This is a genomic window from Pseudomonas sp. BF-B-26 (assembly GCF_019956495.1).
Lineage (GTDB): Bacteria > Pseudomonadota > Gammaproteobacteria > Pseudomonadales > Pseudomonadaceae > Aquipseudomonas.
Window position 1 is genome coordinate 173,014 of sequence record NZ_JAHBDP010000069.1, and the last position, 56,165, is coordinate 229,178.

The 56,165-nt window shown below is 59.5% G+C and carries 53 protein-coding genes and 1 pseudogene (1 of these 54 running past the window's edge); 25 read left to right on the top strand and 29 right to left on the bottom strand.

Annotated features, from left to right (window positions below; translation table 11 throughout):
- Positions 1 to 113: 113 nt before the first annotated feature.
- Together choX and betC are read right to left on the bottom strand one after the other, a co-directional pair.
- Positions 114 to 1,034, bottom strand: coding sequence for a choline ABC transporter substrate-binding protein (gene choX, locus KGB03_RS13245; RefSeq protein WP_008155658.1), 921 nt, complete (start codon positions 1,032 to 1,034; stop codon positions 114 to 116).
- A 16-nt stretch (positions 1,035 to 1,050) separates the two neighbouring features.
- Positions 1,051 to 2,565 carry a choline-sulfatase gene (gene betC / locus KGB03_RS13250; protein ID WP_218538478.1) on the bottom strand — a complete coding sequence of 505 codons (1,515 nt, stop codon included), beginning with the start codon at positions 2,563 to 2,565 and terminating at the stop codon, positions 1,051 to 1,053.
- 114 nt (positions 2,566 to 2,679) lie between these two features.
- Here betC and KGB03_RS13255 point away from each other — a divergent pair, with 114 nt between their 5' ends.
- On the top strand, positions 2,680 to 3,630 hold the full coding sequence (locus KGB03_RS13255) for a choline sulfate utilization transcriptional regulator (protein ID WP_218538479.1): 951 nt from the start codon (positions 2,680 to 2,682) through the stop codon (positions 3,628 to 3,630).
- On the opposite strand, the gene KGB03_RS13260 is transcribed toward KGB03_RS13255, so the two are convergent.
- Complete coding sequence (locus KGB03_RS13260) at positions 3,617 to 4,288, bottom strand: NAD(P)-dependent oxidoreductase (RefSeq protein WP_218538480.1); 672 nt, start codon at positions 4,286 to 4,288, stop codon at positions 3,617 to 3,619. The genes KGB03_RS13255 and KGB03_RS13260 overlap by 14 nt on opposite strands.
- Before the next feature lie 82 nt (positions 4,289 to 4,370).
- Between KGB03_RS13260 and KGB03_RS13265 the strand changes: the two genes are divergently transcribed.
- Complete coding sequence (locus KGB03_RS13265) at positions 4,371 to 4,697, top strand: DOPA 4,5-dioxygenase family protein (protein WP_111448156.1); 327 nt, start codon at positions 4,371 to 4,373, stop codon at positions 4,695 to 4,697.
- Positions 4,698 to 4,702: 5 nt separating this feature from the next.
- On the opposite strand, the gene KGB03_RS13270 is transcribed toward KGB03_RS13265, so the two are convergent.
- Positions 4,703 to 5,104, bottom strand: a complete 402-nt coding sequence (locus tag KGB03_RS13270) for a GFA family protein (RefSeq protein ID WP_218538481.1) — start codon at positions 5,102 to 5,104, stop codon at positions 4,703 to 4,705.
- Between the two features lie 438 nt (positions 5,105 to 5,542).
- Between KGB03_RS13270 and KGB03_RS13275 the strand changes: the two genes are divergently transcribed.
- The 9 genes from KGB03_RS13275 (at position 5,543) to KGB03_RS13315 (ending at position 15,986) form a co-directional block, all read left to right on the top strand.
- Complete coding sequence (locus KGB03_RS13275; RefSeq protein ID WP_223527244.1) at positions 5,543 to 6,850, top strand: CitMHS family transporter; 1,308 nt, start codon at positions 5,543 to 5,545, stop codon at positions 6,848 to 6,850.
- 85 nt (positions 6,851 to 6,935) lie between these two features.
- Entirely contained in the window at positions 6,936 to 7,703 is a 768-nt protein-coding gene (locus KGB03_RS13280; RefSeq protein WP_192408721.1) for a TerC family protein, read from the top strand.
- Between the two features lie 213 nt (positions 7,704 to 7,916).
- A complete protein-coding gene (locus KGB03_RS13285; RefSeq protein ID WP_218538483.1) occupies positions 7,917 to 9,575 on the top strand; it encodes a Na/Pi cotransporter family protein in 1,659 nt (552 codons plus the stop codon).
- A gap of 195 nt (positions 9,576 to 9,770) precedes the next feature.
- Entirely contained in the window at positions 9,771 to 11,147 is a 1,377-nt protein-coding gene (locus tag KGB03_RS13290) for a M16 family metallopeptidase (protein WP_223527245.1), read from the top strand.
- Positions 11,148 to 11,391: 244 nt separating this feature from the next.
- Positions 11,392 to 12,420: a DUF5924 family protein gene (locus tag KGB03_RS13295; protein WP_111448150.1), complete on the top strand. Its 1,029-nt coding sequence runs from the start codon at positions 11,392 to 11,394 to the stop codon at positions 12,418 to 12,420.
- Between the two features lie 54 nt (positions 12,421 to 12,474).
- Positions 12,475 to 13,623, top strand: coding sequence for an ABC transporter permease (locus KGB03_RS13300; protein WP_223527246.1), 1,149 nt, complete (start codon positions 12,475 to 12,477; stop codon positions 13,621 to 13,623).
- A complete protein-coding gene (locus KGB03_RS13305; RefSeq protein ID WP_223527247.1) occupies positions 13,620 to 14,423 on the top strand; it encodes an ABC transporter ATP-binding protein in 804 nt (267 codons plus the stop codon). Before KGB03_RS13300 ends, KGB03_RS13305 begins: the two co-directional genes overlap by 4 nt.
- 1 nt (position 14,424) lies before the next feature.
- Positions 14,425 to 15,363 carry an MlaD family protein gene (locus KGB03_RS13310; RefSeq protein WP_218538486.1) on the top strand — a complete coding sequence of 313 codons (939 nt, stop codon included), beginning with the start codon at positions 14,425 to 14,427 and terminating at the stop codon, positions 15,361 to 15,363.
- Entirely contained in the window at positions 15,360 to 15,986 is a 627-nt protein-coding gene (locus KGB03_RS13315) for an ABC-type transport auxiliary lipoprotein family protein (RefSeq protein ID WP_223527248.1), read from the top strand. Before KGB03_RS13310 ends, KGB03_RS13315 begins: the two co-directional genes overlap by 4 nt.
- A gap of 193 nt (positions 15,987 to 16,179) precedes the next feature.
- On the opposite strand, the gene KGB03_RS13320 is transcribed toward KGB03_RS13315, so the two are convergent.
- The 5 genes and pseudogenes from KGB03_RS13320 to KGB03_RS13345 all read right to left on the bottom strand — a co-directional run bounded on the left by KGB03_RS13320 (position 16,180) and on the right by KGB03_RS13345 (position 20,377).
- Positions 16,180 to 17,409 carry a nucleoside recognition domain-containing protein gene (locus tag KGB03_RS13320; protein WP_192408711.1) on the bottom strand — a complete coding sequence of 410 codons (1,230 nt, stop codon included), beginning with the start codon at positions 17,407 to 17,409 and terminating at the stop codon, positions 16,180 to 16,182.
- A 237-nt stretch (positions 17,410 to 17,646) separates the two neighbouring features.
- Entirely contained in the window at positions 17,647 to 18,978 is a 1,332-nt protein-coding gene (gene gltP / locus KGB03_RS13330) for a glutamate/aspartate:proton symporter GltP (RefSeq protein WP_218538488.1), read from the bottom strand.
- Positions 18,979 to 19,684: 706 nt separating this feature from the next.
- Positions 19,685 to 19,762 (bottom strand): annotated as a pseudogene (locus tag KGB03_RS13335) (Ivy family c-type lysozyme inhibitor); the annotation flags it as partial.
- Positions 19,763 to 19,843: 81 nt separating this feature from the next.
- Positions 19,844 to 20,008 (bottom strand): DUF1328 domain-containing protein, encoded by a 165-nt coding sequence (locus tag KGB03_RS13340; protein ID WP_003177151.1) that lies wholly within the window; start codon positions 20,006 to 20,008, stop codon positions 19,844 to 19,846.
- A gap of 81 nt (positions 20,009 to 20,089) precedes the next feature.
- Complete coding sequence (locus tag KGB03_RS13345) at positions 20,090 to 20,377, bottom strand: hypothetical protein (protein ID WP_192408709.1); 288 nt, start codon at positions 20,375 to 20,377, stop codon at positions 20,090 to 20,092.
- Positions 20,378 to 20,813: 436 nt separating this feature from the next.
- On the opposite strand from KGB03_RS13345, the gene algB reads away from it, so the two are divergent.
- Entirely contained in the window at positions 20,814 to 22,160 is a 1,347-nt protein-coding gene (gene algB / locus KGB03_RS13350) for a sigma-54-dependent response regulator transcription factor AlgB (RefSeq protein WP_223527249.1), read from the top strand.
- A gap of 10 nt (positions 22,161 to 22,170) precedes the next feature.
- Positions 22,171 to 23,961: an ATP-binding protein gene (locus tag KGB03_RS13355; protein WP_223527250.1), complete on the top strand. Its 1,791-nt coding sequence runs from the start codon at positions 22,171 to 22,173 to the stop codon at positions 23,959 to 23,961.
- 12 nt (positions 23,962 to 23,973) lie between these two features.
- Here KGB03_RS13355 and KGB03_RS13360 read toward each other — a convergent pair whose 3' ends face one another.
- The 7 genes from KGB03_RS13360 to KGB03_RS13390 form a co-directional block, all read right to left on the bottom strand.
- On the bottom strand, positions 23,974 to 25,587 hold the full coding sequence (locus KGB03_RS13360) for an EAL domain-containing protein (protein WP_218538490.1): 1,614 nt from the start codon (positions 25,585 to 25,587) through the stop codon (positions 23,974 to 23,976).
- Between the two features lie 73 nt (positions 25,588 to 25,660).
- Positions 25,661 to 26,443: an N-acetylmuramoyl-L-alanine amidase gene (locus KGB03_RS13365; protein ID WP_218538491.1), complete on the bottom strand. Its 783-nt coding sequence runs from the start codon at positions 26,441 to 26,443 to the stop codon at positions 25,661 to 25,663.
- 103 nt (positions 26,444 to 26,546) lie between these two features.
- Complete coding sequence (locus KGB03_RS13370; protein ID WP_218538492.1) at positions 26,547 to 28,625, bottom strand: GGDEF domain-containing protein; 2,079 nt, start codon at positions 28,623 to 28,625, stop codon at positions 26,547 to 26,549.
- Positions 28,622 to 29,500, bottom strand: a complete 879-nt coding sequence (locus KGB03_RS13375; RefSeq protein WP_111448137.1) for an endonuclease/exonuclease/phosphatase family protein — start codon at positions 29,498 to 29,500, stop codon at positions 28,622 to 28,624. Before KGB03_RS13375 ends, KGB03_RS13370 begins: the two co-directional genes overlap by 4 nt.
- A 14-nt stretch (positions 29,501 to 29,514) precedes the next feature.
- A complete protein-coding gene (locus KGB03_RS13380; protein ID WP_192408699.1) occupies positions 29,515 to 30,156 on the bottom strand; it encodes a thiol:disulfide interchange protein DsbA/DsbL in 642 nt (213 codons plus the stop codon).
- Between the two features lie 200 nt (positions 30,157 to 30,356).
- Positions 30,357 to 30,968, bottom strand: a complete 612-nt coding sequence (locus KGB03_RS13385) for a c-type cytochrome (protein WP_008156009.1) — start codon at positions 30,966 to 30,968, stop codon at positions 30,357 to 30,359.
- Positions 30,969 to 31,014: 46 nt separating this feature from the next.
- A complete protein-coding gene (locus KGB03_RS13390; protein ID WP_008156007.1) occupies positions 31,015 to 31,305 on the bottom strand; it encodes a c-type cytochrome in 291 nt (96 codons plus the stop codon).
- A 191-nt stretch (positions 31,306 to 31,496) separates the two neighbouring features.
- Here KGB03_RS13390 and yihA point away from each other — a divergent pair, with 191 nt between their 5' ends.
- Positions 31,497 to 32,138: a ribosome biogenesis GTP-binding protein YihA/YsxC gene (gene yihA / locus KGB03_RS13395; RefSeq protein ID WP_046044882.1), complete on the top strand. Its 642-nt coding sequence runs from the start codon at positions 31,497 to 31,499 to the stop codon at positions 32,136 to 32,138.
- A gap of 300 nt (positions 32,139 to 32,438) precedes the next feature.
- On the opposite strand, the gene polA is transcribed toward yihA, so the two are convergent.
- Entirely contained in the window at positions 32,439 to 35,210 is a 2,772-nt protein-coding gene (gene polA, locus KGB03_RS13400) for a DNA polymerase I (protein ID WP_223527251.1), read from the bottom strand.
- Positions 35,211 to 35,284: 74 nt separating this feature from the next.
- On the opposite strand from polA, the gene KGB03_RS13405 reads away from it, so the two are divergent.
- Both KGB03_RS13405 and KGB03_RS13410 read left to right on the top strand, forming a co-directional pair.
- Positions 35,285 to 35,575 carry a DUF2782 domain-containing protein gene (locus tag KGB03_RS13405; protein WP_111448133.1) on the top strand — a complete coding sequence of 97 codons (291 nt, stop codon included), beginning with the start codon at positions 35,285 to 35,287 and terminating at the stop codon, positions 35,573 to 35,575.
- Between the two features lie 58 nt (positions 35,576 to 35,633).
- Positions 35,634 to 36,584 (top strand): homoserine kinase, encoded by a 951-nt coding sequence (locus KGB03_RS13410; RefSeq protein ID WP_192408695.1) that lies wholly within the window; start codon positions 35,634 to 35,636, stop codon positions 36,582 to 36,584.
- Positions 36,585 to 36,675: 91 nt separating this feature from the next.
- Here KGB03_RS13410 and KGB03_RS13415 read toward each other — a convergent pair whose 3' ends face one another.
- Positions 36,676 to 37,596: a zinc ABC transporter substrate-binding protein gene (locus KGB03_RS13415; RefSeq protein ID WP_223527252.1), complete on the bottom strand. Its 921-nt coding sequence runs from the start codon at positions 37,594 to 37,596 to the stop codon at positions 36,676 to 36,678.
- A 66-nt stretch (positions 37,597 to 37,662) separates the two neighbouring features.
- Here KGB03_RS13415 and zur point away from each other — a divergent pair, with 66 nt between their 5' ends.
- From zur to KGB03_RS13435, 4 genes are read left to right on the top strand one after another with little or no spacing between them, the layout of a single operon-like run.
- Positions 37,663 to 38,145 (top strand): zinc uptake transcriptional repressor Zur, encoded by a 483-nt coding sequence (gene zur, locus KGB03_RS13420; protein WP_111448130.1) that lies wholly within the window; start codon positions 37,663 to 37,665, stop codon positions 38,143 to 38,145.
- Positions 38,145 to 38,930, top strand: a complete 786-nt coding sequence (gene znuC, locus KGB03_RS13425; protein WP_111448129.1) for a zinc ABC transporter ATP-binding protein ZnuC — start codon at positions 38,145 to 38,147, stop codon at positions 38,928 to 38,930. The genes zur and znuC overlap by 1 nt, the downstream gene beginning before the upstream one ends.
- On the top strand, positions 38,923 to 39,711 hold the full coding sequence (gene znuB / locus KGB03_RS13430; RefSeq protein WP_008155991.1) for a zinc ABC transporter permease subunit ZnuB: 789 nt from the start codon (positions 38,923 to 38,925) through the stop codon (positions 39,709 to 39,711). The genes znuC and znuB overlap by 8 nt, the downstream gene beginning before the upstream one ends.
- 37 nt (positions 39,712 to 39,748) lie before the next feature.
- Positions 39,749 to 40,465, top strand: coding sequence for a PA5502 family lipoprotein (locus KGB03_RS13435; RefSeq protein WP_111448128.1), 717 nt, complete (start codon positions 39,749 to 39,751; stop codon positions 40,463 to 40,465).
- A gap of 111 nt (positions 40,466 to 40,576) precedes the next feature.
- Here KGB03_RS13435 and katE read toward each other — a convergent pair whose 3' ends face one another.
- On the bottom strand, positions 40,577 to 42,715 hold the full coding sequence (katE, locus tag KGB03_RS13440) for a catalase HPII (RefSeq protein WP_223527253.1): 2,139 nt from the start codon (positions 42,713 to 42,715) through the stop codon (positions 40,577 to 40,579).
- A 262-nt stretch (positions 42,716 to 42,977) separates the two neighbouring features.
- Between katE and KGB03_RS13445 the strand changes: the two genes are divergently transcribed.
- The 3 genes from KGB03_RS13445 (at position 42,978) to KGB03_RS13455 (ending at position 45,530) form a co-directional block, all read left to right on the top strand.
- Positions 42,978 to 43,985, top strand: coding sequence for a methionine ABC transporter ATP-binding protein (locus KGB03_RS13445; protein WP_218538495.1), 1,008 nt, complete (start codon positions 42,978 to 42,980; stop codon positions 43,983 to 43,985).
- On the top strand, positions 43,985 to 44,680 hold the full coding sequence (locus KGB03_RS13450; protein ID WP_008152458.1) for a methionine ABC transporter permease: 696 nt from the start codon (positions 43,985 to 43,987) through the stop codon (positions 44,678 to 44,680). Before KGB03_RS13445 ends, KGB03_RS13450 begins: the two co-directional genes overlap by 1 nt.
- 76 nt (positions 44,681 to 44,756) lie before the next feature.
- Positions 44,757 to 45,530 (top strand): MetQ/NlpA family ABC transporter substrate-binding protein, encoded by a 774-nt coding sequence (locus KGB03_RS13455; RefSeq protein WP_111448125.1) that lies wholly within the window; start codon positions 44,757 to 44,759, stop codon positions 45,528 to 45,530.
- A gap of 170 nt (positions 45,531 to 45,700) precedes the next feature.
- Here KGB03_RS13455 and KGB03_RS13460 read toward each other — a convergent pair whose 3' ends face one another.
- The 5 genes from KGB03_RS13460 to KGB03_RS13480 are packed head-to-tail and all read right to left on the bottom strand — an operon-like array spanning position 45,701 to position 49,609.
- Positions 45,701 to 46,336, bottom strand: a complete 636-nt coding sequence (locus KGB03_RS13460; RefSeq protein WP_111448124.1) for an SCO family protein — start codon at positions 46,334 to 46,336, stop codon at positions 45,701 to 45,703.
- On the bottom strand, positions 46,333 to 47,232 hold the full coding sequence (cyoE, locus tag KGB03_RS13465) for a heme o synthase (RefSeq protein WP_140676021.1): 900 nt from the start codon (positions 47,230 to 47,232) through the stop codon (positions 46,333 to 46,335). Before cyoE ends, KGB03_RS13460 begins: the two co-directional genes overlap by 4 nt.
- Positions 47,220 to 48,299, bottom strand: a complete 1,080-nt coding sequence (locus tag KGB03_RS13470; protein ID WP_218538496.1) for a COX15/CtaA family protein — start codon at positions 48,297 to 48,299, stop codon at positions 47,220 to 47,222. The genes cyoE and KGB03_RS13470 overlap by 13 nt, the downstream gene beginning before the upstream one ends.
- A 10-nt stretch (positions 48,300 to 48,309) precedes the next feature.
- Positions 48,310 to 48,903: a hypothetical protein gene (locus KGB03_RS13475; RefSeq protein ID WP_134098241.1), complete on the bottom strand. Its 594-nt coding sequence runs from the start codon at positions 48,901 to 48,903 to the stop codon at positions 48,310 to 48,312.
- Positions 48,869 to 49,609 (bottom strand): SURF1 family protein, encoded by a 741-nt coding sequence (locus tag KGB03_RS13480; RefSeq protein ID WP_192408678.1) that lies wholly within the window; start codon positions 49,607 to 49,609, stop codon positions 48,869 to 48,871. The genes KGB03_RS13475 and KGB03_RS13480 overlap by 35 nt, the downstream gene beginning before the upstream one ends.
- A gap of 70 nt (positions 49,610 to 49,679) precedes the next feature.
- Here KGB03_RS13480 and KGB03_RS13485 point away from each other — a divergent pair, with 70 nt between their 5' ends.
- A complete protein-coding gene (locus tag KGB03_RS13485; protein WP_008152470.1) occupies positions 49,680 to 49,883 on the top strand; it encodes a twin transmembrane helix small protein in 204 nt (67 codons plus the stop codon).
- 3 nt (positions 49,884 to 49,886) lie between these two features.
- Here KGB03_RS13485 and KGB03_RS13490 read toward each other — a convergent pair whose 3' ends face one another.
- The 4 genes from KGB03_RS13490 to coxB all read right to left on the bottom strand — a co-directional run bounded on the left by KGB03_RS13490 (position 49,887) and on the right by coxB (position 54,360).
- Entirely contained in the window at positions 49,887 to 50,774 is an 888-nt protein-coding gene (locus KGB03_RS13490) for a cytochrome c oxidase subunit 3 (protein ID WP_008152473.1), read from the bottom strand.
- A gap of 33 nt (positions 50,775 to 50,807) precedes the next feature.
- Positions 50,808 to 51,365, bottom strand: a complete 558-nt coding sequence (locus tag KGB03_RS13495; protein WP_140676036.1) for a cytochrome c oxidase assembly protein — start codon at positions 51,363 to 51,365, stop codon at positions 50,808 to 50,810.
- A gap of 192 nt (positions 51,366 to 51,557) precedes the next feature.
- On the bottom strand, positions 51,558 to 53,150 hold the full coding sequence (ctaD, locus tag KGB03_RS13500; protein WP_111448119.1) for a cytochrome c oxidase subunit I: 1,593 nt from the start codon (positions 53,148 to 53,150) through the stop codon (positions 51,558 to 51,560).
- Between the two features lie 82 nt (positions 53,151 to 53,232).
- Complete coding sequence (gene coxB, locus KGB03_RS13505; RefSeq protein ID WP_111448118.1) at positions 53,233 to 54,360, bottom strand: cytochrome c oxidase subunit II; 1,128 nt, start codon at positions 54,358 to 54,360, stop codon at positions 53,233 to 53,235.
- 371 nt (positions 54,361 to 54,731) lie between these two features.
- Between coxB and KGB03_RS13510 the strand changes: the two genes are divergently transcribed.
- Positions 54,732 to 55,382: a hypothetical protein gene (locus KGB03_RS13510; protein ID WP_223527254.1), complete on the top strand. Its 651-nt coding sequence runs from the start codon at positions 54,732 to 54,734 to the stop codon at positions 55,380 to 55,382.
- Positions 55,383 to 55,501: 119 nt separating this feature from the next.
- Here the strand turns inward: KGB03_RS13510 and KGB03_RS13515 are convergent, their stop codons facing one another.
- A protein-coding gene (locus KGB03_RS13515; RefSeq protein WP_218538497.1) for a SulP family inorganic anion transporter crosses the window boundary here: on the bottom strand, positions 55,502 to 56,165 show its final stretch. 863 nt of this gene lie beyond the right edge of the window; only the last 664 of its 1,527 coding nucleotides appear in the window; its start codon lies beyond the right edge, outside the window; its stop codon occupies positions 55,502 to 55,504.

The following is a 56,165-nucleotide window of genomic DNA, read 5'->3' on the forward strand; positions in this document are numbered from 1 at the left end:
ACTCAGGTCCGAAAAACACCGGAGATCTGCTCCCTTTCCCCCTCTCCCCTATGGGGAGAGGGCTGGGGTGAGGGGGCGATCCTGAACCAGACACAGAATCCAGCATCACCCAATTAAAGCTTCGCCTTCACCGCCCCCAACGCATCCTTCCCATCCACGGTCTTCACCCCGTCCAGCCACTTATCCAGCACCGCCGGATTCGCCTTGATCCACGCCTTCGCCGCATCAGCATTGCTGACCTTCTTGTTCACCACTTCGGCCATGATGCTGTTCTCCATTTCCTGGGTGAAACTCAGGTTGGTGAGCAGTTTGCCGACGTTCGGGCAGGCCTGTGCATAACCTTTGCGGGTCAGCGTATGAACACTGCCCGTGTCGCCAAAGTACTTCTCGCCGCCCTTCAGATAATGCATTTTCAGTTGCACGTTCATTGGGTGCGGGGTCCAGCCGAGGAAGGTCACGAACTTCTGTTTTTTCACCGCGCGAGACACTTCGGCCAGCATCGCCTGCTCGCTGGACTCGACCAGTTTCCACTGGCCCATGTCGAAGTCGTTCTTCTTGATGATTTCCTGCAGCGAGATGTTGGCGGGAGCGCCGGAGCCGATGCCGTAGATCTTCTTGTCGAACTTGTCAGCGTATTTGTTCAGGTCGGAAAAGTTATGCACACCTGCGTCCCAGACGTAATCCGGGACCGCGAGGGTGAATTCGGTGCCGTCGAGGTTTTTTGCCAGTTGCGTGACATCGCCGGTGGCCACGAATTTGTCGTAGAAGCCCTGTTGCGCCGGCATCCAGTTACCGAGAAACACGTCGACCTGGCCATCTTTCAAGCCGCCAAAGGTGATCGGCACTGCAAGCGTGTCGACCTTGGCCTTGTAGCCCATGCCGTCCAGCAGAAACCCGGTGATGGCGTTGGTCGCGGCAATGTCGCTCCAGCCAGGGTCGGCCATTTTCACCGTCTCGCAACTCTGATCGGCATACGCCGATGCACTGCCCAGAGCCAGAAGCCCGACCGTCATTGCTGTGGATAACCTACGCATGGCATTCCCCTTAACATTATTGGTTTTGGCAGGGTTGTGGATAACGTGCTTTACGCTCCAGATCGTCGAGGTCGATGTGGTTGCGCATGTACTGCTGACTGGCGTCCACCAGCGGCTGGTGATCCCAGCTCTTCAGCTTGCCGATGGTTAATGCCTTGGCGACGAAACGTCGGCGTCGTTGGCTGGCGAGCACCTGTTGGTGGATCGCCGGGATATCCCATTTGGCCCGGGCTTCGGCGAGAAATTCATCGAAAAGCGACTGATGTTGCGGCGACTGGCTGAGTTCTTCCAGTTCGCGCGGGTCGTTGTGTACGTCGAAGAGTAGGCAAGGGTCGTCTTCGCTGTAGATGAATTTGTAGGCGCCACGGCGAATCATCATCAGCGGGCTGATAGTGCCTTCAGCCATGTACTCGCCGAAGACTTCGTCATGACCGCCCTGTCCTTGCAGGTGCGAGACCAGTGAGCGGCCATCCAGCGGCAGACCCGGCTCCAGCGAACCGCCGGCCAGTTCGACGAAGGTCGGCAACAGATCGGCAGTGGACACCGCCGCGCTGACCCGGCCAGCCCCGAATTGCCCCGGCGCACTGATCAACAGCGGTACGCGGGCGGCCATTTCGTACCAGTGCATTTTGTACCAGAGCCCACGCTCGCCGAGCATGTCGCCGTGGTCGCCGGAGAACACAATGATGGTGTCGTCGATCAGGCCGGTTTCCTCGAGTGTTTGCAGGAGTTTGCCGACGTTGCTGTCGATATAGCTGCACGCACCGAAGTACGCACGGCGTGCATCGCGAATCTTATCCACAGGCAGTGGTTTGTCCCACAGGTCGTAAACTTTGAGTAAACGCTGGGAATGCGGATCCAGTTCGGTCTGCGCCGGGGTTTCAGGCAACGGGATGTCGGCGTCGTCGTACATATCCCAGAAGGCCTTGGGAATGGTGTACGGGTCGTGTGGGTGAGTCATCGAAACGGTCAGGCAGAACGGCTGATCGCCATCCTCGCGGATGTGATCGAACAAGTACTGTTGAGCCTTGAACACCACTTCTTCGTCGAAATCCAGCTGATTGGTGCGTACGCACGGCCCGGCCTGCAGCACCGACGACATATTGTGAAACCAGGTTGGACGCACGTCTGGCTCGTCCCAGTTCACAGACCAGCCGTAATCGGCCGGGTAGATGTCGCTGGTCAGGCGTTCTTCATAGCCGTGCAGCTGATCCGGGCCACAGAAATGCATCTTGCCCGACAGCGCGGTGCGGTAGCCGAGTCGACGCAGGTAGTGGGCATAAGTCGGTACGTCGGCGGGGAAATCGGCCGCGTTGTCGTAGGCGCCGATCTTGCTCGGCAACTGACCGCTGACCAGGGTAAAACGCGACGGCGCGCACAATGGGCTGTTGCAATAAGCGGCGTCGAACACCACGCCTTCGGCGGCGAGGCGGCTGAGATTAGGCAGTTTGATGGGCGAAGGGCCGTAGAACGGCAACATTGGCGCGGCCATTTGATCGGCCATGATGAAAAGAATATTTTTGCGCTTCATGTGATCGCGGCATTCCATAGTGAATATTTATGCGAGAGTGCTGTGATTGAGCATGTAGCCCATGCAATTTGTGGTAAAGCCCATGCGCGGCAATGACTAGGATAAGCACAGCTTATGTATGACGCCCTTGGTGATTTGTCTCTGGATTTGCTTCGCGCCTTTGAAACGGCGGCCCGTCAGCGCAGCTTCACCGCGGCCGCCGTGGAGCTTGGCACCACGCAACCGGCCATCAGCCAGCAGATCAAACGGTTGGAAGAACAACTCGGGACGCGGCTGTTCGACCGGATCTATCGCGGCATCGAACTGACCGAGGCCGGGACGATCCTGTTTGAGCAGGTTCAGCTCGGATTGCAGAATATCGACGCAGGGTTGAGCGCGATCAGCGCACAGCATCAACATGAAGTGTTGCAGGTCGCCACCGATTTCGCCTTCGCCGCGTATTGGTTGATGCCGCGCCTGCACCGCTTCCATGCCGCCAATCCTCAAGTGGACGTCAGCCTGGTCACCAGCGAACGCAGCCTCAACATGCTGCGCACTGATATTGATGTGGCGGTGTTGTTTGGGGATGGCCGATTCAAACAGGGCGAAAGCCATTGGCTGTTCAGCGAAGAAGTGTTTCCGGTGTGCAGCCCGCTGCTGTTGAAGGATCGTCCCCTGCCCTTGCCACCCCAGTCATTGCTCGAGTTCCCGCTGCTGCACCTTCGCGGCGAGAACAGCAGCAACTGGTTCGACTGGAGCGGCGTATTTCGTGAGTTGGGGATTGCTTCGGCACCCGCGCCAGGGCAATTACGCTTCGACAATTACACGCTGCTGATTCAGGCGGCGATTGGCGGCCAGGGCGTGGCGATTGGGTGGCGGCACCTTGTGGATAACTTGCTGGCGCAGGGTTTGTTGTGCCGACCGATTGCGCAAACGGTGATCTCCAGGCTCGGCTACTACGTGGTCCTGCCCCAGCGGAAACGGCGTGGTGCGCTGATTCAACAGTTTGTGGACTGGCTGATGGCTGAGCAGGCCAGCAGTGCGCAATCGTTGAATGGCCTGCCGTTGCCGTCTATCGCTGTATAGCCTCGGTCGCGACAAAGGTCACGTGTTCGCCGACATGCAGGTTCAACCGCAACTCATCGGCAATCCCCACAGCCACCCGGCTCAACCGTCCAAGCGGTTCGGCGAGGCCCGGCTCCAGGCTGCTGCTGACGTGGCTGAAATGTTCGATGGTCAGCCCAGGCACCCCGCGTGGCGCATTCACCAGCGTCCAGTGCAAGGTGCTGCTTTGCAGGGCCTCGCGGATTTCTTCGGCGGCGTGGCGTTGCAGCCGATCTTCTATTTCCGGATCGTCCAGTGCCTCGAAATCGCCGACCAGAAACAGCCGGGCAATCCCTGAGGCCTGCATGCCATCGATCAGGGCATCCACCGCCAACACTTGCTCGACCGGGCCGGGCACGATGGATTTTTCCACGTGCTCGCTGCTCATCGGCAGTCCGGGGGCATCCAGCAGACAAATCACCGCCGAACACCCGGCGACGCTCTGCTTGACCCGCTTGGCGTCGAACAAATCGCCGGTCTTGGTCCGCAGTCCCGGGCGCGGCGCGAGCGCCGTCAGGTCATCGAGAATCGCGATCACTTCATGTTGGCGCCGCAGCATTTCAGCCATCAGCGCACTGCCTAGGCTACTCATGGCACCATAAAGCACCACTTTCACCACCGGGGTTTCGGCATTTTTCATGGCCGTGCTCCGTTCTTCCTATCTTTATGGCGTGTGACCTGTGGGAAACAACGCCGGTTCGACTCGGTTCAGAGGGTTTCAAATGCAGCAGATCAAGGGCTACCACGCCCATGTCTACTTCGACGCCAGTACCCTTCCTCAGGCGCGCGCCTTGTGTGAGCAGGCGGCGCAACTGTTTCCAGTGAGGATGGGCCGCGTCCATGAACGGCCGGTGGGCCCGCACCCGGACTGGAGCTGCCAGTTGGCGTTCGAGCCGCAATACATCGGCGACGTGCTGCCCTGGCTTGCGCTCAACCGCAAAGGCTTGGTGGTGTTCCTGCACCCGGACACCGGCGACGATCTGCTCGACCACACCGAGCATGCGATCTGGATGGGCGCCATTCGGCCACTGGATCTGTCTGTTTTTTGATCAGTTTACAACTGTTCCTCGGCTTCGCCGGGCAAATGTTCATCCAGATGCAGCCAGGGCAGTCGGTTGTCAGTCCAGATATGCCTTTCGGCGGGTGCGTGCTCGGGATGATCGAGGGTGGCGATGGTCACGTCGATGCTGTCCGGGCTCAGGTGCGAAACCAGCGCCAGCTGCGCCCCACAGTTGCCGCAGAAATACCGCACGCAGGTGGTTGAAGAGTCGTACTGCGCTGGCGTTCCTTTCACCCATTCAAAGGCTGAGGCGGGCACGGTGATCCAGGTGGTCACGATCCCGCCGCTGACCCGTCGGCAAATCGAACAATGACAGTGGGCGATGTCGTGCAAAGGCCCGCTGAATTGATAGCGCAGATGTCCGCAGTGGCAGCCGCCCGTATGAACTTCGCCCATTCTGTTTCCTCCTGTTGCGTATGTTCCGACGTCTTCGCGAGCAAGTCGAATCGTCGCACCGCCGCTCCCACAGGGGAACGCATTCCAATGTGGGAGCGGCGGTGCGACGATTCGACTTGCTCGCGAAGGCGTCAACTCGGTTTAACGTCCCTGCCCCGGTCCGACGACCGGTTGCACATCTGGTCAATGCTTTCATCCGCGAAAGCTGGCTGAAAGCTTCCGCGATTAGGATCGCCCCCACTACCGGCAACAGACCGGTTGGCCAATGCCAGTGTTTTATCGCTCGCACAGCCCATTTAACAACAACAATGGTGATCCTGATGCCCTCTTCTACCCGCCGCTTCGCTGTCACTCCACCCATACGCCTCGTGCTTCCCGTTCTGCGCTGACCCACCCGGTTCGCCCATTCCCTAGACGCGCTATGCCTGGAGTATTCCCATGCTGACTTTCCTTGGCTTTGCCATGGTCATCACGTTCATGTTCCTGATCATGACCAAGCGCGTTTCCGCGCTGATCGCTCTGATCATCATCCCGATCCTGTTCGCGCTGTTCGGTGGTTTTGCGCCGAAGATCGGCCCGATGATGCTCGAAGGCATCACCAAGCTCGCACCGACCGGTGTGATGCTGATGTTCGCCATTCTGTACTTCGCCCTGATGATCGATTCCGGCCTGTTCGACCCGGCCGTGCGCAAGATCCTCAAACTGGTCAAGGGCGACCCGTTGAAAGTTTCGGTCGGCACCGCCGTACTGGCGCTCGTCGTCTCCCTCGATGGGGACGGCGCGACCACTTATATGATCTGCGTTGCCGCCATGCTGCCGCTCTACGCCCGTATCGGCATGAGCCCGCGGATCATGGCCGGCCTGATCATCCTCGCCGGTGGCGTGATGAACATGACGCCGTGGGGCGGCCCGACCGCTCGTGCGGCCAGTGCGCTGCACGTGGACCCGTCCGACATCTTCGTACCCATGATTCCGGCGATGGCTTTCGGGGTGCTGGCTATCCTCGTGATTGCCTACTTCTACGGCATGCGTGAGCGTGCACGTCTGGGTGAGCTGCACCTGGTGGGCGAGGAAATCGACCACTGTGAAATCAGCGTTTCGCAATTCCCGGATGCCCGTCGTCCAAAGTTGATCTGGTTCAACGGCGCCCTGACCCTGGCCCTGATGTGCGCCCTGGTCGCCGGTCTGTTGCCGCTGCCGGTGCTGTTCATGGTGGCGTTCAGTATCGCGATGATCGTCAACTACCCGTGCCTGCAACAGCAGAAGGACCGCGTCGCGGCCCACGCCGGTAGCGTGCTGGCGGTGGTCGGCTTGATCTTCGCGGCCGGTATCTTCACCGGCATCCTGTCGGGCACCGGAATGGTCGATGCGATGTCGAAAAGCCTGTTGGCGGTCATCCCGGACTTCCTCGGCCCGTACCTGGCGGTGATCACTGCACTGGTGAGCATGCCGTTCACGTTCTTCATGTCGAACGATGCATTTTATTACGGCGTGTTACCGGTACTTGCGGAAGCCGCCAGCCATTACGGTATAACCGCGGTTGAAATGGCACGTGCCTCGATCGTCGGTCAGCCCGTCCACTTGCTGAGCCCGCTGGTACCATCGACCTACCTGTTGGTGGCCCTGGCCGGTATCGACTTCGGTGATCACCAGCGTTTCACCCTGAAGTGGGCAGTGCTGGTTTGCATGTGCATACTGGTCGCCGCTTTGCTGATGGGGATTTTTCCGCTGTTCAGCACTCTATAAGCCCAAGACTCACCATGACGGGTCCAGGCTTTGTTGTTTGAAGCCTGGGCCCTTCGTGGTTTAACACTCGCACAAAGGAATACACATGGAATGGCTGACCAACCCTGAAATCTGGGTTGCCTTCTTCACCCTGACCGCCCTGGAAATCGTTCTGGGTATCGATAACATCATCATGATTTCGATCCTGGTCAGCCGCATGCCCAAGCACATGCAGGCACGCACGCGGATTTTCGGCCTGGCGCTGGCCATGGTCACGCGGATTCTGTTGCTGTTGTCGATCACCTGGGTCATGCGCCTTACCGCCGACTTGTTCGAAGTGTTCGGCCAGGGTATTTCCGGGCGTGACCTGATCCTGTTCTTCGGTGGTCTGTTCCTGCTGTGGAAGAGCTCGCAAGAGATGTACCACGCGCTGGAAGGTGAAGACGAAACCAATGAGGAGCCGGGCGGCAAGGGCGGCAACTTCTTCTACACCATCATTCAGATCGCGATCATCGACATCGTGTTCTCGCTGGACTCGGTCATCACCGCTGTTGGCATGGTGTCCTACGTACCGGTCATGGTCGCGGCGATCGTCGTTGCCGTGCTGGTGATGATGTGGGCTTCCGGCACCATCAGCGAGTTCATCGACAAGCACCCGTCGCTGAAGATGCTGGCGCTGTCGTTCCTGTTGATAGTCGGTACTGTGCTGATTGCTGAATCCCTCGACGTTCACGTGCCAAAAGGCTACGTCTACTTCGCCATGGCGTTCTCGCTGGCGGTGGAAGCGATCAACATCAAGATGCGCACCGCCATGGCGAAAAAGCGCAAGCAGCAGGAACCGGTGAAGCTGCGCAAGGATATTCCGGGTCAATAACCCGAATGCCATGTGATGACAAAGGGGCCTTCGGGCCCCTTTTTCATATCTGCATCAAGCTGTTTTTATGGCAGTTTTGTTTCAATCGCTTCTTTAGCTGTGCGATGCTGGCGCGCAGTCCGTTAGCCAACTACAGCTTAAGTACAGAACGTAGAAGAACGCGCGGCACCGTCAACTTGCTCCGATGGGGCGCTACCACCACAGGGGGCCTGCATGCTCACCCTGCTCAATTTGTTATCTGCCGTGGCCCTGTTGATTTGGGGCACGCACATCGTCCGAACCGGCATCCTGCGGGTCTACGGTTCCAACCTGCGCCATGTGATTGGCCGGAACATGTCCAGGCGCTGGCTGGCGTTCGTGTCGGGGATCGTCGTGACGGCGATGGTCCAGAGCAGCAACGCCACCGCCATGCTCGTCACCTCCTTTGTCGGTCAGGGCCTGATGGCGCTGACCCCTGCCCTGGCGACCATGCTCGGGGCCGACGTCGGTACCGCGCTGATGGCGCGGGTGCTGACCTTCGACCTGTCATGGTTGTCGCCGCTGCTGATCTTTCTTGGGGTGATTTTCTTCCTGTCACGCAAACAGACCCGGGTTGGACAGATGGGCCGGGTCAGTATCGGACTGGGGCTGATCATCCTGGCGCTGCAACTGATCGTCGCCGCTGCCGCGCCGATTACCCAGGCCCAAGGCGTGAAGGTGATTTTCGCCTCGCTGACCGGCGACATCTTGCTCGATGCCCTGGTCGGCGCGTTGTTTGCGATGGTTTCCTACTCCAGCCTGGCTGCCGTCCTGCTGACCGCGACCCTGGCCGGCGCTGCGGTGATCAGCCTGCCCGTTGCCATCGGCCTGGTGATCGGCGCCAACATCGGCAGCGGCATCCTCGCCTTCCTCAGCACCAGCATGCAGAACGCCGCCGGCCGCCAGGTGGCGTTGGGCAGCCTGCTCTACAAACTGATCGGCCTGTTGCTGATCATCCCGGTGCTCGATCCGTTGGTGCACTGGATCGACAGCCTGGACTTCAGCCCTCAGGAAATGGTCATCGGCTTTCACCTGCTCTACAACACCGCGCGTTGCCTGCTCTTGCTGCCGAGTGTCGGACCGATGGCCAGGTTCTGTGCGTGGGTGCTGCCGGAGCGCCCGCAAATCAATGGCACTGCCAAACCGCGGCATCTTGATCCAACAGCGCTGGTCACGCCCAGCCTGGCGCTGGCCAATGCCGCCCGGGAAACCCTGCGCATCGGCGACCTGATCGACAACATGCTCGAGGCCATGCTCGACGTGCTGAACGGCAAGCAAACCGCCGTTACCCAGGAAATGCGGCGCCTGACCGATGATGTGGAATCGCTCTATGGCGCGATCAAGCTGTATCTGGCGCAAATGCCCCGCGAAGATCTCAGCGAGCAGGACAGCCGGCGCTGGGCGGAAATCATCGAGCTGGCGATCAACCTTAAACTCGCCAGCGACCTCATCGAACGTATGCTGCGCAAGGTCCAGCAACAGAAAACCTCACAGCGCCGGTCTTTTTCCGAGGTCGGCCTGGAAGAGTTGGCGGGGCTGCACAGTCAGTTGATATCCAACCTGCGCCTGGGGTTGTCGGTGTTCCTCAGTGCCGATAAGGAAAGTGCCCGCCAGTTATTGCGCGAGAAACGTCGCTTTCGCGCACAGGAACGGCGCCTGGCCCATGCTCACGTCAGCCGATTGCAACGTAAGATCGTGCAGAGTATCGAAACCAGCTCGTTGCACCTTGAGTTGATTGCCGACATGAAGCGTCTGAATTCACTGTTTTGCAGCAGCGCCTATGTGGTGCTGGAAACTTCCGACACCGGCGCCCTGGCGGCCGATGATTTGGCAGACATCACGCATTCACCTTGAACGTCTGGCAGAGTGGTCAGTCAGTAACATTGATTCAGCATGAAGGCCGCCTTCGCGAGCAGGCTCGCTCCCACAGTGGATCTTCGGTGTACTCGGAAATTGTGTCCGACTCAGATCACCTGTGGGAGCGAGCCTGCTCGCGAAGGCGGCCTGGCTGATGACACGGATCTCCGATTGGTTGCCTGGAAGCTTGCTATGCGTTGTTTGTTGTTCGCTTGTCTGTTGCTTGGTTCATTCCCTTCATTTGCCCTGGATCGCTTTCAGGTCGAGGGCTATACGCTGCCCAACGGCCTGCAATTGCTGCTCAAACCCGGTACCGAGCGCGGGCATGTGGCGATTCGTCTGGTGGTCGGCGTTGGCATCGATGATTTCAGCTGCGCCGACAAGGAGCTGCCGCACCTGCTTGAGCACTTGCTGTTCAGCGGCATCGATGCCACGGGCGAAGGCGGGCTGGAAGAGCGCATGCAGGCCCTGGGTGGCGAGTGGAACGCCTACACCAGCAATGCCGACACGACCTTCGTCATCGAAGCCCCGGCGAAAAACCAGCGCAAGGTCCTCGACCTGCTGCTGGCGCTGCTGACCCAGACCCGAATCGACGACAACGCCATCAACGCCGCCAAACAAGTGGTCGAGCGCGAAGACGGCGGCCATTACTCGCACCTGCAACGCTTTCTGGATCGTCAGGACCTTGGCCACACAGCGAGTAATCAGCTGGCAGTGGAACTGGGCCTCAAATGCCCCGAACGCGCCGAAGTCGATCACCTGACCCGCGATCAGCTGGAAAAGGTACGCAAGGCCTGGTACGCGCCCAACAACATGACCCTGATCGTCGTCGGCGACCTTGAGCGGTTGCTGCCGGCCTATCTGGAACGGTCTTATGGCGCGCTTGAAGCGGTTGACCCGACCGATCACCCGCCCCTGCCGGCGATCCAGGCCACTGCTGCCCATGAGCGCACCTTGAGTCATGGTTTTGTTGGCGGCAGTGCCAAGTTGCATTGGCTGTTGCCAGAGCCGGTGCAGGAAGATCGGCACGACGAAACCTTCGACTTGCTCAAGGACTATCTGGACTGGGCGCTCTACCGCCAATTGCGCCTGGCCCATGGCTTGTCCTACGGGCCTTCGGTCGAGCGCGAGGTGTTTGGCGGTGTGGGCTTCATGAGCCTGAACGCGGACCTTGAGCGCGACGACGTGCCCGAGGCTGAACGGGTGCTGGATAATCTGAAGGCCGGGTTGCTCAGGGATGGTCTCAATGCCGGCACCTTCAACCGCATCAAGCAGGCCGCCATTGCCCGCCAGGCCTGGGCCGTGCAAGGCAACAGCGCGTTGGCCGATTATTACTGGAGTGCCCTTGGGGACTACGAGGACGGCCGTTTCGCCGACCCCGCCAAGGAACTGGAAGGGGTGACGCTGGAGGAAGCAAACAAGGCCATGCGTGAATTGCTGATGCAGCCGGGCTACCTGCGGATCGAAAAGCCGTTGGTCAGTGATGACCAGTTTGTGTGGGCGATTGCCGGGGTGTTCGGTTTGTTTGTACTCGGCCTGTTGGCTTGGCGCGTCCATCGCAGACGGTAACCGATCCTTGTGGCGAGGGGATTTATCCCCGTTCGGCTGCGCAGCAGCCGCAATATCTGTGAATGCGTTGAGTCTGACATTAATTTTGGGGCCGCTTCGCGACCCAACGGGGATAAATCCCCTCGCCACAGTAAGATTTCCAATCCGGTTTTGTGTTTGGCCAAAGTGATCGGGACCCTCGCCACACCGCTGTCCGGGCGGTACCCTGTCGGGGATTTTTCCCACGACTATTGCGAACCGCCGAATGCCTACTCTGACCCTATACGTACAGCGCATCCTGGAATTGATGAAGCGCTACCCGGGGGTCATTGCGCTCGGTGGTTTCATATCCGGGGTCGGCAGCTTCATGCTGGTGGATCGCCAACAGGGTCTGGCGACCTGGATCACCACCATCATGCTGGTCAGCTGGGTCTGGCTGATGCTGGAAAACAGCCTCACCAAGCTGTTCGCCAGGGTCTTCAAGCGCGAAATACCCCAGCCGCTTCTGCGTTATGCGACGCAGATGATCCATCAGGAAAGTCTATTCTTCGTTCTGCCGTTCTTTTTAATCACCACCACCTGGAACAGCGGTCAGTTGTTCTTCACTGGATTACTGAGCATGGCGGCGCTGATTTCGATCATCGACCCGCTCTACTACAAATGGCTGGCACCGCGCCGCTGGGCATTCCTGGCACTGCACACCCTGACCCTGTTCGCGGCCCTGCTGACCGCCCTGCCCGTCATTTTGCACCTGACCACCGCCCAGAGCTTCAAGCTGGCGCTGGGCATTGCCATGTTGCTGTCGTTCCCGAGCCTGGCCTCGATCTTCCCGATTCGCACTGTGCGCAATGCGTTGGCGATCCTCAGCATCACCGTCGGTATCGGCGCCGCCGGTTGGGTGCTGCGCTCCTGGGTTCCACCGGCGACCCTGTGGATGACCGATGTGGCGATCAGCACCCAAATGCAGGACCGCACCCCCGGCAAGAGCCTGGAAGAAGTCAGCGCCGAGCAGATTCGCGGAGGTGGGCTGTACGCGTACACCGCGATCAACGCCCCTAGGGGGCTGGCCGAGCGGATTTATCACGTCTGGATGTTCAACGGCAAAGAAGTCGACCGTATCCCTCTGGATATCAACGGTGGGCGCAAAGAAGGCTATCGCGCCTGGACCCACAAGCAGAACTTCCCCGGCAACCCCGCAGGCAAATGGCAGGTCCGGGTGCTGACTGAGGACGGTCAGTTGATTGGCGTGCTGCGCTTCAAGGTCATGGACAGCACACCCATCAAAGAAAAGTAACGCGGTTCGTGCTATTAGTCAGATCTGCGTAATAACCGAACAAGCACGGAGCTTATGACTAGCAGCACAATGCCCGGCAGTGCTCTACTGGACACCTCGCAAAGCCCTGCCCTGTTGCGGGTCACGGGTGACTGGACGCTCGCCCATTACGCCGATCTCAGCCGTCTGAGCGAAAAGCTCCGTGGCCAATACGACAACAACACCCATATCGATCTCAATGGCCTCGGCGCACTCGATACGGCGGGTGCGTCATTGCTGGTGGAGCTGCTGGGGGCCGAGCGTTTGGGCAAATCTGCCGAACACCCCGATTGCACCCTTTCTTCCGCTGATCGCGCCTTGTTGCAGACGGTGTACTGCTCGCTGACCGACTTCTGTGTACCGATCAAGGAACCGGAAATCAGCGTCGGCATTCAACTGCTGACCCGCATCGGCCGCGCGGTGGACGCGGTCTGGCAGGACACCCTGGAACTGCTGGGTTTCGTCGGTCTGATTCTGGAAACCATCGCTCGCGGGCTGTTTCGCCCCAAGCGCTGGCGCCTCACGCCGATGGTCGCGCACATCGAACAGACTGGCCTCGACGCCGCCCCCATCGTCGCCCTGCTGACTTTTCTGGTGGGCGCCGTGGTGGCGTTTCTCGGGGCGACGGTGCTGGCGAGTTTCGGCGCGAGTATTTTCACCGTGGACCTGGTGGCGTTCTCCTTTCTGCGCGAATTCGGTGTGTTACTGACCGCGATCCTGATGGCCGGCCGCACTGCCAGTGCGTTCACCGCGCAGATCGGTTCGATGAAAGCCAACGAAGAAATCGACGCCATCCGCACCTTGGGCCTCGACCCGATAGAGCTGCTGGTGGTGCCGCGCGTGTTGGCCCTGCTGGTCGCGCTGCCGATGCTGACCTTTCTGGCGATGCTTTCGGGGATTATCGGCGGCGGTGTGGTTTGCGCGGTGGCGCTGGATATCTCGCCAGCGATGTTCCTGTCGCTGCTGCAAACCGATATCGGCGTTCAGCATTTTCTGGTGGGGATCGTCAAAGCGCCGATTTTCGCGTTCCTGATCGGCGCCATCGGCTGTCTTGAAGGCTTCAAAGTCAGCGGCAGCGCCGAGTCCGTCGGTGCTCACACCACGTCGAGCGTGGTCCAGTCTATTTTCGTGGTGATCGTGCTCGACGCCGTGGCTGCGCTGTTTTTCATGGAGATGGGCTGGTGAGTCGTCTAACCCGAGCGCCATCCGAGGCGGTGATCGAAGTCCGCGATCTGTGCAATCGCTTTGGTCGCCAGAGCGTGCATGAGAACCTCGATCTGGATTTGTACAAGGGTGAAATCCTTGCCGTGGTCGGCGGTTCCGGCAGCGGCAAGTCAGTGCTGTTGCGCAGCATCGTCGGCTTGCGCCAGCCCAGTGAAGGGGTGGTGAAGGTCTTCGGCAAAAACCTGCCGATGCTGTCCGAACACGAGCGTTCGATGGTCGAACGGCGCTTCGGCGTGTTGTTCCAGAAAGGCGCCCTGTTCTCTTCGCTGACCGTGACCGAGAACGTCGCCCTGCCCCTGATCGAGCATGCCGGTTTGAGCCGAGAGGATGCCGAGCACCTGGCGGCAGTGAAAATGGCCTTGGCCGGGCTGCCGCTGTCGGCGGCCGACAAGTACCCCGCTTCGCTGTCCGGCGGCATGATCAAGCGTGCGGCACTGGCCCGGGCGCTGGCGCTGGACCCGGACATCCTGTTTCTCGACGAACCCACTGCCGGCCTCGATCCGATTGGCGCGGCCGCGTTCGATCAATTGATCCTGACCCTGCGCGATGCGTTGGGCCTGAGTGTTTTTCTGGTGACCCATGACCTCGACACGCTCTACACCATCACCGACCGTGTGGCGGTGCTGGCGCAAAAGAAAGTGCTGGTGGCGGATGCCATCGACAAGGTTTCGGAAACTGACGATCCGTGGATTCACGAATATTTCCATGGCCCTCGCGGCCGCGCGGCGTTGACCGCCGCTCAACAGCTTAAGGAGGTCTGACATGGAAACCCGAGCCCATCATGTATTGATCGGCCTGTTCACCGTGATTGTGGTGGCAGGCGCCCTGCTCTTCGGCTTGTGGCTGGCCAAGTCCAGCGTCGACACCGAGTTCAAGGATTACGAAGTCGTCTTCAACGAGGCCGTCAGCGGCCTGTCCAAGGGCAGCTCCGTGCAGTACAGCGGGATCAAGGTCGGCGACGTGGTGACCCTGCGTCTGGACCCGAAAGACCCGCGCCGAGTGCTGGCGCGGATCCGCCTGGGCGGCGATACACCGATCAAGGAAGACACCCGGGCCATATTGGCGCTGACCGGGATCACCGGGACCTCGATCATCCAGCTCAGCGGTGGTACGCCGCAGAGTCCGACGCTCAAGGGCAAGGACGGTCATTTGCCGACGATCATTGCATCGCCCTCGCCCATCGCCCGTTTGCTGAACGACAGCGGCGACCTGGTGGCCGGCGTGAACATGCTGATGCTCAACGCCAATAAGATGTTTTCTTCGCAGAACGTCGATCGCATCAGCCAGACCCTTGAACATCTGGAACAAACCACCGGCACCATCGCCGACCAGCGCGGCGATATTCGCCAGGCGATGCAGCAACTGGCCTCGGTCGGCAAACAGGCCGGCGCCATGCTGGAACAGACGTCGGCGCTGATGCGCAACGCCAATGGCATGCTCAACGATCAAGGCAAGCAGATGTTCGGCAGTGCCGAGCAGGCGATGAAGTCGCTGGAACAGAGCAGCGCGACCATCAACGAGCTGCTCACGACCAATCAGGATTCGCTCAACAGCGGCATGCAAGGCCTCAATGGCCTGGCCCCGGCGGTGCGTGAACTGCGCGACACCCTGACGTCGTTGCGGGCTATTTCCCAGCGTCTGGAAGCCAACCCCACCGGTTATTTGCTGGGCAATGACAAGGACAAGGAGTTCACACCATGAAGTTGACTCACCTCGCCCTCCTCGCCAGCTTCATTGTGCTCAGCGCCTGCTCGATCCTGCCCAAGTCCGAGCCGTCCGACGTCTATCGGTTGCCTTCGGCCCAGAGCAGCGCATCGGCCAGTCACGGGACGCCGCAGCGCTGGTCGCTACGCCTGACCAAGCCGCAGACCAGCGAAGCCTTGAACAGCCCGAAGATCGCCGTGATCCCTCAGGGTGATCTGATCAGCAGCTACAAGGCCTCGCGCTGGAGCGACCCGGCACCGGTGTTGTTGCGCAATCGTCTGTTGGATGGTTTTCAGCGTGATGGTCGGGTGACATTGCTGAGCACCGACGACAGCAACTTCCAGGCGGATCTTGAACTGGGCGGTAACCTGCAGGCATTCCAGGCTGAATACCAAGGAACGAACGCGAGCGTCATCGTGCGTCTGGATGCGTTGCTGGTGCGCGGTTATGACCAGCGAATCCTCGCCAGCCGACGCTTTGAAGTACGCCAGCCGTTGAGCGATGCGAAGGTACCGGCGGTGGTGGCCGGGTTTGGCCAGGCCAGTGACCAGTTGACGGCGCAGGTGGTGAGCTGGGCGGTTGAGCAAGGGCAGAAAGTTGCGCCGCCTCCCCGCCCTTAAAGCCAACATAGCCCCAATGTGGGAGCGAGCCTTTGTGGCGAGGGGACTTGTCCCCGTTGGACTGCGCAGCAGTCCCAAAATCTGAGTTCTCGGTGTATCAGATACAACTTGAATTCAGAAATTGGGGCCGCTTCGCGACCCAACGGGGACAAGTCCCCTCGCCACAAAGCCCGCTCCCACAAGGGTTTTGTGGTTAGCCGAAGAACCAGTAACAGACGCCGATCGCGCCGAGAACGCCAGCAAGCTCCGCCAGCAACGCGCAACCCACCGCATGGCGCGCCCGCTGGATCCCCACCGCGCCGAAGTACACTGCCAATACGTAGAACGTCGTTTCGGTACTGCCCTGAATCGTCGCCGCCACCAGCGCCGGGAAGCTGTCCACGCCAGACGTTTTCATGGTTTCGATCAGCATCGCCCGGGCGGCACTGCCGGAGAACGGCTTGACCATGGCGGTCGGCAACGCATCGACGAAGCGCGTGTCCCAACCGGCCCATGCCACCAGATGCCGGATCCCGTCCAGGCCAAAGTCCAGTGCTCCGGATGCCCGCAGCACGCCGATGGCACACAGCATCGCCACCAGATACGGCAGCAGGTTCTTGGCCACGTCGAAGCCTTCTTTGGCGCCTTCGATGAACGCTTCGTAGACCTTCACTTTGCGCAGCGCGCCGATCACCAGAAAAAGCATGATCAGCCCGAACAGCGTCACGTTGCCGAGGATCGATGACAGGCTGGCCAGAGCGGTCGCTGAGAGCGTCGCCAGCAGCGCCATGAAGGCACCGAGGGCCAAGGCGCCGGGAATCAGGTAGGCAAGCACCACCGGGTCCCACAGGCGCAGACGCTGCATGAACGCCACCGACAGCAGGCCGACCAATGTCGAGCAACTGGTGGCGAGCAGGATTGGCAGGAACACCAGGGTCGGATCGGGCGCACCTTGCTGGGCCCGGTACATGAAGATCGTCACCGGCAGCAGGGTCAGGGAGGAGGCGTTGAGCACCAGGAACAGGATCTGCGCGTTGCTGGCGATGGTGTCGCTGGGGTTGAGCTCTTGCAGCGCCTTCATGGCTTTAAGGCCGATTGGCGTGGCGGCGTTGTCCAGGCCCAGACCGTTGGCGGCGAAGTTCAGCGTGATCAGGCCGATGGCTGGGTGCCCGGCCGGTACTTCCGGCATCAGCCGCAGGAACAACGGGCCCAGCGCTTTGGCCAGCCACTCGACGATGCCGGCCTTCTCGGCAATCCGCAGAAAGCCCAGCCAGAGCGTCAGGGTGCCGAACAACAGGACCATGACTTCGACCGACAACTTGGCCATGGCGAAAATGCTTTCCACCATCGCCGCGAAGATCCCGGCGTTACCGCCGATCAGCCATTGCGCCAGTGCCGAAACGGCAGCCACGATGAAGAAGCCAAGCCACAGGCCATTAAGCATCAGTCAAATCCCCCGAAGAATGCGGCGAATGATAGCGGGGTAGCCAGAAACGACAAACCCCGGATTTCTCCGGGGTTTGTTTTGGCTCTGCATCGGGCCTTGTTGAGCCCCATGCTATGGGCTGGCCTCAATCCACTGTGGGAGCGGGCTTGCTCGCGAATGGGGAGTATCAGTCGCCCAATCAGTTGACTGACACACCGCTTTCGCGAGCAAGCCCGCTCCCACAGGGGTTATGCGTTAGTTGCTGGAAACTCCACCCACCGGCAATTTTTCCTTGCTGCGCCAGTGCGGCAGGGAGTTCCAGTAGCGCTGGCCCTTGGCGTCGTCGTACATGCCTTCCCAGCGGGAGATGACCAGCACGGCCAAGGCATTGCCGATCACGTTCAGCGCGGTACGGGCCATGTCCATGATGCGGTCGACACCGGCGATGAACGCCAGGCCTTCGAGCGGAATACCCACGCTGCCCAGGGTGGCCAGCAGCACCACAAAGGACACACCCGGAACGCCGGCGATGCCTTTGGAGGTGACCATCAGGGTCAGTACCAGCAGCAATTGCTGGCTGATCGACAGGTCGATGCCGTAGAGCTGGGCAATGAAGATGGCCGCAATGCTCTGGTACAGGGTCGAACCGTCGAGGTTGAACGAGTAGCCGGTCGGTACCACGAAGCTGCAAATGGCTTTCGGCGCGCCGTAGGCTTCCATTTTCTCGATCACGCGCGGCAGCACGGTTTCGGAACTGGCGGTGGAGTAGGCCAGCACCAGCTCATCCTTGAAGATGCGCATCAGCTTGATCACCGAGAAGCCGAACAGGCGAGCGATCAGGCCCAATACCACGAAGGCGAAGAAGGCGATGGCGACGTAAACCAGGATCACCAGTTTGGCCAGCGGCAGCAGGGAGGCGAAGCCGAAGTTGGCCACCGTCACCGCGATCAGTGCGAAAACGCCGATCGGGGCGTAGTTCATGATCATGTGAGTGACTTTGAACATGCTTTCCGACACGCCCTGGAACATCTTCACCAGCGGCTCGCGCAGGTCCGATTGCAGGCTCGACAGACCGAGACCGAACAATACGGAGAAGAAGATGATCGGCAGCATCTCGCCGCGGGCCATGGCCGCGAAGATGTTCGACGGGATCAGGTTGAGGATGGTCTGGATGAACGCATGTTCATGCTGAACCTCGGCGGCCGTGGCCTGGTACTTGGAAATATCCACGGTACCCAGGGTGCTCATGTCGATGCCGGTGCCCGGATGGAACACGTTGGCCAACACCAGACCGACCACGATGGCGATGGTGGTGACGATCTCGAAGTAGAGGATGGTCTTGAGGCCGATACGCCCGAGCTTTTTCGCGTCGCCGACGCCTGCAATTCCGACGATCAGCGAAGAGATCACGATCGGGATCACAATCATCTTGATCAGACGGATAAAGATATCGCCTGCTGGTTGCAGGACGTTGCTGACCCACCAGGCTTTTTCGGCACTGAAATGGTTGAGCAGCGCACCGATTGCAATCCCCAATACCAGACCGATGAGGATCTGCCAGGCGAGGCTAAGCTTTGCCTTCTTCATATCTTTACCCTTACTTGCGTTTGACTCAGGCAGATGCAAGAACTGGAACGCTTGTGGCGAAAAAGTCTTGTGCATCTGCCCCCGTATAAGGTGCCCCGGAGCGCTTGTTATCGGCTCTCTGGCAGGCGAAAAAAGGCGCAACTATTCAGATGCAAGGAAGCGACGTCTAATGCCGTAAACGCCTACCCTATGCCGAATCGGCATGAGCTTTTTTTACTGAAACTCGCGTCCCAACCGGTTCGAATACGACATTTCGGCAGGCATAAGTGCCGTGAACCGGCCATCGCAGAGGAGGTTGGTTGTTTTTTGAACAACGGGATGAGGGCTAAAACTTGGGAAAAAGCCTACGTTTAATCGCGAAAATTCTCGGTCGTTGAGTCGCGGTTTTCTCGATATACGGTCACCAAAGAAACACCGCGAAATGGTTTTGCGAAGGATTAGCGGAGATGGCGCGGAGGAGGCGAGCAGAACGCTCTAGGACAATACTTTGCGCTGACGAGCTCTTCGCAAGTCCGTCGATCCATGAGTGACCGACGAACTTGCGTCGCAGCTTCTGCCTGATCCGGCCCTTGCGCAGGTACTCCCTGTACCCGTAGGTCACTCCGCCCCTGAAACAGGCAGAACGTCCCGGCCCCTTGATCATGCGTCTACCGTCCTCGGGTAGCGCAGTGGAAAGAAGCCATGCTGCTTCTTTCATGTTACGAATTCAGTACCCGTGTGGATCTTTCTTCAGTTGTTCCATCAACAAGTCCTGCATGCCCTGGTCCGGCTTTCCAAGAAAGCGCTAGCCGGCATGTCGCTGTTGCCATGGCACTGCCGCCCGGAAACAGGGCGGCTGCCAGTGTCTTTCACAAAACGCTCATATTCACCCTCGACCGCGACGGCCAAAGAAGAAGGAAGCAATGAACATCACCAGGAACACGACAAAGAGAATCTTGGCGATACCCGTGGCGGTGCCCGCGATACCACCGAAGCCCAGTACCGCAGCGATGATGGCAATAATCAAGAATGTGATTGCCCAGCTCAACATGGTGATTCTCCTTACGCTTCTATTTAGAGATGTTGCTTGTGGTGCTTTTCCCGGCGCATCGAACGCGCCAAGTTCATGTGTTTAGAACACCCAACGTTCCTGGTGAGGCATCTCATCCGCAGGCTGAGCCTGGTCGACGTCCATCATTCGCATTGGGGGGCTGTCAGCCTGGTTGCTGCTGGCCGCACTGAAATGAGTTTGGGTCGGGTGCTGAATCGACAGGCGTGGCGCTTCTTGCTGCTGGTTCTGCTCCCAACGCTGAAACTGCTGGCCGGCGATCAAGGTGATCAATAGCGCCATAACAGCAAACAGACCTTGCTGGATATGCAGTGGCGAGATACGCAACTGGGCGGCACGTTGGCGACTCATCCTGAAGCTCCTCCCACTCTGTGGTGATCTTGTTAGGGGGCGACTTTTTGAATGCCCCGGTTAATCACACTGTTGCAGTCTGCATGCCAGCTTTTGTTGATAATAAAATTCAATAAAATCAATTAGTTAAAGATGATGTGGAAACCGGATTGGACGCATCCTGCACGATGGTCCTTTTGAAGTCGTGCGTAATGCACGATGGACGCGTGGGAACTTTCAATATTTTTGAATTGCAAAGAGGGTGTGGATGTCACAAGGGGACACAGCCAATCGCCTGCGAACCGGCTATCTGATAAAAAAACAACAAAATCAGGCGATTAGCCGTAGGGTGAGGGGAGAGCTACGCTGCTGTGGCTGAAATCGACCAGAATCAACCATGCAACTTGCCCGATTATTCTGGGACTAACCAAGATCATTCATTAAGGAGCGTAGGAAAATGGAGTCAGCCTCTGAGCATCAAGGCCGCATTCTGCTGGTGGACGATGAGTCAGCCATCCTGCGTACTTTCCGTTATTGCCTCGAAGATGAAGGCTACAGCGTCGCTACCGCCAACAGCGCCGCTCAGGCTGATGCACTGCTTCAGCGTCAAGTGTTCGACCTGTGTTTCCTCGATCTGCGTCTGGGGGAAGACAACGGCCTTGATGTGCTGGCCCAAATGCGCATTCAGGCGCCCTGGATGAGGGTGGTGATCGTCACCGCTCACTCGGCCGTGGACACGGCGGTCGATGCCATTCAGGCCGGGGCCGCCGACTATCTGGTCAAGCCTTGCAGTCCCGACCAATTGCGCCTGGCCACCGCCAAGCAGCTGGAAGTGCGGCAACTGTCGGCACGCCTGGAAGCCCTTGAAGGCGAAGTGCGCAAACCCAAGGATGGCCTGGACTCTCACAGCCCGGCGATGAAAGTCGTGCTCGAAACCGCCCGCCAGGTGGCCAGCACCGATGCCAATATTTTGATTCTCGGCGAGTCTGGCACCGGTAAAGGCGAGCTGTCCCAGGCCATTCACGGCTGGAGCAAGCGCTCGAAGAAATCCTGCATCACGATCAACTGCCCGTCCCTGACCGCCGAACTCATGGAAAGCGAGCTCTTCGGCCACAGCCGTGGCGCGTTCACCGGGGCCAGCGAAAGTACTCTGGGCCGAGTCAATCAGGCTGACGGTGGGACGCTGTTTCTTGACGAGATCGGCGATTTTCCGTTGGTTTTGCAGCCTAAACTGCTGCGTTTCATCCAGGATAAAGAATACGAACGGGTGGGTGACCCGGTCACCCGCCGCGCCGATGTGCGCATCCTCGCGGCCACAAACCAGAACCTTGAAGACATGGTCCGCGACGGCCGTTTCCGTGAAGATTTGCTCTACCGCCTGAACGTCATCACCTTGCACCTGCCGCCACTGCGCGAGCGCAGGGAGGATATTCTGACCCTGGCCGATCGCTTTCTGGCCCGTTTCGTCAAGGAATACGCGCGTCCGGCTCGGGGCTTCAGCGACGAAGCCCGTGAAGCGCTGCTCGGCTATCGCTGGCCGGGGAACATTCGCGAACTGCGCAACGTTGTGGAGCGGGCAAGCATCATTTGTCCACAGGAACGGGTCGAGATCAGTCACTTGGGCATGGCTGAAACCCCGGTCAACAACGCGCCTCGCATCGGCGCTGCGCTGAGCCTGGATGAATTGGAAAAAGCCCACATCGGAGCGGTCCTCGCCACGGCAGATACCCTGGACCAGGCCGCCAAGACCCTGGGTATCGATGCCTCGACGTTGTACCGAAAACGCAAGCAGTACAACTTGTGAGCTGTCTCCGATGAGACTGGCGATGAAATTGCGCACACGGCTGTTTCTGAGTATTTCGGCACTGATCACTGTGGCGCTGCTTGGGCTGTTGCTCGGGCTGGTCAGCGTGATGCAGATGGCGAGTTCTCAGGAAGAGCTGATTCGCAGTAATTTCGTCACGCTCGACGTGGGGCTGAAATTGCGTCAGACCTTGGGCGATCAGCTGATGATCATGCTCAGCGAGAAGCCGGATCCTGCAGCGTTCGAGGCGTCCAAGCAGCATTATTTCCAGTTGCTTGACGACGGCATTGTCCATGTCCAGGGTGGTGATGAGCGCCAATTCGGTTTTGAACAAGCCAAGACTGACTACCTGAGCTTTCTGCAGGTGTACGACCTGTCACGTGACTCGACGCAGGTGTTGAGTGGCAACAAAGAACTCACCGAAAAATTCAATGCGCTGCGCAATGGTTTGCTCGTCGAGCAACAGCGAGCGCTGGACAACATCAATGCCACCGAACAGCAGGCTCGGGAGAGGGCGCTGCTGATTGCCGGCCTGCTCGGGCTGGTGGGGCTGGCGGTGCTGATCATCGGCTTCGTCACCGCCCACGCTATCGCTCAACGTTTTGGTGCGCCGATCGAGGCTCTGGCCCAAGCGGCGGACAACATCGGCCAAGGCAATTTCGAAGTGACGCTACCGATTTCCTCGGCCGTGGAAATGAACCTGCTGACCAAGCGCTTCGGGATCATGGCCGAGGCCCTGCGTGAGCATCAGGCCACCAATGTCGATGAACTGCTCGCAGGCCAGCAGCGGTTGCAGGCCGTGCTCGACAGCATCGACGATGGGTTGCTGATGATCGACCACGATGGCCGTTTGGAACACCTCAACCCGGTTGCGCAACGTCAGTTGGGTTGGGACAGTGAACGTCTCGGTCAAGGTCTGGGTACGGCGCTTGAGCGCCCCGAACTCGATGATCAGCTGCAACTGGTGCTGCGCGGCGGCACCCTGGAGCGGGCGCCTGAGGACCTGAGTATCGAGGTCGACGGTGAGTCGCGGTTGCTGACCTTCAGTCTGACGCCGGTCAGCCATACGCAGGGGCATATTCTGGGCGCCGTGATGGTGCTGCATGACGTCACCGAACAGCGGGCGTTTGAGCGGGTGCGCAGCGAGTTCGTGCTGCGCGCCTCCCATGAATTGCGAACGCCGGTGACCGGGATGCACATGGCGTTCGGCCTGTTTCGCGAGCGCGCGCACTTTGCCAAGGACTCGCGTGAAGCTGATCTGCTGGACACCGTGAATGAAGAGATGCAGCGCTTGATGCAGTTGATCAACGACCTGCTGAACTTCTCTCGCTACCAGAACGGATTGCAGAAACTCACGTTGGCGCCGTGCTCCATCGAGGATTTGCTGGACCAGGCCCAGGCGCGTTTTGCCGGCCCGGCAGAAGAGCAGGGCATCGACCTGCTCGTGGAAGTGCAAGGGCCATTGCCGCGATTGCAGGCCGATCAGCCGCAGCTGGACCGGGTGCTCGATAACCTGATCGACAACGCGTTGCGCCACACCGCTGCCGGCGGGCAAATACGTTTGCAGGCTCGACGCCATGGGGAGCGGGTGATTATCAGCGTCGAAGACAACGGCGAAGGCATTGCCTATGGTCAGCAGGGGCGGATTTTCGAACCCTTTGTACAGGTGGGTCGCAAGAAGGGCGGTGCCGGCCTCGGTCTGGCACTGTGCAAGGAAATCGTGCAGTTGCACGGCGGACGGATGGGTGTTTATTCGCGACCGGGGCAGGGTACTCAGTTCTATATGGCGTTGTCGGTTTAAGCCGCAGCCGCTTCAGGCATCGTCATCAAGACGTCGGCCGGCCATTCGGCGGCCACGGGTAATCAGCTCAATGAACTGCACTGCACTCAACGCATGGGCGAACAGCCAACCCTGACCGAACTTCACGCCTTCGCTGCTCAGAAGCGCTGCCTGGGATTCAAGTTCGATGCCCTCGGCGATCACCTTGAGTTGCAGGGCCTGGGCCATGTGAATGATGTGCGGGGCGACACCGCTACTCGCAGCGTCATGACCCAGCGCATCGATAAACGCCTTGTCGATTTTCAGGCAATCGACTGGCAGGGTTTGCAGATAGGCGAGGCTGCAATAGCCGGTGCCAAAGTCATCAATCAACACTTGATGCCCGACATCCCGCAAGGCTTGCAGGTTTTCCCGGGCGACCACGACATCGATCAATCCCCGCTCGGTAACCTCAAAGGCAATTTGCGTTGCCGCGACGCGGTGCAAGGTCAGCAGGCGCGCCATTACCTGACCGATACGCGGCACCATGACGTCGCAGGCCGCCAGGTTGACCGAGATGTACAGTTGCGGATTGGCCCGCAACAAATGACCCAGCTGCTCAAGCAGGCGTTGCAGGACGAAGTCGGTCATCTGACGGATCTGACCGGTGTTCTCCGCCATCGGAATAAACAGGTCGGGGCTGGTCAGGGTACCGTCCGGTCTTCGCCAGCGCAGCAAGGCTTCTGCCCCGACACAGTTGCGGCTGTCGAGGTCGAAGATCGGTTGATACAGCACCTGCAATTCGCCTCGTCGTATGGCGCCACTCAGTTCGGCGTCCAGCGACTGTCGCTGGCGCACCAGCAGAAGTACCAGAAAACCCACGCATAAGGCGAGTGCCAGGCTGGCCGGCAGCAACCACCACCAGACGGCGGGCACATGCATGCCGGTGCGCGGGCTGATCAGCACCAATTGGTATTCTGGATTGTTGGTGGGCATGCGGTAAATCAGGCGGGAATGCGTCACTTGTAGCGCGTCGAGGCTTCTCGGGGGCCAGGGTTCGGTGGGGGGCCAGGCCTGCGAGACGCCCAGCACCGGAATCGCGCGCGTACCGTGGTCGAGCACCACCAGCAGGCTGCTGCCCGGTGGCAGGTCGACCATGTCGGTCAAGTGCCCGCGAGACGTCGCGACACGAAAATTGCCGCGTCCGAGCATCAGCGCGGCGCGGTTTTCATCGGGTTCGGTGGTGGTGTTCAGCCAGTAACTGTAGGTCGGCCCCTTGATGTCTGGCGGTCTTATCATCGACAGCCCTTCCTGGCGGGGGCGGTTGGAACAGATCCGCGAGGCGTCCATATAAGCGGCTTCGTAAACGAAGCGGTAATTGAAGCTGACCTGTTGCAAGGTCGCGATCATTTCGTCATCGCAGCCGCGTAACGGCTGGGCTTCCAGGTCGTCGAGGCTTTCACGCAACTGCCCGAACAGCTGCTCCAGACGAGCAAGGAAGCGCTCGCCCTGGGCATTCATCTCTTCGCTTTCGCTTTGCTCGACTTGATGCATGGCCACGAACAGGCTGCCGGCCATCAGGAGTGTCGCGCTCAAGGCAGCAGCCAGCATCGCCAAAAACCAAGGGCGAAAGAACCAACTACGTAGTGTCTCTCGAGCAGCAGTCATAGGGAATATCCGAAGTATTACCAATGAGTTATAGCTGCTGATTTGAAAAAAAGCCCTGACCGTCGGGCGGGCGTCATTTTTTTGTCTGGTTCAAGACTTGTAGAAGCGCCGCGGTTTGCGCATCCGGTGTGCCATCGAAACGTGACGGGCGGAAATGCATCTGGAAGGCCGCAATCACATGACGTGTTGCAACATCCAGTTCGCCGGTTTGCGGCGTGGGATAACCCGCGCGGGCCAGCTGTGCCTGAAACCAGCTGATGGTGGGCACTTGGACTTCGAACTGTGCTTGCTGGCGCGTTACGACCTGCTCATTCGGCCAGACTCCCAGGCCTTCGGCAGCCAGACGCTTCCATGGGAACAGCGGCCCAGGATCAAGCTTACGTAGCGGGGCGATATCGCTATGGCCGATGATGCTGTGGGGATTGATGGCGTAACGCTTGCTGATGTCCTTGAGCAGGGCGATCAGGGACTGGACCTGGTCTTCGCTGTAGGGGTACCAGAGGCGCCCGGCAGGGGTGTCTTTAAAACCCGGATTGACGATTTCGATGCCAATGGAGCTGGAGTTCAACCAGGTCCGGCCTTGCCATTCGCTTTCCCCGGCGTGCCAGGCTCGGAGGTTTTCATCCATCAGCTTGTAGATGGTGGCGCCCTTGTCGTCGCCAATCAGATAGTGGCTGCTGACTTCGCCGTGGGTCAGCAGTTGCAGCGAGCGCTCCAGTGACGCGGAGGTGTAATGCACCACCACGAACTGAATGCGGCTGTCGTAATTGGCTGAAGGGTGACTTGTGTCGAAGCGGGGGCCGCTGGCACAACCGGCCAACAGAATCAGCGACACGATGAGAGCTGGATATTTCATGGCAGAAGGCAATACACGCAAGACAGTAATGCAACAGTGTAACGTACTGCCTTGCGCGTAGACGGCCAACGCGAAGTTTTAAACAAAATGGAACAATTAACCGTCAGCCCAGTGCCACTTGATTACGGCCGGCATGTTTCGCACGATATAGCGCCTGATCGGCTCTTTTCAGCACCAGATCGCTATGTTCGCCGGGTTTGAATGCAGTCAGGCCCATGGAAATGGTGATGGTGACCGGCTCACCCTTGAAGTGGAAAGGGCAGGCTTCGATCGAGGCGCGGAGCTTTTCCAGGAGTTTCGCACCAGCCGTTGGCACTGTGTCTGGCATCAACAGGACAAACTCCTCACCGCCGAACCGGGCAATGAAATCCGTCCCGCGCAGGCGCTTGCGTAGTACGTTGGCGATGATTTTCAGTACTTTGTCGCCCGCCAGGTGACCATAGTTATCGTTAATGCGTTTGAAATGGTCGAGGTCGAGCATGGCCAGCAACAGGGTGTTGCCGTGTTGCTGCCATTGGCTGATTTCGTGATCCAGCCGTTCGCTCCAGGCTGCCCGGTTAGGCAGGCCGGTCAGCGGGTCGATCAAGGCTTTCTGGCGCTGCTCTTCAAGATGCTCGCGGTAGCCCAGGGCTTCCTGCTCCATGTGCGCAACGCGTTCGGCCAGACTGTGAAGGCGGGCGGCGACTTCCTGCTCGCGCTCGTCACGCTGCTTCTGATGCTGGTCCATGGTGCCGAGCAGGCCTTCCAGATGGTTTTCCAGGACGTGCTTGAGATCGTCCAGGTCGGCGGCTTCCTGCATGCTGCTCTGCAAGCCGTCGACCTGCTCGCGGATCTGCGTGTCCATCTCGCGTGCGGCGGAACGGTTGTCGGCATGGCCTTCGCTGGCGGCTTGCAAGTTGCTTTGGAACGACTCGAGGCGTTCGTTCAGCTGTTGCAAGTAGGCTTCGAATTCATGCTGACCACTGTCGGTGATTGCCAGCATCAAGGTTGCCAGATCGTCGAGGATTGGCAGCAGTTCGTACCAATTCAACCCGTTTTGCAGGCGATCACGCATCGCTTCGGCTTGCGGACGATGACGCTCGGGCAGCGTCAGGTCGTCGAGCAGGCCCAGTAGCGTGTCTTCGATATGCTTGGCCACTGAGCTGTAGGACGGCTCGGGTGAGTCCGGCAGGGCGTAGAGAACATCCGGCTCGGATTGATCAGTGTCTACGGCGGCCAACGCCTCGGCCATGGCCGGGGGCAACGGCAGGCTGTCGAGATAGGCTGCCGGGGTCAGTTCGTCGGGATTGATTGCCGGTTGAGCGTGTATTTCTGGCTCGATGATTGATGGAGCGGGTGCTTCTGGATGTTCTATGTCTGGTTGCGGTTGCGCCTCTGAAGTCTGGGCGTGTGCTCGCTCGGGCTCGAGTACCGGCGGGACAAACGTTACAACTGCAGGAGAGGGCGCTGCTGCGAGCGGCGCCTCGATTGTCAGTGGCTCGGATGCAGTAGCGGACGCGGCTAATTGTGCGACCGCCACTTGTGGCTTATCGAGCTCTGGCGCGAGACCGACAGAGACCTGTGGTTTCTCGGCATGAGGCACAGCAACCGCTTCGGCTAGCTGCGGGGCGGGCGTCAGGAAGGTGCCGGAGGCAACCTGTAATGCCGCTTCATCCGCTTCACGGCTACCGAACAGTCGCTGCAGCAAACCAGGGCGGCCGGGTTCTGCCGGGTTTTCAAGCTGATTCAGGGCTTTGCCTTGCAGGCCGCTCAGTTCGCTGAGCAGCAACGGAATTTCGCGCGCCTGCCCGACCCTTGCATCCAGTTGCTTGGCGAAGTTTTTCAGCGGCCGGCTTACCTCGCGGGGCAGCGGTAATGTTTGCAGCTGCGAGACCAGCGCGGTCAATGCAGCGCTGGTCTGATTAACCCGGGTTTCCCGACGTTGTTCGGAGTCGAGTACGGCTTTTTCCAGCCGCGGAAGCAGGGCGGCCAGGCCGGCGTCCATGTCGTCGGTGCGCACGACTTCACGCATTTCCTTCATGCATTGGTCAACGACGCGGTCGGTGCCCTCGGCTGCCAGCGTGCTACGTACCAGGCCACGACGCAGCAGGTCGAGTCGGGCGTCCCATCGACGTTCGAGTTTTTCCTGTTGTTCGATGCTTTTGAGGTATTTCTCTTTCCAGCGCTGTGCTTCGTCGCTCATTCATGGGATCCGCGAGGGGCAGGACTCAACGCGGGCAATGCATCGGCCGTGAGCGAACCCGGCAGACGAATCTCTACCGCGACCGGCAGGTGATCGGAAATGGGTTGTGCCAGCACCTCGACCTTTTCAAGGGTCAGGGTGGGGCTCAGCAGAATATGGTCCAGACAGCGCTGCGGGCGCCAGCTGGGGAACGTGGCTTCCAGTTGCGGCGCAAGCAGGCCGAGGTCACGCAGCGGGGAATTTTGCAGCAAGTCACTGGCATGGGTATTCATGTCGCCCATCAGCACCTGGTGCTTATAGCCGCCGATCAACTCGCGGATGTAAGCCAGTTGCATGCTGCGAGCGCGAGCGCCCAGCGCCAGGTGCATCATGACCACCACCAGCGCCTCAGGCCCTTCGCCAAAGCGTACCAGAATCGCCCCGCGACCCTTGGGCCCCGGTAGTGGATGATCTTCAATCGCCCACGGGCGCAGGCGGCTGAGCACACCATTGCTGTGCTGGCCGAGGCGTCCGAGATTGCGATTGAGTTGTTGATACCAGTAGGGGAATGCACCGAGCTGGGCCAGGTGTTCGACCTGGTTGACGTAGCCTGATCGCAGGCTGCCGCCATCGGCTTCCTGCAAGGCGACCAGATCGAAGTCGCCCAGCAGATTGCCGATCTTTTGCAGATTGTCGGCACGCCCGGTGTGCGGCAACAGATGTTGCCAGCCCCGGGTCAGGTAGTGGTGATAGCGCTCGGTACTGATGCCGACCTGGATATTGAAACTGAGCAGACGCAGACGACTGTCTGTGGGCAGGCCAGTCGATTCCAGATGATGTTCGTTGACCCGCGGAGCATGCAGGCCAACGACGCGTTCAGTGCCCCAGCGGCGCATGGCAGTCGCTGCGCTTAGTTGGCAGCAGCCTTGTTAGCCGCTCGCTCTTTTTCGATCAGCTTGTCGGCCAGTTGCAATGCTTGCTCGGCGCCGCCGGCGGAGCCCACGTCGAAGCGATACTTGCCGTTGACGATCATGGTCGGAACTCCGGAGATTTCGTACTTTTTGGCCAGTTCAGTGGCCTTGACGATCTGGCCCTTGATGGCAAAGGAGTCGAAGGTGGCCAGGAACTTGTCCTTGTCTACGCCCTGAGTGGCCAGGAAATCGGCCATTTCATTCTTGTCGACCAGCTTCTTGTGTTCTTTCTGAATGGCGTTGAACACCGCAGCGTGAACCTTGTTTTCGACGCCCATGGCTTCAAGGGTCAGGAACATCTGGCCGTGTGCGTTCCACGGGCCGCCGAACATGGCCGGAATGCGGACGAAGTTCACGTCGGAAGGCAGTTTCTCAACCCATGGATTGATCACGGGTTCGAAAGCGTAGCAGTGCGGGCAGCCGTACCAGAACAGCTCCACCACTTCGATCTTGCCAGGCACGGCCACCGGGACGGGATTGGTCAGTTCGACATAAGGCGCTGCGGGTGCTTCAGCAGCTTGGGCGGTCATGCCGAACAGGCTGGCAGCGACGAGTGCGGCGCTGATGATCAGATTACGCATGCTTTACTCCTGGACAATTTTGGTCGCCTCGCGCGACCTGTTTTCAGACAGGTACTGGCGGGCTTGAGTTCTGTAGTGTAACGGCAGCGGCCACAAAAAAGGGCGGCCAAAGCCACCCTTTTTATGCTTGCATCGACAGATTAATCGAGCGTTAACGTTGCAGGAGGTGTACTCCTCGCGCAACGCCCGATTCGCCGGTCTTAGTGCAGACCTTGAATGTAGCTGGACACCGCTGCGATATCTTCGTCGCTCAGCTTTTTGGAAATGCTCTGCATCGGCTTGGTATCGCCATCGTTGGTGCGGCCGGCCTCTTCCTTGCGGAAGTCAGTCAGTTGCTTGGCGATGTATTGAGCGTGTTGGCCGCCCAGGTGCGGGAAGCCGGCAGCTGCGTTGCCTGCGCCATTCGGCGAGTGGCAGCCGGTGCAGGCTGGCAGGCCCTTGGCCAGGTCGCCGCCGCGGAACAGTGCTTCACCGCGAGAAACGACTTTCGGGTCGGCGGCACCGACGCTGCCTTTCTGGCTGGCGAAGTAGGCGGCGATATCGGCCAGGTCCTGATCGCTCAGGTTGGTCAGCAGGCCGGTCATTTCCAGTACCGTGCGTTTGCCGGACTTGATGTCGTGTAGCTGCTTGTTCAGATAACGCTCGCCCTGGCCTGCCAGTTTCGGAAAGTTAGGCGCCATACTGTTGCCATCCGGGCCATGACAGGCGCCACATACTGCGGCTTTCGCCTGACCAGCAGTCGCATCACCTGCAGCATGGGCAATGCCGGAGATCCCCACGGTCAACAGCAGACTCACGATCAATTTGTTCATCAGCTAATCCAACTACGGCTAAGGGTTAAAGAGTTATGGACCGGGATCACTCGCTCATCCACTGGATGATTGCTTGGTAATCCTCGGCACTGCAGTCCATGCACAAACCACGCGGCGGCATCGCCTTGAAACCCTGGGTCACGTGTTGCACCAGCGTCTCCATACCTTTCGCCAACCTCGGCGTCCAAGCTTCCTGATCGCCCTTTTTGGGCGCCATGGGTAGTTGGCCGGAATGACAGGCACCACAAACACGGTTGTACACAGCTTCCGGATCCTGTGTAGCCTGAGCGCTATAAAGCGGCATCAAGACACCGGCAGCTAGCAGCCATTTCGTCATAAAACGACCTTTTCAGGGTTGAGAGCGTTCTGCGTTCTAGTGCGCAATCAAGGTCAATCGCTCTCGTGAACTTCATCCTACGCTGGGACAAAGCGCACACAAAATCTGCGGCATTATATACTGGCGTCACTGAAACGGAAACGACACTGCTCGCCGCGTCCATTCCCGGCGCCGCCCACATCGGAAATCCCATGCAACTCAAGAACCCCATCCTCGGCCTGTGCCAACAGTCCACCTTCATGCTCAGCGCTGCCAAAGTCGATCAATGTCCCGACGACGAAGGCTTTGAAGTGGCCTTCGCCGGGCGTTCCAACGCCGGCAAGTCCAGTGCGCTGAACACCCTGACGCACGCTAGCCTCGCGCGGACCTCGAAAACTCCGGGTCGCACGCAGCTCTTGAACTTCTTCAAGCTAGACGATGATCGTCGTCTGGTCGACCTGCCGGGGTACGGTTACGCGAAAGTGCCTATCCCGTTGAAGCTGCACTGGCAGCGTCACCTGGAAGCTTATCTGGGTGGTCGTGAGAGTTTGAAGGGGCTGATTTTGATGATGGACATCCGTCATCCAATGACGGACTTCGACCTGCTGATGCTTGACTGGGCTGTCGCCAGCGGCATGCCGATGCACATTTTGCTGACCAAAGCCGACAAGCTGACCTACGGCGCGGCGAAAAACGTCCTGCTCAAGGTTCAGGCAGACATCCGCAAGGGTTGGGGAGATGCGATCAGCATCCAGCTGTTCTCGGCGCCAAAACGCATGGGCCTGGAAGACGCCTACACTGTACTGGCGGGTTGGATGGAACTGGCGGACAAGGGCGCCGAGCTCGCGGAGTAAGCTCGTTTACAAAACCGCGGGCAAAAAAAACCCCGGACTTCTTATGGGGAGGGGGAAGTTCCGGGGTTCAAGTTCCGGACCGCTAGGGCGGGGTCCAGATATCTGCCAACACTTAACACAACATTAGGAGCATCGAAGGGCTTCACCACCCATTCAGTAACTCTGAGTGGCGATTCAGGAAATTAGTTCAGAATTTTTTAAAAAGCCTTTGGAATAGGCCATCGAATTTTCCAAACTAAGCGCCCTTCGATCTTTCTGCCGCGGCACTATGCCGCAGCAGAAAACACCTTTTCAGACGGTTCAGTGAGCCTCATCCCAGTTATTGCCTACACCAACCTCTACCAATAGCGGCACATCAAGCTTCGCTGCGTCGCTCATGTGCACGCGAATTTCATCGCGGACCTGATCGACCAAATCCTCACGCACTTCCAGAACCAATTCATCGTGCACCTGCAGGATGACTTTGGCGTCGAGGCCTGATGCTGTCAGCCAGCTATCCACGGCAATCATGGCTTTCTTGATGATGTCCGCCGCAGTGCCTTGCATTGGGGCGTTGATCGCTGTGCGTTCGGCACCTTTGCGCAGGGCCGGGTTTTTCGCGTTGATTTCCGGCAGGTACAAGCGACGACCGAAGATGGTTTCGACGAAACCTTGTTCGGCAGCCTGGGCACGGGTGCGCTCCATGTACTCGAGTACGCCTGGGTAGCGGGCGAAGTAACGGTCGATGTAGGCCTGGGATTGCTTGCGATCAACACCAATCTGCTTGGCCAGGCCAAACGCGCTCATACCGTAGATCAAACCGAAGTTGATCGCCTTGGCGCTGCGCCGTTGGTCGGTGGTGACGTCTGCCAGTTCAACCCCGAAGACTTCCGCCGCGGTGGCTTTGTGTACGTCCAGATCGTTGCGGAACGCGTGCAGCAAACCTTCGTCCTTGGCCAGGTGAGCCATGATTCGCAGTTCGATTTGCGAATAGTCCGCTGCCAGCAGCTTGTAGCCTTTGGGTGCGACGAACGCCTGACGAATCCGACGCCCTTCAGCGGTGCGGATTGGAATGTTCTGCAGGTTCGGATCACTGGACGACAAGCGCCCGGTTGCCGCGACGGCCTGATGGTAAGAGGTATGAATCCGCCCGGTGCGCGGGTTGATCTGCTCTGGCAGGCGATCGGTGTAGGTGCTTTTCAGCTTGCTCATCGAGCGGTACTGCATCAGCACTTTGGGCAACGGGAAATCCTGTTCGGCCAGTTCCGCCAGCACGGCTTCGGCAGTGGACGCCTGGCCCTTGGCGGTTTTGCTGAGGATTGGCAGGCCGAGCTTTTCGTACAGGATCACGCCCAATTGCTTCGGCGAGCCAAGGTTGAATTCTTCCCCGGCAATGGCGAACGCCTCACGCTCGAGGGCGACCATTTTCTCGCCCAGCTCGACGCTCTGAATGCCTAGCAGGTTGGCATCGACCAGCGCGCCTTGGCGTTCGATCCGTGCCAGCACCGGCACTAACGGCATTTCGATTTCGCTCAGGACCTTGCTCAGGCTTGGGATGGCGTTGAGTTTTTCCTGCAGGGTTTGATGCAGGCGCAGCGTTACGTCGGCGTCTTCGGCGGCGTAAGGCCCGGCCAGTTCCAGGGAGATTTGGTCAAATGTCAGCTGTTTGGCGCCTTTGCCAGCGATGTCCTGAAAACTGGTAGTGGTGTGATTCAGGTACTTGAGCGCCAGGCTGTCCATGTCGTGACGGGTCGCGGTGGAGTCCAGCACGTAGGATTCGAGCATCGTGTCGAAAGCGACGCCTTGCACGGTGATGCCGCAGCTCTGATCGCCACCGATGGCACAGTTGGCCAGAATGTTCATGTCGAACTTGGCGTGCTGACCGACCTTGAGTTTGCTCGGGTCTTCCAGGATCGGCTTCAGCGCGCGCAGCACGGTGTCGCGATCGAGCTGGTCCGGTACGCCCATGTAGGAATGGGTCAGCGGGATGTAGGCCGCTTCGTTGGCTTGTACCGCAAAAGACAGGCCCACCAGTTGCGCCTGCTGCGCATCGATGCCGGTTGTTTCGGTATCGAAGGCAATCAGCGTGGCATCGTTGAGCTTCTTCAGCCACAGGTCGAAATCAGCCTGGGTAAGGATCGTTGTGTATTTGAGTTCAGTATCAACGGCCGCTTCTTCAGCCACCGGAGCGACGACTTCCTGGCCGGAACGCTTGGCGTCGCGCTGGTTCTCTTCGAACCAGCTCTTGAACTCCAGCAGGGTATAGAGCTCGGCGAGTTTGTCGTGATCCGGCTTGCCCATTTGCAGGTCGTCGAGGCCGATATCCAGCGGCACGTCGATCTTGATGGTTGCCAATTGATAGGAGAGAAACGCCATCTCCTTGTGTTCTTCGAGCTTGGCCGGCAGGGTTTTGGCCCCGCGAATCGGCAGGGTCGGGACGATGTCGAGCTGCGCATAGAGCTCGGTCAGGCCGCCGTTCACGCCGACCAACAGGCCGGAAGCGGTCTTCGGGCCAATGCCCGGAACGCCCGGAATGTTGTCGGAAGAATCGCCCATGAGTGCCAGGTAATCGATGATCTGCTCGGGAGCGACTCCGAATTTCTCCTTCACGCCCTCCACGTCCAGCGCGCTACCGGTCATGGTATTGACCAAGGTAATGTGGCCGTCGACCAGCTGCGCCATGTCCTTGTCGCCGGTGGAGATCACCACGGGGCGGTCGGCTGCCGCACTGCTGCGGGCCAGGGTGCCGATCACGTCATCGGCTTCGACGCCTTCGACGCACAGGAGCGGGAAGCCTAGGGCTATCACGCTCTGGTGCAGCGGCTCGATCTGAACACGCATGTCGTCGGGCATGCTCGGGCGGTTGGCTTTGTACTGGGCAAACATTTCGTCCCGGAATGTCCCGCCCTTGGCGTCGAACACCACGGCGAACGGACTTTCCGGATACTGCTTGCGCAGACTCTTGAGCATGTTCAATACGCCCTTTACCGCACCGGTCGGCAGTCCTTTGGACGTGGTCAGTGGTGGGAGGGCGTGAAAGGCGCGGTACAGGTAAGAAGAACCGTCCACCAGGACGAGGGGGGCTTGGCTCATGAGCAGGATCAACCTTTTCGGCGGGTCCGGCGCTAGAATAGCGGGACCGTTGACGACAAAGGGACAAGGTTATCATGCGCACACTAAATCGCCTGTTGCTGGCTGGGTTGTTTGCATCCGTTCCACTGGCCGTCATGGCGGCGGATGATGCTCCGACATCTGAGCCGCAAGTCACTATCCGCACGGAAGGGGATAAAACCATTCAGGAGTACCGCCAAAACGGTTTCCTGTACGCGATCAAGGTCACGCCCAAGGTCGGACCGCCGTATTTTCTGGTGCGCGCGGACGGGACCGATGCAAACTACATCCGTTCGGATCAGCCGGATATGCTGATTCCGTCGTGGAAGATCTTTGAGTGGAAGTAGTTTCTTAATTTCAATCGGCGCTGGCTCAAGCAGCGGCGCCCGTACTGGCAGTTCAAACATGTCTGTGTTCACCCCGCTGGCTCGGCCCGAGCTGGAAACCTTTCTCGCCCCTTACGGGCTCGGCCGCCTGCTTGATTTCCAGGGGATTGCCGCCGGTAGCGAAAACACCAATTTCTTCATCAGCCTGGAGCAGGGCGAATTTGTCCTGACCCTGGTTGAGCGTGGTCCGGTTCAGGAGATGCCGTTCTTCATCGAACTGCTCGACGTGCTGCATGACGCCGACCTGCCCGTGCCTTATGCCTTGCGCACCACCGATGGCGTCGCCTTGCGCGAACTGGCCGGCAAACCTGCGCTGTTGCAGCCACGTCTGGCCGGCAAGCACATCAAGGAAGCCAATGCGCAGCATTGCGCTCAGGTGGGCGAGTTGCTCGGCCATCTGCACCTTGCGACCCAGGCCAACATGATCAAGCGCAAGACCGATCGCGGTCTGGATTGGATGCTGGAAGAGGGCACGCAGTTGCTGTCGCACCTCAATGCCGAGCAAAGCGATCTGCTGCAGCGGGCGCTGGACGAAATCACACAGCAGAAGACAAAAATTCTGGCGCTGCCGCGAGCCAATATCCACGCCGACCTGTTCCGCGATAACGCGATGTTCGAAGGCACTCACCTGACCGGGTTGATCGACTTCTATAACGCGTGTTCGGGGCCGATGCTCTACGACGTGGCGATCGCCTTGAACGACTGGTGTTCGGACGAGAGCGGGTTGATCGACGGGCCACGGGCGAGGGCGTTGCTCGGTGCTTATGCAACGCTGCGACCGTTCACGGCAGCCGAGGCGGAGTTGTGGCCGACCATGCTGCGGGTGGCGTGTGTGCGATTCTGGTTGTCGCGGTTGATCGCCGCCGAGTCGTTTGCCGGGCAGGACGTGCTGATTCACGATCCGATGGAGTTTCAGCAGCGTCTGGCGCAGCGGCAGAAGGTCAGCACGCCGCTGCCGTTCGCCCTCTAAAAGCTTCGCGAGCAAGCCCGCTCCCACAGGATTTATGCGGTCCATGTGGGAGCGGGCTTGCTCGCGAATGGGGGCGCCACAAATGTTCGGGTTACAACGACTCCAGACACCCCGCCAAATCATTCCCCAACTTCTCCAGCACCTGCTCATACCCCTGAGCGGTCGCCGGCGTGTACCCGCCCAGCGCGTCCAGTTCCGCCAGCTTCACCGGCAGACCCGCCACCAGGGTTTCCGCCAGGCGCGGACGCAGAGGCGGTTCGCTGAACACGCAGGTTTTGCCGACTTCCTGCAAGCGGGTGCGCATTGCCGCGACGTGCTGGGCGCCGGGCTGGACCTCGGCGGCCACGCTGAATACGCCGGCGTGCTTGAGGCCGTAGGCGTCTTCAAAGTAGTCGAAGGCCTCGTGGAATACGAAGTACGGTTTGCCCGCGATGCCGGCCAGGCGCGCCTTCAAGCGAAGATCCAGCGCATCCAGACGCTCATCGAACGCCTTGAGGTTGCTCTGATAACGCGCGGCATTGGCCGGATCGGCTGCACTCAAGTCAGCCGCCATTTTTGTGGCGATGACGCGGGCGTTGACCGGCGAAAGCCACAAGTGCGCGTCCAGACTGCCTGGGCGGTGATCGTGATCATGTTCGTCGGCTTCTTCGGCGTGGGAGTGGCTATCTTCGGCGAAGTGTCGCAGTTTCAGGCCCGGTAAATCCTGCACGGCGACACTGGGCAGCGTACGACCATTCAGCACGCGGGGCAGGAAACCTTCCATGCTCGGACCGATCCAGTAAACCAGATCCACCGATTGCACCTTCCGTACGTCGGATGGGCGCAAGGCATAGTTATGAGGCGAGGCGCCGGGCGGCAGCAAGACTTCCGGAATCGCCACGCCGTCCTGCACTGCCGCGGCGATCAGCTGTAGAGGCTTGATACTGGTGAGAACTTTGACTTCGGCGTGAGCTGAACCGATCAGCAGAAAACTTGCGACAAATGCGACAAAGATAGAAAAAAGTCGGGACACGATGACCACTCGAAGAGGCGAGAACGGGTAACATAATAACGTCTCTCACAAAACTCGTCGCCGCTCATGCCTAAAACACCGATTGCCAGCCGTCCCCACGACCACTCTCATTGCGTGCATAGCGCATTGTCTGAGGCCGATGCTCTGTGCGCACGTCAAGGCTTGCGCCTGACCGCCTTGCGCCGGCGGGTGCTGGAACTGGTCTGGCAAAGCCACAAGCCGTTGGGCGCCTACGACATTCTCGCGGTGCTCAGCGAGCAGGACGGCCGCCGTGCGGCGCCGCCGACCGTGTACCGTGCGCTGGACTTCCTGCTGGAAAACGGCCTTGTACACCGCATCTCCTCGCTGAACGCCTTCGTCGGCTGCAATCACCCGGGGCACGCCCACCAGGGCCAGTTCCTGATTTGCCGCGAATGCCACGCCGCCATCGAGCTTGAACAGAAATCCATCAGTGACGCGGTCATCAGTAGCGCCAAGGATGTCGGATTTGTCGTCGAAGGCCAGACCGTCGAAGTGGTCGGCCTCTGCTCGGGTTGCCAGGGGGTTTGATGAGCAACGCGCTGATCCGCCTCGAGCAGGTTGCTGTCACCTTTGCCGGGCAAAACGTGCTGGATAACATCGAACTGAGCGTCGAGCCGGGGCAGATCGTCACCCTGATCGGCCCTAACGGCGCCGGCAAGACCACGCTGGTGCGCGCTGTACTCGGTCTGTTGAAACCGGACAGCGGCAGCGTGTGGCGCAAGCCGAAACTGCGGGTCGGTTACATGCCGCAAAAACTTCACGTCGATCCGACGCTGCCGCTGTCGGTGCTGCGCTTCTTGCGTCTGGTGCCGGGCGTGGACCGCGCCATGGCCTTGTCGGCACTCAAGGAAGTCGGCGCCGAACAGGTGATCGACAGCCCGGTGCAAAGTGTTTCCGGAGGCGAAATGCAGCGGGTGCTGCTGGCCCGGGCATTGCTGCGCGAGCCGGAATTGTTGGTACTCGATGAACCTGTGCAAGGCGTCGATGTGGCCGGTCAGGCCGAGCTCTACAGCTTGATCACACGATTGCGCGACCGTCACGGCTGCGGCGTGTTGATGGTGTCCCACGATCTGCACCTGGTGATGAGCACCACCGACCAGGTGGTCTGTCTCAACCGTCACGTTTGCTGCTCCGGGCATCCCGAGCAGGTCAGCGGCGATCCGGCTTTCGTCGAGCTGTTCGGAAAGAACGCACAAAGCCTGGCGATTTATCACCACCATCACGACCACGCCCATGACTTGCATGGCTCGGTGGTCAACGCCGCCCCGTCGGCCCCTACCCACGTTCACGGAGATAGCTGCAAGCATGGCTGATTTTCTGCTCTACGCCCTGCTTGCAGGTCTGGCCCTGGCGTTGGTTGCGGGCCCGCTGGGTTCGTTCGTGGTCTGGCGGCGCATGGCCTATTTCGGCGACACCCTTTCCCATGCCGCGCTGCTCGGCGTGGCGCTGGGTTTTCTGCTGGATGTCAGTCCGACCGTTGCGGTCACCGTAGGCTGTCTGCTGTTGGCGGTGTTGCTGGTGACCTTGCAACAGCGCCAACCGCTGGCGTCTGACACGCTTTTGGGAATTCTCGCACCGAGCACGCTCTCTTTGGGTTTGGTCGTACTAAGCTTCATGCACGAAGTGCGGATCGACCTGATGGCTTATCTGTTCGGCGACTTGCTGGCGATCAGCCCGACCGATCTGGCCTGGATACTCGGCGGCAGCGCGGGCGTTCTGGCCTTGCTGGTGACGTTGTGGCGGCCATTGCTGGCAATCACGGTGCATGAAGAATTGGCCAGGGTTGAAGGTCTGCCGGTGGCGGCGTTGCGCTTGACCCTGATGTTGCTGATCGCCGTGGTGATCGCAGTGGCGATGAAAATCGTCGGTGTGTTGCTGATTACGTCCTTGCTGATCATCCCGGCGGCTGCGGCACAACGTCACGCCCGGTCACCGGAGCAGATGGCACTGGGCGCGAGCCTGCTGGGTATGCTCGCGGTCTGTGGCGGGCTGGCGTTGTCGTGGTTCAAGGACACCCCGGCGGGCCCATCGATTGTCGTGACGGCCGCCGCACTGTTTCTGCTGAGTTTTGTCCTGCCCCGTCGAGGGGTGTAGACTTGCTCGTTTTTTGCGCAAATAGAGAGTCGCAGGAATGAAGCTGTTCCCCTCCCGTTATCTGCTCCTTGTCGCATTTTCGTTGCTACTGGGCGCTTGTCAAAGCACGCCACCGGCGGCCCCCGAGGCTACCGGTACACGGGCCACGGCCATCGCACAGCTGCAACAAAGCCTGGCCAGCGGCGAACTGGCGACTGCCGAAGATCAACTGGCTGCCTTGCAGGCCGAGTCGCCCAATGATCAATCCCTTGAGCAATACCAGCGGCAACTGGCCGAAGCCTATCTGCGCCGCAGCCAGATCGTGCTGCAAAAAGGCGATGTGAATGCCGCTGCCACTGCGCTGAGCCGCGCCCGGTCGTTGATGCCCAAGGCTCCGGCGCTGACCGGTGGGGTCAACAACGCCATCGTTGATGCCCGCAAAGCTGAACTGGATAGAGCCGAAGCGGCGCTCATGGCTGCCGAAGCCAAGCCACAGGCCAAAGTCATCGATCCGACGGCTGAAAGCACCACAGTTGCGTTGAACCTGACTGATATGACCAAGCTTCGTCGCCAACTGGATGCGATCGCCGCCGATGTGGTGAATTACCAGTGCGACGTGAGCATTCAGGCGCCACGCACCCAGGACTTCCCTTGGTTGACCACGTTGCTGACCAAGCGCGTGAAGAAGCTCGATTCGGATTTTGACCTGAATCTGGAGAAGCAGATTCTGCGTAACGTTCCTGCGCAGATGGTTTTGAGTCCGCGTAAACCCTAAAAGCTTCGCGAGCAAGCCCGCTCCCACAGTTGACCGCGTTCTTTTGAGCAACCCGGTCAACTGTGGGAGCGGGCTTGCTCGCGAAGGCGTCCTTGCCATCGATACAAAACTTCAGGCCGGAATCGCCTTGGCCTTAGGCTCCCTGTCCCACACCCGATGCTGCCCGATCGCGGCAAAAAACGGTTTGATCAACTTCGCATCCGCCCCCACGATCAACCCCGCATCAGCCTCGAGTTTCAACACATCCAGCAACTGTTTGGCCTCGCCCTGCAGCGCAATCGCCTTCAAGTGTTTGTACGCCTCCAGCACGTAATGCAGCGCCACGCCGTCAGTGCTCAACGCCTTGATCGATGCCGCGCCACCGGGCACAAACACCGCATCGAACGCCACCGAAGGCAAGCCTTCCATCGACGCATCGACCGGCAATGCCTTGCCATCGGCGGTTGTCACCGGAGCAGACGTCGGGCCGAGCAGTTTGGCGTGCGCGCCTTCGGCCTTCAGCGCTTTCTTCATGGCATCAATCGCTGAGCCATCGACGCCATTGGCTGCCAGGATTGCCACTTTGCGGGTTTTGATATCCGCCGGCAGCAAGTTGGCCTGACTCAGCGCGGGCGAGCGATCCAGTGAGGTTTTGCGTACGTCGACCGTCCCGGCTTTGGGCACTGGCAACCCCAGGTTCTGCGCCACGCGCTTGGCCAGTTCCAGATCGATGTTGGCCAGAATCTCATTCACCTGGCGTGCGCGGATGAACGCCCGCTCAACCTTGCCCAATTCAAAGCTGTAAGCCGAGATGATGTGCTCCTGCTCGTGCTTGCTCATGCTGTGGAAAAACAGCCGCGCCTGGGAGAAGTGGTCGCTGAAGGATTCGCTGCGCTGACGGATCTTGTTGGCGTCGATGCGCTCTGGATAACTTTCGAAGCCGCCATCCTGGGCTGCCGGCGGCGTTTCTTTTGGCCAGCCGCTATCAATGGAGTTCGGCTCGTAGGACGCGCGGCCCTTGTCGAGGGTGGTGCGATGCAGCGCATCCCGTTGACCGTTGTGGAACGGTGCCACCGGGCGGTTGATCGGGATCTCGTGAAAGTTCGGCCCACCGAGTCGGCTGATCTGCGTATCGGTGTAGGAAAACAGCCGGCCTTGCAGCAATGGATCGTTGGAAAAGTCGATCCCCGGCACGATATGCCCAGGGCAGAAGGCGACCTGTTCGGTTTCGGCGAAGAAGTTGTCGGGGTTACGGTTGAGGGTCATTTTGCCCAGCGGGGTGATCGGCACCAGCTCTTCCGGAATCAGCTTGGTCGGGTCGAGGATGTCGAAGTCGAATGTATGTTCGTTCTCCTCCTCGATGATCTGTACACCCAGTTCCCATTCCGGGTAGTCGCCCATCTCGATCGACTCCCAGAGATCGCGGCGGTGGTAATCCGTGTCTTTACCGGCGAGTTTTTGCGCTTCATCCCATACCAGCGAACAGGTCCCGGCCGTGGGGCGCCAGTGGAATTTGACGAAGCGCGATTTACCTTCGGCATTGATCAGGCGGAAGGTATGCACGCCGAAGCCTTGCATGCTGCGCAGGCTTTTCGGGATCGCCCGGTCGGACATGGTCCAGATCACCATGTGCGCCGACTCCGGTACCAGAGAGACAAAATCCCAAAAGGTATCGTGAGCTGAACCGCCGGTGGGTATCTCATTGTGCGGCTCGGGTTTCACCGCGTGCACGAAGTCAGGAAACTTGATCGCATCCTGAATGAAAAACACCGGCATGTTGTTGCCCACCAGGTCGAAGTTGCCTTCGTCGGTGAAAAACTTCACCGCGAAACCTCGCACATCCCGCACGGTATCGCCCGACCCACGAGGGCCTTGCACCGTGGAGAAACGGACGAAGACCGGGGTTTTTTGGCTGGGGTCTTGTAGGAACCCGGCCTTGGTCAGCACGGAATGGGTTTCATAACTCTGGAAGTAGCCGTGTGCGCCGGTGCCGCGGGCATGGACGATCCGCTCGGGAATGCGTTCATGGTCAAAATGCGTGATTTTTTCACGCATGATGAAATCTTCCAGCAACGATGGCCCGCGGGCGCCGGCCTTCAACGTGTTCTGGTTGTCCGAGACTTTCACGCCCTGGTTGGTGCGCAGGGCCTGTTCAGTGGCGTCGGAGCGAAACTGCTCCAGGCTGTCGAGCTTGGCATTGGTGTTCCCGCGGTCCGGGGTATCGGTCCCGGCCAGTGCGCTTTTGGTTGCGGCAGGTTTCTTAGTACTCATCAGACAAAACTCCTCGTTGCGACTCCCGCCGTAGCCAGGACTCTTGAGCAATACCCCAGGCACGGACCGGGGGCGTTTCGAGTTGCCTAATTAGTGACTGATGACGTTTTGCGCCGTTCCTTTTTTCTAACCTTTGATCGCGTTATTGCCAAATGGAAGGTTGAATGCGGAATAAATGCTAATAACCTCTATACGGACAGGCTAAAATGCGCGCCCGGCTAACCGCTGATCCTTTTCCAACGCGCCCCACAAGGTTCGCTACGTGATCGAGTTTCAAAACGTCCACAAAACCTACCGCGTCGCCGGTAAGGATATTCCCGCCCTGCATCCGACCAGTCTGACGATTGAGAACGGTCAGGTCTTTGGTCTGATTGGCCATTCCGGTGCGGGAAAAAGTACCCTGCTGCGTCTGATCAATCGCCTGGAAGAGTCCAGTGGCGGCAAGATATTTGTCGACGGCGAAGAAGTTACCGCGCTTGACGCCAACAGCCTGCGGCGCTTCCGTCAGCAGGTCGGGATGATTTTCCAGCACTTCAACTTGCTGGCGTCCAAGACCGTGGCCGACAACGTCGCGCTGCCGCTGACCCTGGCCGGTGAACTGTCGCGCAGTGAGATTGACCGGCGTGTGGCCGAATTGCTGCAGCGGGTCGGCCTGTCCGACCACGCCAGGAAGTACCCGGCGCAGTTGTCCGGTGGCCAGAAGCAGCGTGTCGGCATTGCCCGCGCCCTGGCCACCAAGCCGAAAATCCTGTTGTGCGACGAAGCCACCAGCGCACTGGACCCGCAGACCACCGCGTCGGTCCTGCAATTGCTGGCCGAGATCAATCGCGAGCTGAAGTTGACCATCGTGTTGATCACCCACGAGATGGACGTGATCCGCCGGGTCTGCGACCAGGTCGCGGTGATGGACGCTGGCTTGATCGTCGAGCAAGGTTCGGTGGCCGAGGTGTTCCTGCATCCGAAGCACCCGACCACCAAACGCTTCGTGCAAGAAGATGAGCAGATCGACGAAAGCGAACAGCGCGACGACTTCGCTCACGTTCCAGGGCGCATCGTGCGTCTGACCTTCCAGGGCGAATCGACCTACGCACCGCTGCTGGGCACCGTCGCTCGTGAAACGGGCGTGGACTACAGCATCCTGGCCGGTCGTATCGACCGCATCAAAGATGTGCCCTACGGGCAATTGACCCTGGCCGTTACCGGTGGCGACATGGAAGCGGCGTTCGCCCACTTCACTGCAGCTGACGTCCACATGGAGGTGCTGCGCTGATGGAATCGTACGACGCATTTATCGAAGCGGCTAAAGAGTTCTTCAAAAACATCGATTGGGCGGAAATCGGCCTGGCCACCAGCGACACGATGCAGATGCTCGGTGGTTCGCTGCTGTTCACCATCCTGCTCGGCCTGCCGCTGGGGGTGCTGTTGTTCCTGTGCAGCCCGCGCCAGTTGCTTGAAAACCGCGTGGCCTATGGGCTGATGTCGCTGATGGTGAACATCCTGCGCTCGCTGCCCTTCATCATCCTGCTGATCGTGATGATCCCGTTCACCGTGCTGATCACCGGCACTTCGCTCGGCGTCGCCGGTGCGATTCCGCCGCTGGTGGTGGGCGCCACGCCGTTTTTCGGGCGACTTGTGGAAACCGCTCTGCGTGAGGTGGATCGCGGCATCATTGAAGCAACCCAGGCCATGGGCGCGACCACCAAGCAGATCATCCTCAACGCCTTGCTGCCAGAGGCCCGTCCGGGCATTTACGCGGCGATTACGGTGACGGCTATTACACTGGTGTCCTACACGGCGATGGCTGGTGTAGTCGGTGCCGGTGGGTTGGGCGACCTGGCGATCCGTTTCGGCTACCAGCGTTTCCAGACCGATGTGATGATCGTCACTGTGGTGCTGTTGCTGGTGCTGGTGCAGGTTCTGCAAATGGTTGGCGACAAGCTGGTCGTACACTTCTCCAGAAAATAAACAGTTCTCGTAAACAAGACATGAGCCGGCCATTCGCTGGCAGGCGCCAAACGGGCGCCCACAAGGAGTTAGCTGAATGAAAAAACTACTCGTAGCGCTCGCAGCCGTTGCAGCGTTCTCTGCTCAGGCCGATGAAACCCTGACCGTCGCGGCCACCCCGGTTCCGCACGCAGAAATCCTCGAATTCGTGAAACCGGCCCTGGCCAAAGAAGGCGTGGACCTGAAGGTCAAAGTCTTCACCGACTACATCCAGCCGAACGTGCAGGTCGCCGAGAAACGTCTGGACGCCAACTTCTTCCAGCACCAGCCGTACCTCGATGAATTCAACAAGGCCAAGGGCACCAACCTGGTGGCCGTTGCCGGTGTGCACCTGGAACCGCTGGGTGCTTACTCCAGCAAGTACAAAGCACTGACCGAGCTGCCAGGCGGCGCCAACGTGGTTATCCCGAATGACGCCACCAACGGCGGTCGTGCGCTGTTGCTGCTGGCGAAGGCTGGCCTGATCAAGTTGAAGGATTCGAACAACATCCTCGCGACCGTCAAGGACATCACCGAGAACACCAAGGACCTGAAATTCCGTGAACTGGAAGCCGCGACCATCCCGCGCGTGCTGACCCAGGTCGACCTGGCACTGATCAACACCAACTACGCGCTGGAAGCCAAGCTTGATCCGTCCAAGGACGCGCTGGTCATCGAAGGCAGCGACTCGCCTTACGTGAACATTCTCGTTGCCCGTCCAGACGACAAGGACAGCGAAGCGATGAAGAAGCTGATTGCTGCCTTGCACAGCCCGGAAGTGAAAGCCTTCATCCTCGAGAAGTACAAAGGCGCGGTATTGCCGGCGTTCTGATCTATTGCTGTAACGAAAAATGGGGCGCATTGGGCGCCCCATTTTTTATGCCTGAAACACCGTACCTGTGGGAGCGGGCTTGCTCGCGAAAGAGGTGCAACAGTCAACATTGATGTTGGATGTTATGGCCTCTTCGCGAGCAAGCCCGCTCCCACAGGGTGTTGTGTTGGTTATTTACGGGTAAGCATCACCGGCAACTGCGCCACCAGTTTCACGTTGTTCAACGGCGCACGAATGAACCCACGCTGGGTCCCGTCCGGCCCGATCACCGCCAGGTTGCCGCTGTGGTCGACGGTGTAGTTCGGCTTGCTGGTGTCCGCCGGAATGAACGGAATGCTCACCGCATTGGCCAGTTTCTGAATGTCTTCAACCGACGACGCCGTCAGCCCCTGGAACTGCGGATCGAAGTAGCCCAGGTACTGCTTGAGCTGCTGGGGCGTATCGCGATTCGGGTCGACGCTGACCAGAATGATCTGCAACTTGGCCACCGCTTCTGGCGGCAGTTCGCTTTTGATCTGGCGCAGCTGGGCGAGGGTGGTCGGGCAGATGTCGGGGCAGAAGGTGTAGCCGAAAAATAGCAGCGACCATTTGTCTTTCAACTCGTTGATCGCCACTGGCTTGCCGTCCTGATCGGTCATTGTCACGGCCGGCAGGTTGCGGCTTTGCGGTAGCAGAATGATCCCGGCATCGATCAGGGCTGTCGGGTCGCCCTGGCCTTTGCCGGACAGCACTTTGTTGATGGTCAGGCCCAGGACCAGCGCGATCAGGGCGACGAGGATGAAGACGGTTTTCTGGGTTCGAGTCATAGGTTCAACAGTAAGTAGTGATCTACGAGCAGCGCGATAAACAGCAGGAACAAGTAGTAAATAGAGTACTTGAAGGTGTTGATCGCCGCGTGCGGCCGAGTGCCACGGTACAGCACCACGGCCCATTGCAGAAACCTCGCGCCAAGTCCCAGTGCGCAAATCAGGTAGAGCACACCGCTCATGTGGATCACGTACGGCATCAGGCTCACGGCCAGCAGCGCGAAGGTATAAAGCAGGATGTGGACCTTGGTGTAGTGCTCGCCATGGGTCACCGGCAGCATCGGAATATCGGCCTTGGCGTATTCCTCTTTGCGGTGAATGGCCAGCGCCCAGAAGTGCGGCGGTGTCCAGGCGAAGATGATCAGCACCAGCAACAGGGGTTCGGCGCTGACGTGGCCGGTGGCAGCGGTCCAGCCGAGCAGCGGCGGGGCGGCACCGGCCAGTCCGCCGATGACGATGTTTTGTGGCGTCGCGCGTTTCAGGAAACCGGTGTAGACCACCGCATAGCCGAGCAGCGAGGCCAGGGTCAGCCAGGCCGTGAGCGGATTGGTGAAGGCCAGCAGTACGGCTTGCCCAAGCACCGCCAATACCAAGGCAAACGTCAGCGCGGCCGCAGGCGACACTCGACCTTCGGCCAGGGGACGTTTGTGCGTGCGGGCCATGACCGCATCGATGCGCCGGTCCACGACATGGTTGACCGCCGCCGCACCACCGGCACACAAGGCGATCCCCAGATTGCCGAACACCAGCACCGTCCACGGCACCCCGGCGCGGGTCGCGAGGAACATGCCGACCAGCGAGGTGATGAGCATCAGCACCACCACTTTCGGCTTGGTCAGCTCCAGGTAGTCACGCCAGATCGCCTGACTGTGACGTGCGCCGATCAGAGTCGCCATGGCATCTCTCCTTTTATTGTTATGGGCCCGGCTGAGTGTTTGCGCAGACTGAACCGCCAGCGCGCAGGGGGTTGCTGCTTGACCCGAACCAGACTGGTTCGCGCGTGATAATTGACCAGCACCATCGTCAGCAACAGTGCCGCGCCGCCCGCGTTATGCGCGACGGCCACTGGCAGCGGCAGGTGAAACAGCACATTGCTGATGCCGAGGGTGATTTGCGCGGCGAGTGCGATCAGCACCAGCCCGGCCAACCGCGTCATGCCGACGACTTTCAGTTGCCACGCCAGCCCGAGCAACACCAGCGTCACCAGCAATGCGCCGATGCGGTGAGTCAGATGAATCGCGGTGCGGGCATCGCTGTCCAGTTGCCCGCCGAGGTAATTGGGGCCGATGTGTTGAGTCAGGTGAAAACCGTTGGCGAAGTCCGCGGGCGGCAGCCATTGACCGTGACAGGTCGGGAAGTCGATACAGGCCACCGCCGCGTAGTTGGAACTGACCCAGCCACCCAAGGCAATTTGCAGGATCACCAGCAGCAACCCGGCGGTCGCCCAGTACTGCAAACGCCGTGGCACGGTCAGCGCTGGTAGTACGCCGGACAGGCGCAACGTCAGCAGAAACAACAGGCTCAACGTCGCAAAGCCGCCGAGCAAATGCCCGGTGACCACTTGTGGCCAGAGCTTGAGCGTCACCGTCCACATGCCGAATGCCGCTTGGGCAATCACCACTGCCAGCAAAAACAACGGTAACTTCACCGGCTGCCCTGGATGACGACGATGAACCCAGGCGCGGCCGGCCAATACCGAGATCAGCAGCCCCAGCGTGCCAGCGAAGTAGCGGTGAACCATCTCGTTCCAGCCTTTATGGGCTTCGACGGGAGCGTCGGGAAAATGCAGTTCGGCATGGGCCAATTGAACTTCGCTTTTGGGCACGCTGATAAAGCCATAGCAACCCGGCCAGTCCGGGCAGCCGAGGCCGGCGTGAGTCAGGCGGGTGTAGGCGCCGAGCAACACCACAATCAGTGCCAGCAAGGTGGCAAACAGCGCGAGGCGAAATCCAGGTTTGGCCATGACGATGCCCTTATCCGATGTTCGACAGTTTCAGCAAATGGCGCAGGTCGTTGAGCAGATCCTTACCTTTCACCGTCGGGTCGTAGCGCAGCACCAGATTGCCATGCGGATCGATGATCCAAAGCTGCGGCACAGCCTGGTCGCCGGCAGTTTTATGGAAGTCGGTCAGGCTCAGTGGGTAGCGCTGTAATTGAGGATACTCGCGCGTCAGCTTGGCGTCGTATTCGCTGCTCAGCGGTTGCGCTACGGCCAAGGCATGACTGGCGCGCCCGGCATCACGGCCGAGGCCGATCTGGATCTGCCGCGCCAGGTACACCAGTTGCTGGCAGTCCACCGAACAATCCTTGGGCGCGGTCACCAGTATTTGCCAACGATCCTCCTGCGCCTGCACGCCGAGGTCGGCGCGGGTCTGGCCGTTGCCGATCAGTTCGCCGTGATAGCTGCGACCTTCCGGCACCCAGAACTGCAATTTGTACATGCCGGTGGCGAGGATCATCGGACCGATCACCCCAAGCAGGATCAGCAGCAACTGCAAACGACCCTTGCGCCGACTCGCCGGCGATTTCGCCTCAGACATGCTGGGTGGATTCATGGCCGCTCCCATGGTGTTTCTCCTTTGCGTTGTGCCAGCCGAGATAGAGATAGAGGCCGAACAGGGCGATCGACATGGCGAACCACTGCACGGCATAAGCCAGGTGTTTTTCCGGTCCCATGGCGACTACCGGCCAGTCAGCCTGATAAGTCGCGGGACCGCTTTCTGCGCGTAATTCGTAGGCAAAACCTTCGCGATCCAGTGCCGTCCAGAGCTTGGCGGGTTCAACTGCGGTAACCAGTTGTGGCCACGTGGCGGTATTCGGGTCGGCGTGCAACTGGAAGGTGGCGCCGGGGGAGACGTAGACCCAGGCAACGAGACTCAAGGCCTGAGTCGGTGTGGTGAATTGCGGTGGGGTGCGGCGATCCGGCCACGGCAGCCAGCCGCGATTGACCAGCAGCCAGAGCCCGGTTGCCTGATCCTGAAACGGTTGCAGCAGCTCGACGCCTACCTTGCCGCCACGCTGACGGTTATCCAGCAACAGGCTGTGGGCGGTATCGAACTGGCCGTGCAGGTGAACCCGGCGAAAGGCCGGATCTGCGCTGTGTTGCAGCTCGGTGCTGGCCATCGGTTCAGCGGCACGGCGCTCGGTGTAGCTTTGCAGCAGCGCGCTTTTCTCTGCGCCCCGGCTCAATTGCCAGAACCCGAGTGATACCAGCATGGGCAACAACACCGCGACCACCAGGGTCGGCACGATGCCCGGCCGGAAACGCTTCATGGCGTCGCCAGAAAGTCGGTAGTCGCGATAGCTATACTCAAGTGCATCGCCTTTCCCCCGGAGTTTCACCATGCTCAAAGCAGCCATCGTCCTGATGCTGATTGCCACGGTTGTCAGCCTGTTCAGCGGCCTGTTTTTTTTGGTCAAGGACGACAGCAGCTCGAACCGCCTCGTCATTGCCTTGAGTGTTCGTGTTGCGCTGGCCGCCATTACCGTCGGCTTGATTGCCTGGGGTTTTTTCAGCGGCCAGTTGGTATCGCACGTACCTTGGTAAGCCTCAGAGCACGTAGACGAAAACGAACAGACCGATCCACACAACGTCCACGAAGTGCCAGTACCAACTCGCCGCTTCAAACGCGAACTGATGATCGGCGTCGAAGTGCCCGCGCATGATCCGCATCAACATCACAAACAGGATGATGGTGCCGATGGTCACGTGGGCGCCGTGGAAGCCGGTGAGCATGAAGAAGGTTGCGCCGTAGATGCCCGAACCGAGCGTCAGGCCCAGTTCGTGGTAGGCGTGCATGTATTCTTCGGCCTGAAAACCAAGGAACGCGCAGCCCAGTAACACGGTGAGCGCCAGCCAGATTTTCAGCGCGCCGCGATGGCCCTTTTTCAAGGCGTGGTGAGCGATGGTCACGGTGACGCTGGAACTCACCAACAACACTGTGTTGAGCAGCGGCAGGCCCCAAGGGCTGATGACTTCCTTGGGTGGCGGAAAGAGTTTCGGGTCAGGGGTATGCAGCAATGGCCAGGCGAACTGGAAGTTCGGCCAGAGCATGTGCGCGATGCCTTTGACCCCTTCACCCCCGAGCGCCGGGCCGGAAATGTTTCTCACATAAAACAGCGCGCCGAAGAACGCGATGAAAAACATCACCTCCGAGAAGATGAACCAGCTCATACCCCAGCGGAACGAGCGATCCATCTGTGCGCTGTACAACCCCTGGCGGCTTTCCTTGATCACCGTACCGAACCAGCCGAACAGCATGTAGGCCAGCAGCAGGCCACCGACGAAAAAGATCAGCGGGCCGTGGGACTCCGGCCGCGCCGCCTTCAGGTCGTTGAACCAGGTGGCCAGGCCGAACACGGTGACGAACATTCCGACCGTGGCAATGATCGGCCATTTGCTCTGTGCCGGAACGTAATAATGTTCATGAGTTGCCATTTATTGTTCTCCTTATCGGGCACGCTTTAACGCCTAGCCACCGGTGTTTGCAGCAACAGCCGCGGGTGGATGACGTGCGGTGATATCGAACAGCGTGTAGGAAAGCGTCAGGTGCTTCACATCCTTGGGCATGTCACGGTCAACGATGAAACGTACCGGCATCTCGATCCGTTGACCGGGCTGCAGCACTTGCTGGGTAAAGCAGAAACATTCGGTCTTGTGGAAGTACGCCGCCGCGGCGCTGGGCGCGATGCTCGGAACTGCTTGCGCGCTCATCGGTTTGTCGGTCGGGTTATGGGCGATGAAAATCATCTCGTTCACCGCCCCCGGATTCGCCACCAGCTCATCGCCCTTGGGGTAGAAATCCCAGGACATGTCGGCGGAATTGGTCGACAGAAACTGCACGCGAACCTGCCGCGAGGTGTCGACCGTTTGTTCGCCCTCGTACTGCCCGCCGGTCTTGCCGTTGATGCCGAACGCCTTGCACATCACGTCGTAGATCGGCACCAGGGCAAACCCGAAGACAAACATCGCCACCACCACCAGCAACAGGCGCGTGACCAGCTTCTTCAAAGAAATAGAGTCAGCCATGATCCCCTACCTCCGCCGAGAACTCTGTGGCGAGGGGATTTATCCCCGTTCGGCTGCGAAGCAGTCGTAAAACCGAACCATGGGTTATGCCTGATACACCGCGGTCACAGGTTTTGGGGCCGCTTCGCGGCCCAACGGGGATAAATCCCCTCGCCACAAAGGCTTGGCCAGTTCTCACCAAGGGTAAGGCGTTCATTTCACTTCCGGCGGCGTGGTGAAGGTGTGATACGGCGCCGGTGACGGAACGCTCCATTCCAGGCCTTCGGCCCCATCCCACGGTTTGGCCGGTGCGGGTGGGCCACCACGGATGGTCTTGATCACGATGAACAGGAAGAAGATCTGCGTGGCGCCGAACATGAACGCACCGATTGACGACACCATGTTGAAGTCGGCGAATTGCAGGTTGTAGTCGGGAATCCGCCGCGGCATGCCCGCCAGCCCCACGAAGTGCATCGGGAAGAACGCCATGTTCATGCCGATGAACGAGAGCCAGAAGTGCAGCTTGCCGAGGGTTTCGTCGTACATGTGGCCAGTCCATTTCGGCAGCCAGAAGTAGGCCGACGCGAAGATCCCGAAGATCGCCCCCGGTACCAGTACATAGTGGAAGTGCGCGACCACAAAGTAGGTGTCCTGGTACTGGAAGTCCGCCGGGGCGATGGCCAGCATCAACCCGGAGAAACCGCCGATGGAAAACAGGATCACGAACGCCACGGCAAACAGCATCGGTGTCTCGAAGGTCAGCGATCCTTGCCACATGGTGCTGGCCCAGTTGAACACCTTGACCCCGGTCGGCACCGCGATCAGCAGCGTGGCGTACATGAAGAACAACTCGCCCACCAACGGAATGCCGACCACGAACATGTGGTGCGCCCAGACGATGAACGACAGGAACGCGATACTCGCCGTCGCATAGACCATCGAGGTGTAGCCGAACAGCGGCTTGCGTGAGAAGGCCGGAATGATCGAGCTGACGGCACCGAAGGCCGGCAGAATCATGATGTACACCTCGGGGTGACCGAAGAACCAGAACACGTGCTGGAACAACACCGGGTCACCACCACCGGCGGCACTGAAGAAGCTGGTGCCGAAGTGGATGTCCATCAGCATCATCGTCACGCAACCGGCCAGTACCGGCATCACCGCGATCAGCAGGAACGCGGTAATCAGCCAGGTCCAGACGAACAGCGGCATTTTCATCAACGTCATGCCGGGGGCGCGCAGGTTGAGAATGGTGGCGATCACGTTGATCGCGCCCATGATCGAGCTGATCCCCATCAAGTGGATGGCGAAGATAAAGAAGGTCACGCTTTCCGGTGCGTAGGTCGTCGACAGCGGGGCGTAGAACGTCCAGCCGAAGTTCGGTCCACCGCCGGGGGTGAACAGGGTCGATACCAGCAGGATGAACGCCGCCGGCAATAGCCAGAAGCTGAAGTTGTTCATCCGTGGCAGGGCCATGTCCGGCGCGCCGATCATCAACGGGATCATCCAGTTGGCGAGGCCGACAAAGGCCGGCATCACCGCACCGAAGACCATCACCAGACCGTGCATGGTGGTCATCTGGTTGAAGAACTCCGGCTGGACGATTTGCAGCCCCGGCTGGAACAACTCGGCACGAATCACCATCGCGAACGAGCCGCCGAGCAAGAACATGGAGAACGCGAACCACAGGTACAGCGTGCCGATATCCTTGTGGTTGGTGGTCAGCACCCAGCGCATCAGGCCTTTGGCGGGGCCGTGGGCGTGGGCGGTGCCGGTATGAACATGGTCATCGACGACAGCAGTCATGTCCTGTCTCCTGCAAACAGATGGGCTGGGCAGGCCGGGGCGCGATGCCCCGACTGATTCCTTACGTGCGCAATAGACCGGGTCATTTGCTTTCCGCCTGTTTCAGCTCCAGCACTTCTTTAGGCGTGACCATGTCGCCCTTGTTGTTGCCCCAGGCGTTACGTTCGTAGGTCACGACTGCCGCGATGTCGACTTCCGAGAGCTGCTTGCCGAACGCCGCCATCGCGGTGCCAGGCTTGCCGTGGAAGACAAGACTCAGGTGGCCTTCTTTGGGGCCGGTAGCGATTTTCGAGCCCTTGAGCGCCGGGAACATCGGTGGCAGGCCCTGACCTTCGGCCTGGTGACAGGCGACGCAGGTGGTGTGATAGATCTTGTCGCCGCGCTCTTTGAGCTCGTCGAGGGTCCATTCCTTGCTGGTCAGCTCTTTAAGCTGCATGGCTTCGGCTTTACGTTCGGCCAGCCATTTTTCGTAATCGGCCTTTTCCTTGACCTCGACTACGATCGGCATGAAGCCGTGATCCTTGCCGCACAATTCGGCGCATTGACCGCGGTAGATGCCGGGCTTGTCGACGCGGGTCCAGGCTTCGTTGACGAACCCCGGAATCGCATCGCGCTTGACCGCAAAGGCCGGCACCCACCAAGAGTGGATGACGTCGGCGGAAGTCACCAGGAAGCGCACCTTGGCGCCGATCGGCAGCACCAAAGGCTTATCGACCTCAAGCAAGTAGTGCTCGCTCTTGGCTTCCTTGTTGTGGATCTGATCGGCGGGCGTGGTCAGGTTGCTGAAGAACTCAACGTCCTGGCCCAGGTATTTGTAGTGCCACTTCCACTGATAGCCGGTGACCTGGATATCGATATCCGGCTCACTGGCGTCGTACATTTTGATCAGGGTTGCGGTCGCGGGAACCGCCATGGCCACCAGGATCAGGAAGGGCACGATGGTCCAGAGGATTTCAACGGTGGTGCTTTCATGAAATTTTGCGGCCACCTGCCCGGTCGAGCGGCGGTGGAGAATCATCGACCAGAACATGGCGCCGAAGACGATGATGCCGATCACTACACAGATCCAGAAAATGGTCATGTGCAGGTCAAATACTGCGTGACTGATTTCAGTCGCTCCAGGCGCCATATTCACAGTCCAGGCCGCTTGTGCCTGACTGAAAATCGACCACAACAGGAGGCCCATCCAGACGTGTGGATGTCGCATCATTGCGGGTTCCCCTTATCGTTCTTTTTATCCCGCCGGCTTTCACCTGCGGCAAGGGAGCGGCTTTTTCAGACTACGAACTTGAATCGCCGAGCCTTGCTGCGTGTGCAGTCGGGTGTCATCAGCTAACTCCATTCCCACCCGAGTATAGACAGCGACTGCCACCTCGCAACGTGATGGCGTAAATGATCTGAAACAGCTGGGACTTGCGTTCCAGGGCACGAATGGAGAAGGATGCAGACGAGTGGTGGCAAACCGATATAACTTTGATGTCTCAAGGATGAAATAATTATGACAAATGCGTCTTAGCATTTTTCGTATGCCAGCTAAGTTATGTCTTCCCTATTTCATTGCCTTTGTTTCCTGGAGTTTTCATGAACACCGCCGCATTGCGCGAGCAGATCCAAAAAGCCCAACAACACGAAGCCGAAACCGGCCTGCTGACTCGTCAGCTGGAAACCCAACTGCCACACCTTCACTCCGCCATCCAATTGCCGGATGTCGACGCCAACGGCGTGATGACGCGTTTTGTGGCCGCGTATATAGAGCAAGTGCCGGACCTGCTGGATGCAGCCAATGAAGTCGCCAGGGAAGCGGGTATCGAATCACAGATCAAACCGGTGCTGAAAATCGCCGTGCAGTTCTTCCTTCAGCCGCCGGCGATCATGGCCGGTCACGTTGGTCTGGACAGCCTGCTGGACGAAGCCTATCTGGCGCATCGCCTGGTCGAAGAGGTCAATGACCTGTACATCAAGCATTTTGGCCAGCCACTGATCCCCTTGGACATGACTGTTGCCAACCTGATTGCCCACCAACTGATCGGCGAGGAGTTCGCCAATCAACTGGATGAGGCGGTGCATCACGCCGTGGACGAGATGCTCAACGAAGACAGTTTCGCGCTGGAATCGGTGGAAGCCTACCGCGAGAAACTCAACAGCCCGGACACCGGCGCTGCATGGAAGCGCTGGCCGTGCCTGTCGCGCCAACTGGGCGTCGGCCTGGAGCTGGATCAGCCAGCGGCTTGATCCATTGATCAACACAATCCCCTGTGGGAGCGGGCTTGCTCGCGAAAGCGGTCAATCATTCAACATTGATGTTGACTGACACGCCACTTTCGCGAGCAAGCCCGCTCCCACATTGTTATCTACGCGGCTGAACCTACGCCGGTAGTGGTCCGCAATCGGCCTTCCAGCCTGCGCTTCAACCCCCGCGCTTCAATCAACAGTTTTGATCCCTTGGCCGCATTGGCCCGCCCCCATTCCTCCAGCAACTCCAGACACGAGTGATCGATGTAGCTCAGGTTATTGAGCGGCACATGCACCGTCGCGCCTGCCGGAATGGTCCCCAGCACCTGGGTCAGCGCCGGCACTTTGAGAAAGGTCGCTGCACCTATCAATCGCAATTCCATTTCGCCGTCCTTGGGCAGATCGATCAGGCTGATTTTCAGCCGCGAAGCCTTCCAGGCCAGTTTGGCCAAGGTCAGGCCGAAGCCGATCAGCACGCCGGTCAGCAGGTCGGTGAAGATGATCGCCAGGGCTGTTGCCGCGTAAGTGAACATCGGCATCCGCCCATAACGGCCCAGACCGCGGAAGGCCTTGAGGTCGACCAGTTTGAAACCGGTGTAAACCAGAACGCCCGCCAGGCTCGCCACCGGAATGCTTTGCAGCACGCTGGACAGCAGCAACACGAAAGCCAGCAGCCACAGGCCATGGAAGATCGTCGACATTCGTGTGGTGGCGCCGGCCTGGACGTTGGCTGAACTGCGCACGATCACGCCGGTCATTGGCAGCGCGCCGAGCAGACCGCAA

Bases quoted from the DNA above. Each gene is read 5' to 3' on its own strand.
- choX (WP_008155658.1), bottom strand. From the start codon at position 1,034: ATGCGTAGGTTATCCACAGCAATGACGGTCGGGCTTCTGGCTCTGGGC.
- betC (WP_218538478.1), bottom strand. From the start codon at position 2,565: ATGAAGCGCAAAAATATTCTTTTCATCATGGCCGATCAAATGGCCGCG.
- KGB03_RS13255 (WP_218538479.1), top strand. From the start codon at position 2,680: ATGTATGACGCCCTTGGTGATTTGTCTCTGGATTTGCTTCGCGCCTTT.
- KGB03_RS13260 (WP_218538480.1), bottom strand. From the start codon at position 4,288: ATGAAAAATGCCGAAACCCCGGTGGTGAAAGTGGTGCTTTATGGTGCC.
- KGB03_RS13265 (WP_111448156.1), top strand. From the start codon at position 4,371: ATGCAGCAGATCAAGGGCTACCACGCCCATGTCTACTTCGACGCCAGT.
- KGB03_RS13270 (WP_218538481.1), bottom strand. From the start codon at position 5,104: ATGGGCGAAGTTCATACGGGCGGCTGCCACTGCGGACATCTGCGCTAT.
- KGB03_RS13275 (WP_223527244.1), top strand. From the start codon at position 5,543: ATGCTGACTTTCCTTGGCTTTGCCATGGTCATCACGTTCATGTTCCTG.
- KGB03_RS13280 (WP_192408721.1), top strand. From the start codon at position 6,936: ATGGAATGGCTGACCAACCCTGAAATCTGGGTTGCCTTCTTCACCCTG.
- KGB03_RS13285 (WP_218538483.1), top strand. From the start codon at position 7,917: ATGCTCACCCTGCTCAATTTGTTATCTGCCGTGGCCCTGTTGATTTGG.
- KGB03_RS13290 (WP_223527245.1), top strand. From the start codon at position 9,771: ATGCGTTGTTTGTTGTTCGCTTGTCTGTTGCTTGGTTCATTCCCTTCA.
- KGB03_RS13295 (WP_111448150.1), top strand. From the start codon at position 11,392: ATGCCTACTCTGACCCTATACGTACAGCGCATCCTGGAATTGATGAAG.
- KGB03_RS13300 (WP_223527246.1), top strand. From the start codon at position 12,475: ATGACTAGCAGCACAATGCCCGGCAGTGCTCTACTGGACACCTCGCAA.
- KGB03_RS13310 (WP_218538486.1), top strand. From the start codon at position 14,425: ATGGAAACCCGAGCCCATCATGTATTGATCGGCCTGTTCACCGTGATT.
- KGB03_RS13315 (WP_223527248.1), top strand. From the start codon at position 15,360: ATGAAGTTGACTCACCTCGCCCTCCTCGCCAGCTTCATTGTGCTCAGC.
- KGB03_RS13320 (WP_192408711.1), bottom strand. From the start codon at position 17,409: ATGCTTAATGGCCTGTGGCTTGGCTTCTTCATCGTGGCTGCCGTTTCG.
- gltP (WP_218538488.1), bottom strand. From the start codon at position 18,978: ATGAAGAAGGCAAAGCTTAGCCTCGCCTGGCAGATCCTCATCGGTCTG.
- KGB03_RS13340 (WP_003177151.1), bottom strand. From the start codon at position 20,008: ATGTTGAGCTGGGCAATCACATTCTTGATTATTGCCATCATCGCTGCG.
- KGB03_RS13345 (WP_192408709.1), bottom strand. From the start codon at position 20,377: ATGAGTCGCCAACGTGCCGCCCAGTTGCGTATCTCGCCACTGCATATC.
- algB (WP_223527249.1), top strand. From the start codon at position 20,814: ATGGAGTCAGCCTCTGAGCATCAAGGCCGCATTCTGCTGGTGGACGAT.
- KGB03_RS13355 (WP_223527250.1), top strand. From the start codon at position 22,171: ATGAGACTGGCGATGAAATTGCGCACACGGCTGTTTCTGAGTATTTCG.
- KGB03_RS13360 (WP_218538490.1), bottom strand. From the start codon at position 25,587: ATGACTGCTGCTCGAGAGACACTACGTAGTTGGTTCTTTCGCCCTTGG.
- KGB03_RS13365 (WP_218538491.1), bottom strand. From the start codon at position 26,443: ATGAAATATCCAGCTCTCATCGTGTCGCTGATTCTGTTGGCCGGTTGT.
- KGB03_RS13370 (WP_218538492.1), bottom strand. From the start codon at position 28,625: ATGAGCGACGAAGCACAGCGCTGGAAAGAGAAATACCTCAAAAGCATC.
- KGB03_RS13375 (WP_111448137.1), bottom strand. From the start codon at position 29,500: ATGCGCCGCTGGGGCACTGAACGCGTCGTTGGCCTGCATGCTCCGCGG.
- KGB03_RS13380 (WP_192408699.1), bottom strand. From the start codon at position 30,156: ATGCGTAATCTGATCATCAGCGCCGCACTCGTCGCTGCCAGCCTGTTC.
- KGB03_RS13385 (WP_008156009.1), bottom strand. From the start codon at position 30,968: ATGAACAAATTGATCGTGAGTCTGCTGTTGACCGTGGGGATCTCCGGC.
- KGB03_RS13390 (WP_008156007.1), bottom strand. From the start codon at position 31,305: ATGACGAAATGGCTGCTAGCTGCCGGTGTCTTGATGCCGCTTTATAGC.
- yihA (WP_046044882.1), top strand. From the start codon at position 31,497: ATGCAACTCAAGAACCCCATCCTCGGCCTGTGCCAACAGTCCACCTTC.
- polA (WP_223527251.1), bottom strand. From the start codon at position 35,210: ATGAGCCAAGCCCCCCTCGTCCTGGTGGACGGTTCTTCTTACCTGTAC.
- KGB03_RS13405 (WP_111448133.1), top strand. From the start codon at position 35,285: ATGCGCACACTAAATCGCCTGTTGCTGGCTGGGTTGTTTGCATCCGTT.
- KGB03_RS13410 (WP_192408695.1), top strand. From the start codon at position 35,634: ATGTCTGTGTTCACCCCGCTGGCTCGGCCCGAGCTGGAAACCTTTCTC.
- zur (WP_111448130.1), top strand. From the start codon at position 37,663: ATGCCTAAAACACCGATTGCCAGCCGTCCCCACGACCACTCTCATTGC.
- znuC (WP_111448129.1), top strand. From the start codon at position 38,145: ATGAGCAACGCGCTGATCCGCCTCGAGCAGGTTGCTGTCACCTTTGCC.
- znuB (WP_008155991.1), top strand. From the start codon at position 38,923: ATGGCTGATTTTCTGCTCTACGCCCTGCTTGCAGGTCTGGCCCTGGCG.
- KGB03_RS13435 (WP_111448128.1), top strand. From the start codon at position 39,749: ATGAAGCTGTTCCCCTCCCGTTATCTGCTCCTTGTCGCATTTTCGTTG.
- katE (WP_223527253.1), bottom strand. From the start codon at position 42,715: ATGAGTACTAAGAAACCTGCCGCAACCAAAAGCGCACTGGCCGGGACC.
- KGB03_RS13450 (WP_008152458.1), top strand. From the start codon at position 43,985: ATGGAATCGTACGACGCATTTATCGAAGCGGCTAAAGAGTTCTTCAAA.
- KGB03_RS13455 (WP_111448125.1), top strand. From the start codon at position 44,757: ATGAAAAAACTACTCGTAGCGCTCGCAGCCGTTGCAGCGTTCTCTGCT.
- KGB03_RS13460 (WP_111448124.1), bottom strand. From the start codon at position 46,336: ATGACTCGAACCCAGAAAACCGTCTTCATCCTCGTCGCCCTGATCGCG.
- cyoE (WP_140676021.1), bottom strand. From the start codon at position 47,232: ATGGCGACTCTGATCGGCGCACGTCACAGTCAGGCGATCTGGCGTGAC.
- KGB03_RS13470 (WP_218538496.1), bottom strand. From the start codon at position 48,299: ATGGCCAAACCTGGATTTCGCCTCGCGCTGTTTGCCACCTTGCTGGCA.
- KGB03_RS13475 (WP_134098241.1), bottom strand. From the start codon at position 48,903: ATGGGAGCGGCCATGAATCCACCCAGCATGTCTGAGGCGAAATCGCCG.
- KGB03_RS13480 (WP_192408678.1), bottom strand. From the start codon at position 49,609: ATGAAGCGTTTCCGGCCGGGCATCGTGCCGACCCTGGTGGTCGCGGTG.
- KGB03_RS13485 (WP_008152470.1), top strand. From the start codon at position 49,680: ATGCTCAAAGCAGCCATCGTCCTGATGCTGATTGCCACGGTTGTCAGC.
- KGB03_RS13490 (WP_008152473.1), bottom strand. From the start codon at position 50,774: ATGGCAACTCATGAACATTATTACGTTCCGGCACAGAGCAAATGGCCG.
- KGB03_RS13495 (WP_140676036.1), bottom strand. From the start codon at position 51,365: ATGGCTGACTCTATTTCTTTGAAGAAGCTGGTCACGCGCCTGTTGCTG.
- ctaD (WP_111448119.1), bottom strand. From the start codon at position 53,150: ATGACTGCTGTCGTCGATGACCATGTTCATACCGGCACCGCCCACGCC.
- coxB (WP_111448118.1), bottom strand. From the start codon at position 54,360: ATGATGCGACATCCACACGTCTGGATGGGCCTCCTGTTGTGGTCGATT.
- KGB03_RS13510 (WP_223527254.1), top strand. From the start codon at position 54,732: ATGAACACCGCCGCATTGCGCGAGCAGATCCAAAAAGCCCAACAACAC.